Origin of the sequence: Paenibacillus sp. W2I17, from assembly GCF_030815985.1 — a bacterium.
In the GTDB taxonomy this organism is placed as follows: domain Bacteria; phylum Bacillota; class Bacilli; order Paenibacillales; family Paenibacillaceae; genus Paenibacillus.
Genome location: NZ_JAUSXM010000001.1, coordinates 4,899,910 through 4,957,580 on the forward strand (window position 1 = coordinate 4,899,910; position 57,671 = coordinate 4,957,580).

Below are 57,671 nucleotides of genomic sequence, written 5' to 3' on the forward strand. Positions count from 1 at the left end.
ATTGTGCAGGAGGTGTACTGATATGGAGGAGTCCTCCGACTTCCGCACGCTCAAGATTCTGGATCGCTTTCGGCCAATCATCGCCAGAACAGGGGCTGATTATGATGTGCTGCGTCTGATCTTGCGAGTGAAGTTCCAGATGGATCAACGCAGAGTACCTACCATTTTATCCAACAATTCAGGGAAAAAGGAGCGCAAGGAAGGTAATCAGTTTCTTCGATCCTTATGGTTGTATGGATTAATGGGACTGATGATGGTTCCCTTCATCGTCTGGGATACGGGGCATTTCATGCTTCAGATGGGACTTGTGTTTGGCATCTTAATGTTTATGATCATGACGTCCATGATCTCAGATTTTTCCTCCGTGCTGCTGGACATTCGGGATCGTAATATCATTATGACGAAGCCCGTTAATGGGCGAACGGTGGGGATGGCCCGAGCCATCCATGCAGGCGTTTATCTGCTATTGCTGACGGGTTCATTAACCGGTATACCGCTAATTGCCGCGTTGGTGACGCATGGAATCGGATTCTTTCTGATCTTCCTTGTGGAACTGATTCTGATCAATATGCTGATTCTGGTGACAACGTCTCTGATCTATCTGTTCATGATGAAGTTTCTGGATGGTGAGAAGCTGAAGGATATGATCAACATGGTACAGATTCTGCTTTCGGTAGGCATTGCGATCGGTTATCAGCTGGTCATCCGTTCGTTCAGTATTATTGACTTTGGTATGGTATTTACCCCGGCATGGTGGCAGTTGCTGTTACCTCCGTTATGGTATGCGGCCGCATATGAATGGTTGTTTGCAGGGGGTGGGAATGTGTGGATCTATACGTTCACAGCACTTGCAGTCTTGGTTCCTGTGGTGAGTATGATCGTATATGTGAAGCTTATGCCTTCCTTTGAATTGTATTTGGAAAAAATGGCACATTCGGGTCAGTCCTCCGGACGCAGGCGCGGAAGATGGGATCGGTTGATCTCCAAGGTGGTCAGTCGTTCCAGAGAGGAACAGGCTTGCTTCCGTCTGTCAGCCAGCATGATGCGTAATGAACGGGAATTCAAGCTGAAGGTGTATCCATCGCTTGGTTTATCATTTGTTTTACCTTATGTATTTTGGTTTACTGAATTGCAATCTTCTAGTTGGGCGGAGTTTAGACAAAGTTCGTTTGTATACACCTTTTACATCGTACTGATGCTGGTTGTAACGGTTGTAGTCATGCTGAAATTTTCAGGACAATATAAGGCATTCTGGACTTTTCGCGCTGCACCGATGGCGAATGATAGCGCGTTATATAAAGGCGCTCTTAAGGCATTCTTATGCAACATGTTCCTGCCTATATTTCTGGCAAATGCCATTTTGTTCACCTGGACATTTGGATTACGGATACTGCCGGATATTGCAATTATTATGCTGACAGCTACGGCGTTTGTGCCACTGGCAGGCAAGTTGTTGCTGCGTAAGCCGCCGTTCTCCCAATCCTTCAGTATGGCGCAGCAAAGTGATGGCTGGTATGTATTCGCCGCCCTCCCTGTGCTTGCCATGTTATGGGGAGTCCATGTCTTTTTCCGATCAGTGTCAGGGGGCGTATGGATCTATGGTGCGTTACTGATCGTGGCGAATGTGTTGCTGTGGACGCTGCTGTTTCGGGAGAAGAAGACAGCGGCTAAGAGGCCGGTTGCAGTTTGAGAATAGAGTAGTAGAGAAAGAGAGTAAGAGCGCTAAGAGATAAGAGAGGGTAAAAGAGCTAACCTAGACGCTGATGTCGAGGTTAGCTCTTTTGATAAGTGATACTACCCCATAGAAACCTCGTCCGCAGCGCTAACGAACCAGAGACAACCTATTGGTGGGAATAATCAGAAAAATAAATTCTAACGAACCTCAGGAACGCTATCATTCGGAAAAGTAGCTATTTAGCTTGAAAAAGAACCTATCCAGGCACAATAACGTGTCTGAGATTCGTTAGATTTAAGATCCATGCTAAAAGGGGCTAATAACGTGTATCAGGTTCGTTAGAATGGAGTGAAGCAGTGGAGGTTCCCCGGGAAGGGGGCGCCCTATCTTTTATGGCCTGATCGGAGGATGGATTCCGCTAGCCGATCGGCTGCATCCGCTGTGGAGATCGCAGATTGCGTAGCCTCTGCGTATACCTTGCTTAGCGTGCCTGCAATCCCCGCCACTTTTTGGCGGATCAGGTCAGGCCCGGCGCCTTCCAGCTCGTAGGCGGTGGAGATGATTCCGCCTGCGTTGAGCACATAATCAGGCGCGTACAGGATGCCGCGCGCCTGCATGCGGCCTGCAACCAGCTGTCGTTCACTCAGCTGGTTGTTGGCCGCCCCGGCAACGATGGAGCAGCGCAGCTCCTCCACCGTTGCCGGGGTCAGTACGCCCCCTAGGGCACAGGGGGCGAAGACCTTGCAGTCAGCGGCGTGGATATGGGCCGGATCGGCCGAGATGGCGCCGCTGAACTGCACAAGGGCACGTTGTACACGCTCCGGTACAACGTCTGCCACAATGAGCCGTGCCCCGGCTGCATGCAGGTAACGGCACAGGGCATACCCGACCTTGCCCAGTCCCTGGACGGCAACGGGAATGCCCTGCAAAGATGCAATGCCTTGCTGGCGCAGCGAGGTCACAATGCCGATGTGTACGCCGTAGGCGGTCATCTCGGCAGTGAAGTCATCCTGCGCCCCAAGCGAACCCGTGGTGTCCGTCACATGTGCGGTCTCAAGTCGGATCTGGTCCATGTCTGTCGCCGTGGTACCCAGATCAAGACCGGTCACGTATCGTCCGTTCAGCCGCTCCAGACAACGACCCAGTGCGCGAAAGCGCTGCGCCCGCTTGGATACGTCCGTATCCAGGCTCTTATCTATACGATCAGCAACCTGATTGGCGACGACTTCCCGTTCAGCGGCAACGCCCTTTTGCTGCTCTACCCCTAGATCTCCAGCGACCTGCTCAACACTAAGAGATCCGCAACCATCCTCATCCGGTTTTGTATTCTTCACAAAAGGTACATCCCATATGACCACTTTCCCGCCACCATACGGCAATCCGGAGATTGCATTTTTGTACGTCATGCCTTTGGCAAGTTTCACAGCATCCCGAACAGCTTCTTCCTCGGACGCATACGTCCAGTAGCGGCATCCACCGAGCGCAGGTCCAAGGACCGTGTTATGAATGGCAATGACCGCCCTCAATCCACTATCTGCATCATGGCAAAAAATGAGTTCCTCCATGCCTTCCCGCTCCATCTCCTGCCATAGCTGCATGACGGCACCCCCTTTTGTTTTGACCCATCCATCCTGGTTTTGACCTGATATCCTGTGCCAGCGTGCTTGGCTTTATGATGATACAGCATATTCAAAGACCCCCGTTTTCGACCCTGGGACCTCCGCCGGGTTGATAATCGGTACAAACGGTTCTATAATTGCAGTTCCGGCATGCCAGAGAGCAGAAAATGCCTACGGATTTACATTCAACCGTTTAGAATGAGGGCATAACGTCCAATGATGGAGATAGAGCGAACATATCGGAAGCATAGATGAAACGAAATCGTCGAGGATATGCAGCAAAGGGCCAATTCCGTTGTGAAGGCCAGGAAAGAGGGATTGTGATTGTTTAAAATATTGGTATTTATCTTTTTGATCCAGATTGTATATGTATCGGCTTATACATTACGGATGATTCTGACACTCAAAGGACAGAAATATATCGCCGCACTGATCAGCATGGGTGAGATTGTGATCTATGTGCTCGGTCTGAATCTGGTGCTAAACTATCTGAAACAACCGGAGGCCCTGATTGTATATGCGGTAGGTTACGGGTTGGGTGTGCTGCTCGGAGCGTGGATTGAAGAAAAGATTGCGCTCGGTTATATCACCGTTAAAGTAATCTGTAATCAGCTGGATGGAAGCGTCGCGAATGCCCTGCGGGATAAAGGGTACGGTGTTACTGCGTGGGTGGGTAGTGGACGTGACGGGGATCGGCTTGTGATGGAGATTCTGGCGAAACGAAAAAACCAGAAACTGCTCTATCAGACGATTCTCAGCTTGGACCCCAAAGCATTTGTCATTACTGTGGAGCCCAAACAGTTCCATGGCGGCTTCTGGACACGTTCCATCAAAAAGTAAAATCGAGCAGGTCTGCGGCAGATGCAGTCCTGCTTTTTTAATTTCATCCCATCTGGAATGTTTTTGTTGCCACGATATATCCCTGAAACCTTACTCCCCAAGTTAACTCTGTACGATTCAAGGTTGCTTACAGTACAAACCCTTACCATACCAGCCTTTCCTAACCACATGTGAGATAGGGATTATTGTTGTAATCGCTTTCAACACTTACATTGAGAACATGTCCTTCGTAACACGGCATGGCAGCGATGGGCGAATGTAATCATCATATATTGGGAGGAATGGAATCGATGAAAACTAAATTTCGAAGTTTATGCAGCACAGCCCTGGCTCTAACGTTAGGGTTAACTTTATTGTCCGGCCCGGCAAGTGTGCAGGCAGCGGGTAACGCAGACTACAATCTAACAGGCTTCTCCCAAGGGAATGCGGGCGGCGGCATCATTAGCGAATCAAACACAGCCACGTATAAGAAAGTGTATAATGCGACCGATCTGGCATTGGCTCTGAAAAAGAACTCCGGTGTCAAAGTTGTTGAGATCATGAACGATCTGAATCTGGGATGGAATGAAATTCCGAGCGCAGCGCAGACTTCTCCTTTTGCCAAACATAATGATGCGTTGACGCATCCCGTATTAAAACAGACCGGTGTCAGCAAGCTCACGATTGACGGGTTCAATGGACTCACGATTTTCTCCGCTAACGGCTCCAAGATCAAACACGCTGCGATCAGCGTGAAACGAAGCTCAAATGTCATCATCCGCAACCTGGAATTCGATGAGTTATGGGAATGGGATGAATCCACCAAAGGTGATTACGACAAGAACGATTGGGATTACATCACTCTGGAGGAGAACAGCAACGTATGGATTGATCACTGCACATTTAATAAAGCCTATGACGGACTCGTCGATTCGAAAAAAGGAACCAGCGGCGTGACCATCTCCTGGTCCCTCTTCAAAGGGGATGACGGCAGCTCAAACAGCTGGGTTACCCAGCAGATTAACGAATTGGAAGCAAACAAGGCTTCCTATCCCATGTATAACTACCTGCGCAGCAGTGCGGTAGGTCTCAGCAAAGCCGATATTATCGCCATATCGGGACCACAAAAGAAAGGACATCTGGTCGGTTCGACCAGCCTGGAATCAGCTAACGCCAACCTGTCCATGACGCTTCACCATAATCTGTACAAAGATATTCAGGACCGGATGCCACGCCTGCGTGGAGGCAACGCACATGCATACAACATCGTGATGGATTCGACAGGGGCACGTGCCGCTAAAGCCAAAATTACAACGGCGATGGCAACAGCGATTGCGTCCAAAGGTTATAAGTTCGATATCATTGGCAATGGGGCAATCTCCACAGAGAGCGGAGCCGTATTAGTTGAGAAATCAGTCATCAAGGACGTGCTGTATCCTGTGCGCAACAATCAGACCGATCCGGCAGATCCAACCTATACCGGCAAAATCAGAGTGACCGATACTATGTATTCTTTGGATGGAAGCTCATTCCGTGGCAGCAGTGATACGTCTGGCAGTCCACTGGCGCCAATCCCGGCCGTGGTGAAATCGTTCTCTTGGAACGGCTTCTCGACACTTCCTTACAGCTATACCACGGATGATCCATCTACGTTGAATGCACGCCTCACGGCTTCCAATGGCGCGGGTTCGGGTAAATTGACCTGGTCCAAGGACAATTGGTTGAAGACAAGTTATTGATATCAGAGTAAACTGTTGCTTTTACGTTCTTCAAATAAGGAAAAGAGTGCTCCTGCAGCTACGATAGCCGGGGGTGCTCTTTTTATATAATTTAGCTCCATATACAGTTTGGCGGGCCGCTTGAAAAGTGACTCCTTGTTAGGGTGGATCATCTCCAGCTACAGCATGTGTTGGTCTCCCCGGTGATCGTTGTAAATCTTTATTTATCTTCATTACCTTTGTGAGTAATTTATGACAAATTAACCATTTATGCAAGTACGCCTTGTAATTTTACTTACCGGTAAATATAATTTATTAGAATTGACCAATAAGGATGGTGAAGCAGCTTGGATGTATGGATATACTCCGCACTTACGCTTGTTTATTTGATACTTGTTGTTCGGATGGGCGTCGATTTAACCCAGAGGAAGCAATGGCTCGCGTATTCCAGTTTTCAGCTATTTGTAGCGTTCAGCTTGGCATATGACAATGGAATTATTGCTGTAGGTAATTTGATAGGGGATGGGGAAGTGTTAATGGTCCTCAGTAGCCTTCGATTTTGGCTACATGCCTTTGCTACCCCTACCCTTATTCTTGTTGGCTACCATATCTTGCGCAGCTCAGGTGCCAAGTTTGCCAATAGAAGTATAACGAGTGTGGTGGCATGGCTGATAACTTTAGGTTTGGTTATCTACCAGATTGTAGGTTTTACTTTATCCGAGGTTAAAAATCTCAAGGTTATAGAAGAGTATGGAGTACTGAGATATATGGCAGAAGGTCATGGAGGTCCGCCGATGATGGTGATCATCGTGGGGATTGTTCTGTTATTTGTTAGCCTGGTCGTTCTTTTCAAACATAAATGGGTTTGGCTGTTTGTTGGAACTGCCTTGTTGTTTGTAGGGCAGTTAATCTCCCTGCCAGTGGAAACCGGTACTTTAACCAATGTGTATGAGTTGATCCTCATCCTCTCGATTTGGAGAACGACTACATTTATGAAGAATTCAACAGATCATCGCCGTCGTTAAGCTCCGATGCATCAGAAAAGACTGGCCCGTAAGATAAAGGCCAGTCATCTGTGTTCGTTTATTTCATTTTTTAATTCAGATATCCATAGTATCTGATGAGGCAGACACAGCACTCACCGAGTCACGATAGATGATGTTGCCTTTCACGTGTACACGGCCGAAACTGCGGTTTGGGTTGTCGACCTTTTTGAGCATGGACTGAACTGCGGTACGCGCCATCTGTTCCACATCCACTTCGACGGTTGTGAGCTTGGGATCGGAGAGCATGGCATAGATATCATTATCAAACCCAACAACAGAGCATTGGCCAGGAACCTGAATATCCATTGAAGTCAGTTTTTGAACGAGCAGATGAGCGACCTGATCACAGTTGCATACAAAAGCGGTTGGCAGCTGTTCCGGCAGATCAATCTCAATAAACGTACCCCGTTCATCCCGATCATTCAGAACCAGATCCGGATTCATCGGCAAGCGATGTTCCAGCAAGGATTTGTAGTACCCGAGGAATCGGTCCTGGATACTGCTCGTGGAATACAGGTTACCTACATAAGCAATGTTACGGTGGCCCTGCTGAACCAGATAGTTCGTCAGCTCATAGGCAGCGTAAAAGTTATCGGTAACGACGGAATCGATATCGGAATGTTCATCGTAAAAGTCGAGAAACATTTTGGGAACTTCCATCGATCGCACCAGTTCAATATACTCTTTGCTGATCTGTCCGAGCACGATGAAACCATCGACCTTGTTGTCACTGTACAGCTTGGGCAACGTTAATTCTTCCTCATCCTCCACATTCAGAATGTGCAGAATACCGTAGTAGCCCTGTTCCTCCAGATGTTTGGTGATGCGCTGGAACACGCGTACATAGAACGACTGCGTCGGCCCGGTAAAACGCTCCGGGATAATTACGCCAATATTATGGGTTAAGCCTTCCTTCATGGAACGGGCAGCAGCATTATACCGATAGCCCATTTCAATAGCAAGCACTTTAATTTTTTCCTTTAATTCGCCACTCACGCCATCTTTATCATTCAATGCTTTCGAGACGGTCACACTGCTGACCCCGAGCCTGTCGGCGATATCCCGCATGGTGATATTGTTCTTCAGTATGGTCGCCTCCTTCAAGCCGGTATAGGCACAATGTGCTGTCATTATGATGAGCGCTTTCTCCGCACATAATAACAATCCATATCAGTATACATCGTTACCAACTTGGAATAAAGCAATTCTGACGGTTGTTTCGCTATTTTCGGCATTTTTCAGGTTTGCATGAAAGGTTGTTATAGCGATGTTATGTTAATTGTTTCTGTAAAAGCTTCTCATTCTGTTCTATCAGCTGACCCCGCTGGCTGGCACAGTCCAGGGAACGATATGGATCAGCCGGTGTATTAAAAGTATAATCGACTAATTTTTCCAGCGTGGTTGTTGCCAGATGACAGCGGGTATCACTGGAAGCGTAATAGATAAAGACTTCTTCCTTCTCATTGACCACAGCACCGTTGCAGAAAATAACATTGGACACATCGCCTACACGCTCATCGTCATAAGGGGCAATGAAGTGGCCGCCCGGCTTGGCGATAATACGCGCCGGATCATTCAGATCCGTAGCGAAGGTGTATAACACATAACGCAGGCCTGCTGCAGTGTTCCGAACCCCGTGAGCAATGTGAATCCAGCCACGATCCGTCTTGAGCGGAGCAGGGCCCTGACCGTTTTTGACCTCATATACCGTATGATATTGCCGTTCGTCGATAATGGTCTCTTCATGAATGACAGGGTTCAAGATATCCTCACACAGACCAAAGGCGATTCCGCCGCCGCTGCCTGTCGAGATGAATCCGTCCTGTGGACGGGTGTAGAAGGCATATTTTCCATCCACGAATTCCGGGTGCAATACGACATTGCGCTGTTGAGGGGAATTCGTTGTGATGTTGGGCAACCGTTCCCAGCTTGTAAGATCCCGTGTACGAACCAGTCCTGCCTGTGCCACTGCGCTGGATGTATCAAATGCAGGAGCCTCCGGGTCTTTGCGTTCCGAGCAATAGATGCCATAGATCCAGCCGTCTTCATGTTGAACAAGGCGCATATCATACTGATTGGTTTCATCCGCATCGATATCATCCCAGACCAATGGTTTACCCGTGAAACGGAACCCGTCAATTCCATTGTCACTCTCGGCGAGCGCAAAGATCGATTTACGATCCAATCCTTCCGTACGAATGACCATGACGTATTTGCCATTGAAATAGATGGCTCCTGGATTCAGTGTAGCGTTGATACCGAGACGCTCCATAAAATGCGGGTTCGTCGTCTCATCCAGATCGAATCTCCAATGCAGCGGTACATGATGGCGAGTGATAACCGGATATTGGTACCGATCGTATATGCCGTTGTAGAAGGAAGAATTGATCTCATTAGGGCGACTAAGTAACTGCTCCTGTTTCTCCAGTAACTCCTTGTATTTCGGGTGTATCATTCTGATCCCATCCTCTCGATTAGTTCAATACAGAATCTGCTATTGTGATACGGGCATTTCCACGGTCCGGCAATTTCGCTCTGATCCGGTGTTCCGTTCCCATCAACCGACCAGTACCATTCCCCACCAGCGCGCTGATCAATGATGTTTTCTTTTGTATAGGTCCACAAGCGCTCCACTCTCTCCAGAAACATTGAATCACCTGTACGCTGATACGCGTTATAGAAACCGACCATCGCCTCGGCTTGAACCCACCAAATTCGCTTCTCATCGATATGTTCACCTTCTTGCTCATTTAACAGGGAACCATCCGCATTCACGGCTACATTGGAGATGTTATAGGCAATATCCGTTACCATCGCTGCATACTTCGGATGTTGTTCTAGCCTCAGCACTTTTAACGTTTCGTCGATCAGCCAGCTGGCTTCAATGTCATGTCCGAACGAGCGCAGATCGATGATGGATTCCCACTGTTTGTTGAAAAATACCCCGAGAAACTTGGTGTCTTGGTCATACACCCGTTCATATAGAATCCCGAGCAGGCGTTCCAGCGCCGCCTTCACTTGTTGATCCGGCCACACTCGATAGAGCGTGGTGTAGGCTTCCAGCACATGGATATGCGTATTCATTGTGTAATCCGCAATCACCCCGTTTTCGCTCAGCATTTCATTGGGCTGTTCCTTCCATGTGCGATCAAATTGTTCCTTGTACGCAGGTAGTTCGGCATCCAGACCTTTGTCCTCGATTAGAGAAAAAAGCGTTTTCGCAAGTTCTAATGCAGAAGTATCCCCGGTAGCACGATAGTACTCACTGAGTGAATACACACCGAATGATTGCGTATACACATGTTTGCTCGTATCCAGTGCTTCCCCTGTGTAATCTACCATCCAGTACATGCCGCCATATTCGGTATCCATCACATGGTCAGCGAGAAAACGATAGGCGTGCTCCGCGTGATCGCGCCATCTTTCGTTTCCGGTTACCCGATAGGCTGCTGCAAAAGACCATAATTGCCGTGCTGTGGCGATCCCGCCTTTGGGCGCCTGTTGATTAACCTGAAGATCATTGCCAACCCAACCGTAGAATCCACCGTGGGTTGTATCTTTAAGGTTGGACCAGAAGGGTAAAATCTGCTTTTCCCAATGCGCCTTAATTTCAGATTGAAGTTCGATTGTTTTTGTATTCATAAGTGAGCGCTCCTTCAACGTGTTACATCAATCTCAATTAGTTAAGTTAACGGTAACTTTATTAAACAATATTAGTGCCCTGAAAAACAGATGTCAACGAATTAACTCGCAATTTTTCTTGTTAAGTTATAAATAATTTAATTGACAGGTAAGCGTTACCATAATAGAATTCATTTTGTAACCTTAACGATAACTTAATTTATTTAAGAGAGGGGCCGAAACAATTGAGAAAAAACAAAGGTTGGATGATGTTGCTGACGATGCTGTTCATCACTTCACTACTTGCTGCATGTTCATCCGGAGGTGGATCTTCACAGGCAGGGGAGGAGATCAGCACAGATCCGGCAGATATCAAAGGTGAAATAACTGTTCTGACGCAACGGACAGATATAGTGGATACCGTGTTCAAAGACTATGCGGCTGAGTTCAACAAGGAATATCCCGATGTGAAAGTAAATTTCCAGGCACTGGCCGACTACGAAGGACAAGTGAAGATCCGTATGAGCACCAAGGATTACGGTGATGTACTGATGATCCCGACCAGTGTTCCGATCGCGGATATCCCGGACTTTTTCGAGCCGCTCGGCACGTACGATGAATTGAAAGACAAATACACAGCCATTGAAGAACGCATGGTGGATGGTCAGGTCTACGGTATTCCTACCGTAATTACGTTCTCTGGAATCATTTATAACAAACAGGTCTTCAAAGACGCAGGCATTATGGAAGTTCCAAAAACACCGGAGCAATTCCAGGCTGCGCTTCAACTGGTCAAAGACAATACAGATGCGGTTCCACTTTACACCAACTATGCATCCGGCTGGGCTCTCACCCAATGGGAATCGGATCTGCCAACCGTTGCAGGCAGTGTGGATTACGTTAACGTGGACCAACCGAACACAGATGAGAACTTTGTGCCTGGTCAGCCGCATTATGAACTATATAAAGTGCTCTATGATGCAGCCAAGAACGGTCTAATCGAGAAAGATCCAACAACAACCGACTGGGAAAGCTCCAAAGCGGATCTCGCCAAAGGCAAAATCGCTACGATGGCACTGGGCTCTTGGGCGATCACACAGATCCAAGGAATGACGGATACTCCGGACGACATCGGATTCTTACCTTTCCCAACCAATGCAAGTGAGGTTGTGGTTCCGCTCTCCGCCGACTATAACATCGGCATGAACGTGAACAGTGAGAACAAACCTGCTGCCAAAGCCTGGATTGACTGGTTCCTGGCGAAATCGAACTACGCAGTTGAACAGGGCGGCGGTATGGATGCAGACAAGAATGCTGAATTGCCACCGATTTTGGATCAATACAAAGATGTGAAATTCTCCACGCTTACACCTGCCAAAGAAGGTCAGGAAGGTCTGGTCGACAAGATTGATAACGAAGGTGAAATCGGTCTCTGGCAGCCTGACTTCAAGAAACGCATTATCGAAGCAGGTATTGGGAACCGCAAGGAATCGTATGACGACATCATGAAAGATCTGAACGACAAGTGGGTAAGAGCAAGAGCAGAACTCACGAAATAATTGGATTAACGTAAGTGGATCAGGTGATGAATGAACTGCGGGGATATAGGAATCCATTTATGAATGGAGCATGGAGTATGTGGTATTTGAAAGCATGATACCCATGCTCTTCCCCGGCAGTGTTCCACCAGGATTCCATTGGACGGGAGTCTTTCGATATATAGGCGGGAGAACCGCTTGGAGGTGTGGAGAGCATGAAGTACTTAAAACTTTCGAATTGGGGCTACTCAGCGCAACGCATATTTATCATCTGTGCCTTCTCAATTATTCCGCTGGCGTTGCTGTTTACGTTTGCATACTTACCAGTCATCAACATGTTCAAATACAGTTTCACCGATTGGAACGGATACAGTAAGAGGTTTGATTATGTTGGCTTTGAGAACTACACGCGCATATTCAGTGATCCCGAATACTTCAAAGTATTTATTGTCAGCTTGTACTACTTCGTGGCTACGTTCTTACAGATGGGCTTGGCGCTTTACTTTGCCACCATTCTGAGTTTCAAAGTTCGAGGCAAAAACTTTTTCAAAGGCATATTGTTTTTCCCTTATTTGCTGAATGGGGTAGCCATCGGTTTTATCTTCCTCTTTTTCTTCAAACCGGACGGTACACTCGATATGCTCATGCATGCTGTAGGGCTGGGACAATACACGCAGCTCTGGCTCGGTAATCCGAATATTATCAACGTGTCACTCGCAGGTGCATCAGTATGGAGATACATGGGCTTCAACTTTATCATTTTCCTGGGTGCAATCTCCTCCATTCCAAAGGATGTGTATGAAGCATCCGATATTGATGGCGCCAATCGCTGGCAGCAATTCCGCCACATCATCCTGCCAAGCATTACACGTATCCTGCAGCTCAACCTGATCTTGGCGATTAGCGGCGCAATTAGTGCGTTCGATATTCCATATATCATGACCGATGGTTCCAACGGCAGTATGACATTTGTAATCCAGACGGTTCATTTGGCGTTTAAATACGGCAAGCTGGGACTGGCATCCGCCATGGCTGTGGTGCTGCTCTTAATCGTTATTCTCGTTACGCTTGTGCAGCGCGTCACCATGAAAGGGGAGGAATAAACGTGACACAACTCAAATACACCCTTGCGAGCGTGGTTAAATATGCTTCCCTGGTGCTTGCGGCGTTTATCGCGCTTTTACCCATCGTGGTCATCCTGTTTGCATCTCTCAAAACGAATGCGGAATACGCTACCAGCAGCCCGCTTGCCCCGCCAGCCAACTGGCTGAACTTTGCAAACTACGCGAAGGCTTTTGTGGATGGCAACATGCTGGTTGGTTTCAAAAATACCATTATTATTCTGATCATCTCTATTATAGGAGCGACCTTAACGGGCTCCATGATCGCGTATGTACTGGATCGGTTCAAATTCAAGGGCAAGAAAATCATGGTCGCGGCATTCCTGCTCGCTACCCTGATTCCGAGTGTTACAACACAGGTCGCCACATTCCAGATCATCAACGCGCTCGACCTGTTTAACACACGCTGGGCGGCCATCGTGATGTACCTGGGTACAGATATCATCGCGGTTTATATCTTCCTACAGTTCCTGGGCTCCATCTCAAGTGCACTGGATGAATCCGCCATGCTGGACGGCGCGTCGTACTTCACGATCTACTGGAAAATCATTCTGCCACTGCTGAAACCGGCCATTGTAACGGTCATTATCGTGAAGGGTGTGAACATCTATAACGACTTCTACACACCGTTCCTGTACATGCCGAAGACCGATCTACAGGTCATATCCACCGCCTTGTTCAAATTCAAGGGACCGTTCGGATCGCAGTGGGAAGTCATCAGCGCCGGCATCATGATCGCCATTATTCCAACGATGATCATCTTCCTGCTGTTACAGAAGTACATCTACAACGGCTTCGCGCAAGGCTCCGTTAAATAAAACCCGAAGGGAGAAATGAAAATGTCAGTTGCTGAAACGAAAAACGTACACATTGTTGGGGATGCTTTGCTGAATATGCCGTGGGAGAACAAACCGGAGGGAACGGAAGGCCCGGTATGGAGACACTCGGCGAATCCAGTGGTTCCGCGTAACCCGGTCAAAGGCGTTGCCCGCATTTTCAACAGTGCCGTTGTTCCTTATGAAGGAAAATTCATTGGGGTATTCCGTGCTGAAACCGTTAATGGCCGTCCGCATCTTCACATGGGGGCGAGTGAGGACGGTTTGGAGTGGACGATTGAAGAAGAGCGCATTGCATTTGTAGATGAGAATGGCGATCCGTTTATGCCGAACTATGCGTACGATCCACGTTTGGTCAAAGTCGAGGATACGTATTACATCATCTGGTGTACAGACTTCTACGGCGCAGCACTGGGCCTGGCCAAAACAGATGACTTCAAAACGTTTGTCCGCCTCGAAAATCCAATGCTGCCATTCAACCGTAATGGTGTGTTGTTCCCGCGCAAAATCAACGATAACTATGTGATGTTATCCAGACCAAGTGACAGTGGACATACTCCATTTGGAGATATTTTCCTGAGCGAAAGCCCGGATCTTGTGTACTGGGGCAAGCACCGTCATGTGATGAGCAAAGGCGGTCAGGGCTGGTGGCAATCGGTCAAAATTGGTGGCGGTCCTGCTCCAATCGAAACGTCCGAAGGCTGGCTGATGTTCTACCACGGCGTCACGGGAACCTGTAATGGATTGGTATATAGCATGGGTGCGGTCATTCTGGATCTGGATGAGCCATCCAAAGTAAAATATCGTTCCTCCAACTTCGTGCTGACACCGGAAAAATGGTATGAAGAACAAGGATTCGTTGATAACGTCATCTTCCCGTGTGCAACACTGCATGATGCCGATACCGGACGTATCGCCATCTATTATGGCGCTGCCGATACGTATGTGGGCGTGGCGTACACGACCATCGAAGAGATCGTGAACTATGTGATCGAGACGGATGAAGTCATCGCCGGAGATCATGAAGAGGGCAAGCTGTAATGCATATGGATTATATCAAGGGATTTACATTTGGCTGGATGAGTGGCAGGGGCGACTTCCGCAAGCCGGAAGCCAAAGAGTCTTTGCGTCTGATGGCAGAACGTACAGGCAGTTCTCATGTTATTTTTGCACTGGCGGCACATCAGGATCATCCGCAGGCGGTAGAGGTCAAGTATCGGGGTGCACATCAGGTGGAGGATGATGAACTGGTGGACATGATTCGTTATGCCCGTACACTCGGGCTGCATGTCATTCTGAAACCAACCGTTAACTGCACCGATGGCACATGGCGTGCACACATTAACTTTTTTGATATCGATGTGCCGTGTGAGCCAAAGTGGAAGGATTGGTTCCGCAGCTACACGGCATTTCAGAAGCATTATGCAGCGATTGCAGAGCAGGAAAAGTGTGAGATGTTCATTGTAGGCTGTGAGATGGTGCAATCTGAACGTCGGGATCAGGAGTGGCGCGAGGTGATCGCCGGTGTGCGTGAAGTGTACACGGGACTGGTGTCATACAACACGGACAAATATCAGGAAGGTCATGTGAAATGGTGGGATGCCGTGGATGTCATCTCTTCCAGTGGTTACTATCCCATCGGAGATTGGGAGGCACAGCTGGATCGCATTGAACAGGCGATTACTCCCTATGGCAAACCCTTTTTCTTCGCGGAAGCAGGCTGTCCCAGCCGCAGCGGATCAGCCCACGTACCAAACGATTGGGGGCTGGAAGGTGAAGTCAGCGCGGAGGAACAGGAGCATTTCTATGAAGCCATGTTCCGGCATGTCAGTCAGCGTGACTGGGTACGCGGATTCGGTCTGTGGGATTGGAGCGCAAATTTACACGCGGAGAAGGATGCGCTGACCGATGACGGATATGGAGTGTACGGCAAGCCAGCGGAGCAGGTAATTCGTCGGTTCTATGAGGGCATCGCTGTAAAAGTTTAAACGAGAAACAAGAAGGTGTATGTGATGATGAATCTCAGTGATATATCTCCATATGTACTTTCGTGATTTCCATGCTGTGAGCAAGGAATAACAGATTATGGTGGAGCTTATTTTTTCAGTTGTGATTCATATGCAGGTCGAGAGGCTCTTCCTCCTACAGGAAGGGCTTTTTTGGCATATTTAGTAGTGATGCATACTATGTCGAATTTTGTTGACAAAATGAGGGCTCCTGCCTATTCTTAATGGATGAATATGATAATCATTATCATAAAATAGAGAAAAGGGGTTCAACATCCATGTCTGTACAACATCGCAAATCTTCGGCCTTCACGCTGGCAACTATGCTCTTGTTGTTATTCGTTATTGTGGGTTGCAGCAATACAGGAAGTGGAGATGAATCCTCATCTGCTGCTTCGGATCAAACATCTACGAAGTCGATTACGATGTCATGGCCACGTGATATCGGTACAATGAATCCGCACACGTACAATCCTTCGCAATTATTTGCCCAATCGATGCTCTATGAGCCGCTGATCAGTTACCAGAAGGACGGAAAACTGGAACCTGCCCTGGCAGAATCATGGACCATCTCCGATGACGGTAAAGTATATACATTCAAGCTTCGCCAAGGTGTGAAATTCTCGGATGGTACGCCATTTAATGCTGAGATTGTGAAAAAGAACTTTGATGCTGTAATGAAAAATAAAGATACACATAGCTGGCTGGGCATTGTAGGTGTGCTCGACAAGACGGAGGTTGTGGACGATCAGACTTTCCGGTTGACACTCACAGAGCCGTATTATCCGGTCTTGCAGGATTTGTCTGTAGTTCGTCCTTTCCGCTTCCTGGGTGAAGCCGGATTCCCGGATGACGGAGATACTTCCCAAGGCATCAAAGAGCCGGTGGGTACTGGCCCGTGGATGCTGGCTGAATACAAGCAGGACGAATATGCCGTCTTCAAGCGTAACCCGAACTATTGGGGAACAGCACCGAAGGTAGATCAGATTACGGTTAAGATCATTCCTGACGGTGAAACCCGTGTCCTTGCTTTTGAAAAAGGTGATCTCGACCTGATCTACGGTGAAGGTGTGATCAGCCTGGATGCATTCCAACAACTTCGTGACAACGATGAGTATGTAACGCAATTGTCTGATCCTGTGGGAACTCGCAGTCTGTTGCTGAACTCTTCCAATCCGAAGATGTCCGATGTCAGAGTACGGATGGCGCTCCAACAAGGATTCAACAAAAAGGCGATGGTGGAAGGCGTCACTTCTGGTTTGGAAGAACCAGCCGATACCGTATTGTCCAAAAACTATCCGTACACTAATGTAGACTTGGAACCGATCACGTATGACGTGGAGAAATCCAAAGCTTTACTGGATGAAGCGGGCTGGAAGTTGCCTGCAGGTGGCACGGTTCGTGAGAAAGACGGTCAGCAGCTTGATTTTGAGATGATTTTTGACAAGACGGACCCGATTCAGAAAGCGATGGCTGAGACCATTCAGGCAGAATGGAGCGAGCTTGGGGTTAAAGTAAACCTCACTGGATTGGAACTGACGGTACAGATCAAACGTTTGAAAGCCAATGATTTTGACCTGTATTTCTGGTACAACTATGGTGCGCCATATGATCCACATTCCTTCATTAATGTTGTGGCAAGCCCTGGATTCGGGATTTCCGAGACCCTGAGTGCGTTGCCGATGAAAATGGAACTGGACGATCAGGTGCATGCAGCCCTTTCATCCACAGACGAGACGAAACGCCAAGAGCTATATGGCTCCATCCTGAAAACACTTCAGGAGCAGTCGGCGATCGTACCGATCTCTTATATTAAGAAAACGGCTGTATATCAGAAGAAAATCTCCAACTTTATTTTCCCGGCGAACCGTGATGAAAATCCGTTTGTGGGCATTGAATTGGGCAATTAATAAGTAGTGACTTTGAGAGTGGTAAGGTCAGTAGCTTGATAAAAGGGAGGAACGTTTGGTGATCGGTTATATTGGTAAACGAATGATCGCGATCATTCCTATCGTTTTTATCGCTACACTTGTGACCTTTGCGCTTATTCATATATCGCCGGTTGATCCCGCCGAGGCTTATCTGACAGCCGCTCATATCTATCCAACACCGGAGCTGCTTGCGCAAAAGCGGCATGAGTTCGGTCTGGATCAGCCTATGTTAACCCAATATGTGCATACGATTCAGAAGATTGCCAAGCTCGACTTTGGCACCTCATATCTCACCAACAAACCCGTATGGGATGAAGTGAAACTAAGGATTCCCGCTACGGCTGAACTAGCCTTCTGGAGCATGTTGTTATCCGCTTTGGTGAGTATTCCATTGGGAATACTGGCCGCGGTGTATAAGAATAGCTGGATTGATATGGTCAGCCGGGCGATTTCCTATTTTGGAGCGTCGATCCCGCAATTCTGGCTCGGTTACCTGCTGATCTTCTTTTTCTCGGTGAAACTGGACTGGCTGCCTGTGGAGGGGCGTGGATCGTGGGAGAATCTGGTTCTGCCTACGATTACACTCTCTTTGATTCTTATTGCGGTCTACACCCGATTGTTGCGTTCCAGTGTACTGGAGCAATTGCAGGAGACATATGTACAGTACGCGAGAACACGCGGGATTCGCGAACGAGTCATTATGCTGAAACATGTCCTAAAGATCGCCATATCTCCCCTTATTACGGGGATGGGGATGAGTATGGGCAAGCTGCTCACAGGCACCATTATTGTAGAGCAGGTGTTTTCCTGGCCTGGGTTCGGGCGTTATTTTGTCGATGCGATATTTAACCGGGATATTCCCGTGATTCAATGTTATGTCTTCCTGGCGGCATGCCTGTTCATCGTATGCAATCTGCTCGTTGATCTGGTGCAGCTCGTTATGGACCCACGGATTTCAGCGAAAGGACGGGCAGAACATTGATAAACAAATGGCGTGCGGTATTTAAAGGACAGAGAGCCATCCAGATATGCTCGGTGATCATATTGCTTTTCTTCATGGTAGCGTTATTAGCCCCATGGATTGCTCCTCATGACCCTGTGAAGGTGAATCTGTTACAGAAGCTGGCGAGTCCATCGCTCGAGCATTGGCTCGGAACGGATCATCTGGGACGCGACAATCTCACCAGGCTGATGTATGGCGCTCGGGTGTCGCTTGGATTTGCTACCCTGATCTTCCTGTCATCTTTGCTCATAGGTGTCATTGTAGGCTCGATCTCCGGTTACCTTGGTGGCTGGGTGGACAGTCTGCTGATGCGCCTCTGTGAAGGCATCATGGCGTTTCCGAATCTGGTGCTGGTGCTGGGTATTGTGGGGATTTTTGGCCCAGGTCTGATGCAGGTGCTTCTAGCACTCATGATGGTACAGTGGGTGTATTATGCACGCATCTGTCGGAACATGGTCGTGAGTCTGAAGGAACGGAACTTCATCGCAGCGGCGCGGATTAGCGGCTCCTCTTCGTGGACAATTATCCGCAAACATATCATCCCCAATGTACAGCGTCCGATTGTTGTGATGGGCACGCTGGAGATGGGCTGGGCGATTATGGATATATCCGCTCTGTCCTTCCTCGGACTCGGTATTCAACCACCGAATGCAGAGTGGGGCGCCATGATTCATGAAGGGACGGGTTACATTCGCAGTCATCCGGAGTTGATGATCTATCCAGGTGCCTTGATTTTACTGGTAGTTATTACGTTCAACATCTTAGGTGAAGCGTTATCCGAGCGTTATGGTATAGCAAAAAGGTAGTGGTTCGGAACCAAAGGCATATGGAGGTGAAAGTAACGATGGATGATGCAGCGAAGGTACTCGAAGTTCGTGGTCTGCAAGTGAATCTTAGAACAGCGGAGGGTTCAGTCCCGTTACTGGAGCCCATTGATTTTGAATTAAAAAAAGGTCGTGTCTTCGGTCTGGTTGGTGAGAGTGGCAGCGGCAAGACCATTACATGTAACGCGTTGCTCCATATGCTTGATCCGCGCAGGATGGAAGTGTCGGGCAGCATCCGCCTGAATGGACGGGAGCTTGGCTCGTTGTCAGGCGAGGAGATGCGGCGCATCCGCGGCAAGGAAATCGGATTTATTATGCAGAATCCGATGAATGCTTTTACACCCGTGTACACGATTGGATCTCAATTCATTGAAACTTTGCGTACGCATACGGGAATGTCCAAAGTAGCGGCCCGAGAGCGGGCTATTGCTGCCTTGGCAGATATGAACTTGCCCGAACCAGCTAAACTGATGAAGCGATATCCATTCCAACTGAGTGGGGGCATGTTGCAGCGGGTGATGATCGCCATATCGATGTGCTTGCGACCAGCCCTGGTCATTGCTGATGAACCAACGACGGCACTGGATGTCGTGAATCAGTTCAAGGTGCTTCAGGAATTGGATCGGCTACGTACGGAGTATGGCACATCCATCTTGCTCATCTCCCACGATCTGGGCGTGATCTCGCAAATGGCGGATGAAGTCGCGGTTATGCAGAAGGGACGAATTGTGGAGCAGGCGGATGTGTACCAACTGTTCGATCACCCGCAGCATGAGTATACCCGGATGTTGTTAAATGCCAGACCCAGTATGTCTTTGGGACGATAGGACGATAGCGACTAATAAAGAGTGGAATCGTTAGTGAATGTAAGTGTAGAACTGGTGTGAGCTCTGTTTGAAGCGGTTAGGCGTAGTGGTGGAATGAACATGGTGATGTGTAATTTCGGCTTCTTCAGAGATTGTTTCTGCCAAGTACAAGAGAGGAGGATGACCTAATGCTTCAGGTACGTGGAGTAAGCCATAACTATCGCAAACGTAATTGGCTGGATCGTTCGGGAGCACGTCCTTCTGTGTTGGCAGACATCTCGCTTACGATTGAAAAGGGTGTGTGTCTGGGACTGCTGGGTACAAGTGGAGCAGGTAAAAGTACCTTGGGTAAAATCATCCTTGGTCTGGAGAAGCCCAGCCAGGGTCAGGTTTTATTTCAAGGTCAGGATATCTACCGCTCCAGCAAACCCGTGCTTAAGGGATTACGACGTGATTTGCAGGTCGTGTTCCAAGACTGTTATTCGGCTGTGAATCCACTCATGACTGCCGCGCAGATCATTGGGGAGCCGCTGGATAATTACGAGCGATTGTCGGCAAAAGAACAACTTCGTGTGATTGGACAACTGCTTGACCAGGTCGGACTTACACCTGAGGATGGGAGCAAGCTTCCGCACCAGTTCAGCGGCGGTCAATTGCAGCGAGTTAACATTGCACGAGCCATCGCGCTCAAGCCAAAGTTAATCGTACTGGACGAGTCGATCAGCAGCCTGGATATGGTGCACCAGACACAAATCCTATCCTTACTGGGAGAGTTAAGAGCATCCTACGGGTTGTCTTACCTTTTTATCACACATGACATTCGAGCTGCCATGACGATCTGTGACCGCATTGCCGTGATGGATCAGGGAAAGCTGGTATATAGCGGTGATGCCGGGGATCCGGTGATGCAGTCGGATCATCCGGCTGTACAGCAGTTGATTACAGCTATTTTGCCTGAGCATCCATCGGGTCGTATTTCGTTTAAATGAAATTTATAGTGAAGGAGGCTCCTTACCATTTTGATGGTAAGGAGCCTCTTTTTTCACATCTTATTTATCAGTTTAGGATTATCCTAATTTCCCCGATCTGCACGCTCCATACGATATGTATACTTCACAAGCTCAATCTGTTGCTGCTTGAAATCTTCAATCCATTCTCCTAAAATGTTCTGGAAACGATCCATCTTTCTTCGCAATTCTTCTGCAGATTTACCTTTCCAATCTCCAATACTCTCATCAATGGATCTTACATGACGTTTGTTAGCTTCAAGCATATCCATTAAATCATTGATTTCCTTCTCGGCATTCATCAAATCAACTAATTCTACAACAATGCTCCGTGACATAGGCTTCGTCGCTCCTTTTTCAACCCTCGTCGGCTTGTCTGAAATCTTCCGCTTTTTGATTAATATACTCTGCAATGATATGTGCTTCTTCTTCATACCAGCGGCTAAATTTATGCAAATCACTTGTTAACCGATCCACAATAGGTTCAAGAAAGCGGCTATCGCTGGACTCAATAAGTCTGAGAATGGCATTGGTTGCTGTGGGGAGGCTAGATTGAAATTCATTTACATGCTGCTTCATTTTTTGTCCGGCTCTTTGAAGATTCTCTAGTGAGAGTTGGATGCCCCAGCACCGGCTAAATGTCGTATCGAGTTTAGAATTGTTTAATAATCCCATAAAACCTTTTCAAATTATGAAAATAATGTTATTATTGGTATATTGATTTGGGAATTAGTGTAGTAAAATTGAAATTTTTAAGAGTTTATGGAAGGTATGGGTGTAAAATGAGTGATAAAAGAAAAAAAATAAATATTGTTCTTATTAGTATTGTAGCTGTACTTGTTTCTGTTTTTATTCTCTTTAATCAAACCTTGGTTGATAATGAAACTGAGGGTATTACCAAAGAGGAAGTGCTATCTATATCTCAAAATGAAAAAATTGAAATTTTAAACTATGAAAATATTAGTAAAAAAAACTCATTGATTACAATAATTTCCTACAAATCCGATGATGAAATTGGATCAATTGAAGCCACTAAAAATGGTGATAAAGTAGATTATAGTAAAGTCGTAAGTGTTCCAATCATTAAGAATAAAAAGATTGAAGTAGTAGGGACACAAAGTTTGGGATATCTTATAGTCACATTTTTTGATAATGAACTTCTTAATAAAACAAGTAACATTAAGGTTACTTATAATAATGAGATAATTAATAGAGATATTAATACTAAAAAGAGAAGTGTAATAATTTCTATTCCCGATTATTTGCTAGAAGATGGAAAAGTATATCAGCCTTATGTAGAATTGTATAATAAGGATAGTACTATGATTTATAACTACCCAAGCGATGAAAGCGGCGCTTTATTAGATAATGTTGATTACTATGATTTTTACTATTCTAAAAAAACTATGAATTTGCTAAAAGAAGAAAAAGTAGATACTAGAATAAACGAAAATACAGCTTCCATAAATGACAATCCAGGTATGTACGATTTATGGCTTTATGTCATGTCGGTGAATTTGAAAGATGACACTAAAATTATTAACTTTGTTGAGGAGTTATATTCGGGAGACGGATTCTACTATTCTAATTTAAGAGAAATAGATGATAATAATAAAAAAAATCCATTTTTGTATCTATTAGATACAAAAATGGCTTTAGAGATATACAAGAAAAGAGGGTTAGAAGTTCCTGAACAATCCAAAATAATAAACTATCTAAAAGATACAATTCAGAATTTAAATGCTCAAAGTGGTCTGGATTTTGTATCGAAGGGTAGTTACATATATCTTATTTCACAGATCGAAGAAATAATCGGTCGAGAAAAACCGAGTAAAAACATTGAATTAATATACTTTAAAGATTTAACATCACTTTATTCTAAGGCTCTTCCTTCGCTTGATAAATATTATACCGCAATAAATTTGTTGACAGTTTATCCGGACTTGGGAATAAAACTAGATAATGAAGATGTTTACAGATATATAAAACAATTGCAGCTAGATAATGGCTTTTTTAATATCTCAGGCTACTCGGAAGGGTACGATATATTGGCGACGTATATTGCTGTTGATATCCTTCGAGTAATACACAAGCAAGTTCCGAGAAAAGAAAAATTAATAAAAAATTTAGAAACAATAACTGACGGTATCAAATAAATTGATATAAATAAAAAAAAAGGAGTTTACAAAATCATGAAAGTAAAAAAAGGTATAATCTCGTTATGTTGTGCAGTACTTCTCACAGTACCACTAAGTTATGCAAGTGCAAAGGAAAATAGCTCTCTTACTTTAATTGATACTAAATCGTATGAAGTAGAAGGTGAAGCATTTGATGTGCAAACATGGCTTGATGAATATGGAAACAAAACATTTACTATACCAAGTGAAGTGAAAAATAAAGAACTAGTTTCAGAATACGTTGATAATCTACTAGAGAAGGAGCCAACGATTTCAACTTTCGGAACTAAATATGATTGGTCAAGAAGTGGTGTAAATGAGTTGAATGCCTTTGCACCAAATAGTAGCAGTGCTAAAATAACTTGGGCTACTAATGGGTATAGTGAATTAGCCTATCTATATCCAATTACAACAAATGTTTTAAAAGTCGATTCAGGTTCATTGAAGACATCTTGGTTAGGTACTGGCAATGCTGATAAAATTGTTCTTTCTTACAAATATAGGTTTAATGGTGTTACGCTATCTATTTCATGGCCTTTTGCTGTCACACCTAATAGTGATACAGTAACTTGGACTTCCTTGCCGCAAACTGGAACTTGGTATTTGAATACAACGAGCGAGTCTGCTACTGCAGAATCCAGAACCAGTATTACCAGTGTTTTACTAACTGCATCCTCAGATATATACAAAGGATCCAATATATATAGACCAAAAGTAGAATCAAAAGTCTCTTTTTTAGGGAAGTAGTAGGCTAATTTGCTTTCAAAAATTGTTGTCATAACCATATCAAATCATAAGACTTACTTGACCGTTTCCTGGTATTTTTATAGGAGACGGTTATTTACTTTTTGAAGTGGCTTTAATCTCAATAGAATAATTGATCCACTTGGACTGAGCTTTTCATAAATATGTATAATAGGTTTCGCGTTAACTATGAAAGGTCGTATTTACTATTTTGTATTTCTCACAAATAGACAACACAGCCTACCATACTTGCTAGAGGCTGACACCTGCTCTTAAAGTCTCTCAAATTTTCAAGATGCACTATCTTTTTTGAAAAAAACCTTTTAGTACATAACACATATAAAAAAATGGATTTACCCCTTTATCCAAGGTGATATAGATGAATCTTATTCTTTTTCATGTTCCGCACTGATGCCGTCATACAAGGGCTTGTTTCATGATATCTTCAAGCATCGGCTAAATTTTGCTCAATCGTATCTTTCGTTTTCCTTAATTGGCTGATTAGGCTATCTCGTACATGTTTTTTGTCTTCTCAAACATGGAAAGTTACTAGACGACGGAACACGTTACAGTTGCTTCATATTCAAACTTCCATTTTGAGAATAATCCTTGTTTCGGGTGAAATATTTGTGAGAAATAAAACAATTTCACCAAAGTAGCTTTAAGGATGATCATATTTTTAATAGGGGTTCAGCCTGTCTATAATAGATACTCTAGGCAGGCCTACATACTCTAGTAAATATTGTTTTTTGTTTATCTAGAACTAGCAATTAAAGTAGCTATACTAGTCAACTCATCTTCCGCCCAAGCTGTTCAATCTTATCCAGCCAATTCTTTCTCTGTTCATCTGACTTCTTACCAACTTGATCTACAGTTGTTATCCGCACAGGTTTGATGCCGGTGAGTCCAAATGTGGAGATTTTCATCATTTTATGTGCGGGCTCACCTTGGAACCATTTGAAATACCAGCTTGGGCCATCCATGGTAGTGATCATGCGGGCGGTGCGGCCTTTGAGCAGCTGATCCGGGAAAGGTTTTCCTTTTTGATACTTGAAGGCATAACCTGGCATGAAGATTCGGTCAACGAAACCTTTCAGCAGGGCAGGTGGTCCTCCCCACCAGATTGGGAACACCCATACGAGATGCTCGGCCCACTTGATCGCTTCTTGGGCTTGTAGCAAATCCGGTTCGAGTGGAAGTTTATTACGATATCCTCCCTCCAGATTCATGTTGAACGCCAACTCGTTCAGGGTGATCATGCGGACGTCGGCACCAGCCTGCACCGCACCTTTGCGGTACGCCTCGGCGATTGAGCCGTTATAACTGGGTGAGACGGGATTGCCTTGAATAATTAATATTTTTTTCATGGAAGATGACACGTCCTGACTATTTTAGTTAATGAACACTAACCTCATGTGCAAAAAGAAAAGGTCACGTGTGACCCGGTAATCCATTCTTATATCCTGATGGTATGCTGACGATTCTCTTTTAGAAGTTGTTCAAAGAGTCCGTTTTTGATTACAAATCATGCCTAGCGGCATCATCCGCATCGAAGATGGGATTCAGCCGAAATAAGCGGAAACTTACGAAGGTTGTTTCCTTCGGAAACAATGTAGTTGCTCACGCCGTTTTCCCTACGCTCCGCTACTCCATTTCTAGCTTCATCCCATTTCCATCGTTACTCCTGAGGTAAGTGCCCCAACATCGATGCAAGACGGTGAACCGTTTCCCCCGTATAAGGTACCAACAGCTCCGGTAGTTCACCTTGCATACTGGAGACCGCCATACGTGTAATTGCACCGATCACCAGCACGGCTGTGAGCCGTGAATCCTGCTGAGGCAGTTCGCCCCGCATCATTCCCTGATCAATCAGATCCATTAACGCATCCAATGGCTGACGGTAATCCTCGCTGCTTCCGGCTTCAATGAATATTTCATGATTCTGTGAAATCAGCAGCAGTCCGTAGGGATCTTCATCATGCAGATGGAGAACCTCGGTAATCAGTTGCTTGAAGCGTTCCAACACCGGACCTTCCTGTCGAACATACCCGTCAATCAGTGCAGTATAGTCCGCGCAGTATTGGGTGAAGGCTTCCAGAGCAACGGCATCTTTGTTTTTAAAATGTTTGTAGATCGCCGCATCGGTTACTCCGGCGGCGTCACCGATCTCTTTGACGGATATGCCGTCAACGCCTTTGGTTGCGAACAAGCGCATCGCCGCTTGTAGGATATCTTTCTTTTTGCTATCCACATGAGATTTGTTCTTCATGATTGTATAGTAAGTGATTACTAACCAAAATGCAATAAGCAATTTTGAAACTTTGAATTGAGACACTGAATAAGCGCTTATGACCAAAGCTTGCAGGCTTGTGAGCGGCAACGTATGATGAATAGAAATCATAATCGGAGTAGCAGGGAGAACGAAATGGATGGTGGGTAGCGTGAACGAAGAGTTGGATGCATACAGCTGGGTGACGCCCGAAGGAATGCTGAATGATCAATATATAACAAGCCGTGAACAGTTGTATAAAGGAATGAACGGACGATATGTGGAGCGATTCGCTGTTCCTAGCGGTGAAAGTTATATTTTCAAACCACTGACGAATCCTGCGCAGCATGGACGGGAACGATGGACGTACGAGCGTGTGATGTCTGGTCTACCTCCAATCTATCCGCAACTCATTGCAGCGTCGGATCTTACCATTGCTCCAGCAAAGAGCTGGATGATCTACGAGGATCTGGGGCAACTGGTGCATGATTCGCAAGAAGCGACGATGCTCGGCGCAGCGGCACATATGGCAGCATGGCATGCATTGCCTGTTACGAATTGGAGCGAACTGCCTCGCGTGGGTCAGAAACCGTCCATTCGCACAATGTTGGATGAGTTGCAAATGCATAGGCAATCTACCGATGAACTGTTATCCAGATTGGATATGCAGCTATCCGCATCCGATTGGGATAAGATCACCAGGTTGATCCTCACGGCAGAGGAAGAACTTCCAACCGTTTTGTGTCACGGAGATTTGCATCCGGGTAACATGGCGGAGGTGGCCGGCAGACTGGTCATCTTGGACTGGGAGCATGCCCATCTGAATACTCCGCTGTGGGACGTAGTTCATCTGGTGGATCTCTCGCATCCGCTGTTTCCCAGAACGGTTATGCCTGCTTTGCGAGAGCGAGTTATAGATGTGTATTTGGACAAACTGGGGAGCCTGGGCATGCAGATTGAACGGGTTTCTTTTGCAGGATGGTACGATGCCTATGCTATTGTATTCTCACTCTGGATGCTGCGTTTGATTGATGGTGACCTGAGAAGTGAGGAATGTGTGTGGCCGAAGAAACAGTTGAGTAACCAGTGGTATGAGACGGCAGCGACGCTGGAACAGTGTATGAAGCACATGGGTGAGGAATAGAAATGAGGGGTGAGAAGCTTTGCGTAAAGTCGGACTTGTTATGCGTAAAATTCAATTTACAGAAGCTCAGGGGCCACGCGTATTTGCGGATCGGCTGAAGCAGATTGGTCTGGAGCTGGGCGTGGATATCGTGTTCATCTCGCCGGAGCGTCATGTCAGCGGATACGACTGGTTGCCGGGTTATGAGCATGAGAAAGGTGACCTGGTGAACTACGATATCGTGCTGGACCAGATTCATAGCCAAAATATAGAGCATGTCATCTACACCGTATCCGGGTTTACGTTTTTGAAGATGTTCTTACCAAAGAGTGTATTGTTCCCGCACAGTTTCCCCGATCCCGCGCTAACGGGATATGAGATGATGAAGCCATTTTATACGATGGTGGATAAAGCAATTGTGCAGACGGAGTTTTTGAAAACAGAGCTGGGTCGCAATTTCGGCGTACATGACGTGAACGTCATCCCGATTGGCTTTAGCGAAGAGCTGGCGAACCGGCACTATGACCCAAGTCAGGTTGTGCATAATCGGGTGCTCTGGATCGGTCGGGATGAGGCGAACCGTCGCCCTGACCTGGTCCTGGAATATGCCCGGCAGAACCCGGACAAGGAAGTGTATATGGTGTTCGGCGGTGTGCGCTATCAGGAAACTATGAAGAAGTACGACATTCCTGCCAATGTGAAGCTGAAGTTTGCGCTCACGCAGGATGAGATATTTACTTTGATGAACTCATCCAAGGTGTATTGGAACTGTTCGGCCTTTGATACGTTTGGGATGCCGCTGACGGAAGCGATGGCGATGGGTAAAATGGTCGTGAAACCGGAGCACGCGTGTTACGGACACATTCGATCCACGCATGCCTTTGCAGGCAATGAGGACAATTGGTTTGAACTGGTGAACATGGCTGCGGCTGCGCCGCGCAGTGTGTCAGAAGACAACCGTGAGTATGCGTTTGGTGCTTTTTCGCGTACGAAGATGAAAGAAGGATACCGGAACTTTTTCTCGGATTGGTTGAAGTAACGTAATGTCTGTAACAAAGGGCTTGATCCATCCAGCAACAGGAGGGGAACCTTATGGAAGTACTGATCATGTGGACATTGGGAATGTGGGCGGTGCAGCTGCTGATTGAATGGCTTATCTATCGGTTGCAAGGACGGCGAATGACGTGGGTTCAATATATATTGCCATGTGTGGCCTTGCTTGGCGGTGCCGTTGTAATCATGATCAGCATCAATATTGGCGGATGGAACGGCATCGGATATGCCCTGCTTGGCGCATCACTGGGTACCTCGGGAATGTTAACACTTATTACGGTGGCGATCAGGGATGTAATGCTTCGGCGACGGGGCAGGGATTAATCAGAGCAGTAGCTACTGTGGAGTAAGGATGAATTGGGCGATGGGATGGTTGCAGGAATGCATTCGTCTGTGATATATTGACATTAATTATGACAGGGGAGGTGAAGACAGGTGAATCACGAGATGCTTAACAACCGTATTAGCCAGCTGCCGATTGCTATGGCTGGCATTGTTCATACTTTTCTGACCAACGGGAGAAGTCTGTCCAATTTTGAATATACGGAAGTTAACATTTGCGAGAAGATGCCTGCCTTGACCTCATTCGGACGATAAGCGATATTGCTTGAATTCTGAAGGGCCGCGGAGCTAACCTCCTGCGGCTCTTTTTGTGTTGCGGTCAGGATCTTCCATACCATAGGAGGAACCTTATTATGATGATTATTAGCGCGCAACAACTGACTCAATACCACGGAGCACATCTGGTGCTGGACGGCATTACGTTTGAAATTATGGAAGGTGACAAAGTCGCCCTGATCGGCCGCAACGGAAGCGGCAAGACCACACTTATGCGCCTGATGGCAAGACTGAACAAGCCAGATGAAGGGCAATTGATGATCAAAAAAGATACACGAATGGGATATGTGGCTCAGGTTCCAGAAGGATTGGATGACCATACCGTACTGGATGTACTGAGTCTTGGATTCAAGGAGCTTATGATATGTCGCACGCAAATGAAGGAAATGGAGCAGCAGATGTCCGATCCGGCATGTGCAGCAGACCCTAATCAATTGGAGCGCCTGCTGAAACGCTACGCGGCACTGCAAGACCAGTTCGAGCGTGAGGGTGGATACGAAATGGATGCCCGGATCGATCAGGTGGCGGACGGTCTGGATATCGCCAAGGTGCATTATGGTTGGCGCTTTGGTTCCCTGTCTGGTGGGGAGCAGACTCGGGTGGTGCTTGCTTCACAGCTAATCGTAAGACCCGACCTGTTATTGCTGGATGAGCCGACAAACCATCTTGATCTGGAGCGGGTTGAGTGGCTGGAAGGATTTTTAAGAGAATATCCCGGCACCATTGTCCTGATCTCGCATGATCGTTATTTTCTGGATCGGGTCGTGAATCGAACACTGGAGCTGGAGGATGGAGAAGCAGAAACATCTGCTGGCGGTTATACGGAATATATGAAAGTGAAGGAACAACGGCTGTTGCAGCAATTCGAGGAGTTTAAAGAGCAGCAGAAGGTTATCAAAAAAATGAAGGAAACGATCCGCCAGCTGGAGGAGTGGGGCCGAGTTGGCGGCAATGAAAAGTTCTTCCGGCGGGCCGCTTCTATGCGCAAGGCGCTGGAGCGGATGGAACAGGTGAAGCGTCCTGTACTGGAGCGCCGTAATGCCGAATTCGATGTGCGTCCTACGGATCGAACGGGTAAACGGGTAGCGGTATTGGAACAGGTCGAGAAGAGCTATGGTGAGCGTGAAATCCTGCGCGGAATCTCGGGTCTGCTGGAATATGGAGATAAAATTGCACTCATTGGCCGCAATGGTTCCGGCAAGACGACCTTGTTCAAGCTGTTGCTTGGTGACGAGCAGCCCAATGCGGGCAAGCTGGAGTGGGGGGCGCGTGTGGATGTCGGGTATCTGGCTCAACAGGAGGAACCCACGAATCCGAAACTGAACGTACTTGAATACTTCCGTCTGGAAGCAGGCGTGGAAGAGGGAGAGGCTCGCGGAATTCTGGCTCGATACCTGTTCTATGGAGCGGATGTATTCCGCTCGGTGGGACAGTTATCTGGTGGGGAATGGACGCGCCTGCGTTTAGCTTTGCTGGTGCAACGCAAACCCAATGTACTGCTGCTCGATGAGCCGACCAACCATCTGGATATCGCATCGAGAGAAGCGCTGGAAGAGTCACTGGTTGATTTTGAAGGAACCGTACTTGCCATCTCGCATGATCGGTACTTCGTCAATCGCCTCGCTTCCCGTGTCTGGGAACTGGAGGACGGACAGATGACCGCTTATCTGGGAGACTATGAGGCGTATCGTGAGAAGAAGCTTGATTTGCAAGCTCGTGCGGCGGCGACAACTCAGGCTACAGCAGGAGTGGGTGTTTCTTCTCGTGGGAACGCCAAGTCAGAGATGAAATCAGGGTTAACGTCTGCGCCCGGCGGGACTGCCAGATCAGGAAAGAAACCAGAAACAAACTCGACAATGAACGGTTCCACTGTTGCGGCTACCGAAGGAAGTCGTTATTATGAAGCTTCAACTGAATCAGGTAAGGCGATGGCCTCTTCGGCAGCAGCTGCATCGAAACATAGAAGTGGCAATGGCAACAAACCATCTGCGGAGAAGCTGGAACAGACGTTGGCTCGTCTTGAGGCACAGATTCAGGTGCTGGACCAACAGTTGGAAGTTGTGCAAAACAATCCGCTTGAACTGGAACAAATCTGGAATGATCGGGAGCAATTGTCCGCTGAATATAATGATGTTTTGGCCCAGTGGGCTGAGTTATAAGTCAGAATAGTATGAGCATAAGATTAAACAAGTGCGGTCGGAGAGTCTTCTCCGGCCTTTTTGAACTGGATTGCGTACCAAAACAAAAGTAGAAAACAGTATGTTATTTCCTGCTTCGTTAATCGGAGAACGAAGGTAGCCAACATGTTCTTTATTACATGTCATGGTGAATAGAATCAATTTCATAACTCATTAAAAATGGAGTTTTGTAACTAGACATAGACAAATTAAACCATTTTGATCTATGTCTAGCCTTGATTTGAAGCAGCTAAAGGTACTATGAAATTGATTCACTAGTGTAACTTTTTTCCTTCTGATGCGTTAAATACGTTTGTATGAATTGAAACGGCTCACCTAAGAGCTCGCAAAAAGGGAGGTTATCGGTATCTATTATTCATTGACGTATCGGAGTTGGTCGGATGATCGACAGGCGGAGACAGGGGTGCTGGAGCAGACTTCAGTCACGCGTGATGAACTATTCATGCGCAAACTGGTGGATGCCACCTTGGTGAAAAACAAACTCTGGGCGCATCTGTCCAATGAATGCCAGGATGGGCGGGAACATGCAGTATATGTAACGGCGTATGAGCAACAGATGCCGGATGAGTACGGTGCAGCCATTGCGGATGCTGCGCTGGCGATGTGCAAAATGTCTTCCATGTACAGCGCAGAGTATATGCTGTGGAATGGAAGTTCGTTTCAGGAGTTGGAGCTTTCAGCGTCATCGACCTATACGATGGAGCTTGCCGAGCAACTGCTGGACCATTACATGGTTCGCGGTGGCAAGACGTATGAGTTCCTGTATTCTGTGCTAGATGCGGATCGTAAGAAAGTATTGTTTTATATGAAAGAGGTGGATCTGTGATGAGTGACCAAGAGCGGGGGCAAGCATCCAAACCCGGATCGAAAGCGAAGCTGGTTGCTTTCTCCCTGATGCTGGCGGTTCCTGCCGTGTTATCCGGTTGTGGCAGCAACAATGATGAATGTGACCCGGAGTATGATACCGGATGTGAATATGATTCCAGCAGTGGGCACTATTACTACGGTGGGTCGTCGTATCGAAGCAATAAGGACAGTAACAGCTCCTATAGCAAATCCAAGTCCAAATCAAGCGGCTTCGGTAGCTTCTTCCGCAGCTCGGGAGGATAACCGGATGAGGCAAGTGGTTCAACTGCCGTTAAGTCACGAAGAGGTATTTCAGGGTGAAACGGAACAACAGATTCCATATCATCGAATGTATGGGAAACAATATTGTGTGCCTGCATTGACGGTCTATTCTCCCTCGGAGGTACAGGAGCTGCGTATTGCAGCCGAGGCGGTAGACGGCATTTACTGTAAAGTAATGCGATTTATCCAGCAATATATGCCGGACTCTTTTTTGGAGCATCAGTTGGGTATCCATCCCGGGCTTATTCCGACGGCACGTATGGAGATGGTGACTGGAGGCATTACCCGTCAGGATTGGATTATCGGAGAAGCTGGGCCCAAGTGTATTGAAAATAATACGGACACTCCTACGGGTATACCGGAGGCTGCTGCATTGGAAGGTATTCTGGTCGATCTTGCTGAGGATGCTACGCTAACTGCACCATCTGCCGAGATGGATACACGTATTCGGGAGTGTTTCAGGATATGGCTCGAATTCTATGCAAACCAAGGATTGCAGGTTCCCGTGACGTTTACTTCTTTTGGCGAACATGTCGAAGATCGAACAAATACGGAATACCTGATGAGACGTTGTCAGGAAGCGGGATACGAAGTTTTCTATGCTCCACTTGAGGAACTGGAGATTGTTCCAGGGGAGGCGCTTTACCATAAGGGTCGGGAGATTAATCTACTGTATCGCCTTTATCCACTGGAGTATCTGATCGATGATCGGGATGAGACGACAGGGGTGGACATTGGTGCTGCACTGCTTGAACTTGTACGTGAAGGACGACTGGGCCTGATGAATCCCGTTCAGCATGTACTGATGCAGAGTAAAGGCTTCATGGCGGCAATCTGGTCGCTCTACGAGCGGAACGAGCAAACCCCGGAATATTGCGGGTTTACCCTCTTTGATGAAGCAGAGATGGACGTAATTTCCCGATATCTGCTGCCCACCTATTTTTCGGCTGAGCCCTTCGAGCTGAACGGCATACCATATGTAGCCAAAAGCTATTGGGGGCGCGAAGGCAGAGGAACTCTTTTGCTGGATGGAGGAACGGACAATGCCTTTGGAAAGCAGGATATGGAGCATCCTCTTAACGAGGCGCTGGAATCCAATCTTGCAACTGCGGCAACAGACGAGGATGAAGAAATTACAGCTTATTACGAAAACCAACCCAAAATCTATCAGCAGCTGGTTCCGATGGAACAGGTCGTGATCGAGACGGAAGCTGGAGTATACAACGGTTATCTGCTTACAGGAGTGTTTGTTATCGGTGGGCGTTTGGCTGGGATACTACCACGGGTCGGGGAGAAAGTAACCGGAGATATGGCCTATTATTGCGCGGCTACGGTTAGTGAACGGATGAATGATGAGGAGGAGAAGGAATGGAAAACTTGGGATTAAACCTCGTGAATGTGGCGGTGGGTGTAGGCATTCTGCTGGTGGTATTGGTATGTGGATATTTCGCTTTTAGCAAATTGACCCGGTATAACGATAGTGAGGAAATCGCCAAAGGTAACGAGGCGGCAGGCATGTACATGGGCAGCAAATTGCTGGGACTGTGTATTATTGTGGGCATGGTATCTTTCTCGACGCATTCGTGGTTGGATATGCTGCTGTGGTCGGCGTTTGGAATTATTGTGCTGTGCCTGGTCTATATTATATTTGATTTCCTGATTCCAAAAATGCGGGTGTGTGACGAAATTGCACGAGGTAATATGGCGGTAGCACAGCTGCTGCGTTCGATTATCATCGGCGTTTCCATCGTCATTGGTACGTTTTTGATGTAAAATAAGACATAGTGTTTTATGGAGTTTACTATCAAACGGAAGAAGGAGCGCGGCATCATGAGAAGAGTCATCATCGATACAGATACAGCAGGAGACGATACGATTGCGATCCTGACGGCATTGCATCACTTTCAGGTAGAAGGCATCACCATTACGGGCGGTAACGTACAATTCGACCAAGAGGTTGAAAATGCTCTGTACACAGTACAGGTTGCTGGACATGGCGGCAAGGTGCCTGTGTATAAAGGTTGCGAGCGTCCGCTAATGGCCTACGGTAAAGCTCAGCACCGCACAGTGGAAGACGTGCATGGCGATGATGGCATGGGCGGCGCGCATTTCCCGAAGGCGGATCAGCGTCCCGAGAGCGGGCATGCGGTTGATTTTATCATTGAGAAGGTGCATGCACATCCAGGTGAAATTGAACTTCTGGCGATTGCCCCGCTGACCAATATTGCGATGGCGATCCAGAAAGACCCAACGATTATTCCGGAGATTGCTCACCTGTACATCATGGGCGGAACGAATAATGCACTGGGCAATATTACACCGGCGGCGGAGTATAACTTCTACGTGGACCCGGAAGCAGCGAAAATTGTACTGCATGCAGGCATTCCAATCACGATGGTTGGTTGGGAGATGTGCACGCAATATTCAGTGATGGACGATGACGATCATGCAGAGATTGCGGCTCTGGGTACATCGGGTGCCGATTTCTTCACTGCAATCAACAAAGTGGTTATGCAGTTCAACAAGTCGGTACATAAACTCAATGGCACCACTCATCCTGATACGTTGTTGATGGCTGTAGCGGCGGATGAATCCATCATGACCAAGTCGGGTCAATATTATGTGGATGTGGAAGCGGCAGGAGAACTGACACGTGGATATAGCGTGGTCGATATCAACGGACGTTTTGGCAAAGAGCCGAATGTACGTGTCTGTGAAGCCATCGATCAGCCCAAGTTCAAATCCATGCTGCTGGACGTTCTCTCGGCGATCCAATAAACGCAGGAATTTAACTACAGGAAAAAGAAGAAAATCCGTGCCTATCCCAGGTACGGATTTTTTTATGCCCATTTTAATCTAATCTTGCTGCAACAAAAACGAGCGAATGCCTGTCGTGACCAGATCATGGTCTTCCTCATCAGGCAGACCTGATACCGTAATGGTGCCGACCTGTCCCTCATTTTTCAGAATCAGCGGGAAAGCCCCTCCAGCCAGGACATAATCCGATGCAGGCAGATTGAAGTCTTGCTCAAGTGTCTGATTTTCGCTTCTCAACCGCAGAGCTGTATGCCAAGAGCTGGAAGAGAAATGATTCACCACGTTGTTCTTGCGTCGAATCCAGTCTTCGTTGTCGGGATGAGTGCCTTCCATCGCATGCAAAAAGAGGCGATGCCCCTCCAGGGTGATGTCGATGGTCACGGCTTGGGAGCGACGCTTCGCTTCTTCGACCAGATGCAGGCCAAGTTGGAGTGCTGTTTCAGAATCAAATGTGTCAAATACCAAGTCCGTTTCTTCCTGTTGCATTTCCTTTAATTTCTCTGTCATGGTCAGATTCAAATTACAGGCATCCCCTTTACGTATATGATTGATGTCTACATTCGACATGGATTGGTGTAGTCCCTTCTGGATGCAGTCTGAACGATGTTAGTGGACGTTATTTGCGTGGTTAAAGACCGTTCATTTGGAGACCGTACATCGGCTGTGTTAAAGTGAAGGGAACCTAATATACATAACTCTTAAAGTTAAAATAAGTTATTGCTACGTAGGCAGGAGGAGAAGCACGATGCTGTTTTATTTTGTAGCACTGCTGGTGACTTTGGTGGACCAGGGAACCAAGATTGCAGTGAGGATGTATATGGAAGTTGGCGACGTCATGAGACTGGGTGACTCGGGCATGCAGTTACAGCATTACGAGAACAGTGGAATGGCGGGCAGCATGTTTCAGGGAAATGCGCGTCTGTTCGGTGTGATTGCTGTTCTGTTCATAGCAGGTATGTTGTATTATCGGAGTAAAGGTGAGATTCGCGGTTTCTGGATGCAAGCTGGCGCGGGTTTTATGGTCGGTGGGGCTTTAGGTAATGCGATCGATCGATTTATCTATGCCCGGGTAACGGATTTCCTCGTGTTTCCGTCAGGACGCGGGATTTTGAATCTCGCTGATGTCGCAATTAACATCGGTGTGGTCATGATCATCATCGGCATGTTGATTCGTGCATATCAGAGTTATCGAGCCAAGCGTTTACGCAATGCACTGCCGAAGGTTGAGCGTTCGTAATAGGTTGGTTAAAAGCGTTACAGTGGCTGAATATAAGCATATTAAATGAGGGACATTGGATATCATCCAGTGTCCTTTTTGTTATGCCCAATTCGGGTCATGGGAAGAACTGCCGTGATTCATTTTTACCGAAACCGTTTTAGAAATAATAAAGACCTATATCATCCATTCAGATTGAAGTCGGTTTGGAAGGATTAACCAAATGGTTATTTCACCATTTGAATGGGTAAATCTTTACGTATATAAAGTGAAACTAAGATATACACGAACACGGAGAGTGCAGAACCAATCTGAAGAAGCGCAGCTAAAAGCTTTCTGAAAGAAAGCTGCTTCGAAAGCATACGCTAAAACCGGATTTTCCCTTTGAGGAAGGGAATCAAAAAAATCTGGGGATAACAACGATCGGAAGATGGTACTGCAATCGGAGTGACACTGTGTAAATCACATTAGTTCAATTTATTAAGCTGAGGGAGGTACAACATGAGAACAACGCTTACCAAGGCTCTCGGGACAATGTTGCTGTGTGGAATGATGGCTGTACTTTTATCTTCCTGTACCAGTGGAGATAGCGCGAATGGCAAAGTGCAGATTGAATTTTTCCAGAACAAGCCTGAAGCCAAAACAACCTTTGATGAATTGATCAAGACGTTCAACGCGGAGCATGACGATATCCAAGTGACACAGGTGAATCCGCCAGATGCGGAGACAGTACTGAAGACGCGTGTCGTCAAAAATGATATACCGGATATTATGGCCATGGGTGCAACCGACACCTATTCCATTCTGGCTCAGAGTGATATTTTCACCGATCTGACGGACAGCTCATTACTCCAGACGATTGATCCGAACTACATACAAATGCTGAATGATCTCACAGGCATGGACGAAGTGACTGGTATTCCTTACGCGACTAATGCAAACGGCATCATGTACAACAAAACGCTGTTTAAGGAAATGGGATTGGACGTGCCCAAGACGTGGGATGAACTCATTGCAACCGCCCAAAAGATTAAGGATGCAGGTGAGATTCCATTTTACTTCACATACAAGGATGACTGGCAGACGAGCCTGCCGTTCAATGCACTAGCCTCCAATCTGGTTGGTATTGATTTCTACCAAGAGCGACGCGATAACAAAGTGACGTTCAAGGAGAAGTACCGCGAGGTAGCTGAGAAGCAGCTGGAACTCATGAAATACGGTCACGGCGATAACTTTGGTAAAGCTTATTCGGACGGTAACCGTGCCTTTGCTAACGGTGAAGCTTTCATGTACATCCAGGGAACCTGGGCCATCTCGGAGATTCGCAAAGCGAACCCGAATGTTGACATTGGTTTCTTCCCATTCCCAACAGGCAACGATGCAAGCGAGATCAAGCTGGTGAACGGGATTGACTCCCTGTTTACCATTGCGGAGGACACGCCTAATCGCGAGCAGGCGGAGACGTTTATTGCGTTTCTATTAGAGCCTGAAAATATCGGAAGATACATTGACGAACAAACGCTGTTCTCTGCGGTAGAAGGCGTGAAGCAGGATGATCCTGCCGTACAGGAATTGATGCCTTATATCGAGCAGGGTAAAGTTATTGACTTTCCCGATCACTATATTCCGGCTGCGGTGCAGCTGAATTCCATCGTACAGTCCTTTTTGCAGAACCAAAACATCGACAACTATCTAGATACACTCGACAAAGAATGGGACAAGGTTGCCAATCGGCGCTAAGCCTTGTCTGAAGGAGGATGGAGTATGAACAAGCGTATCGCACCTTATTACTGGATGACGGTTCCGGCGGTTGTATTGTTCTTTGTATTTATGACACTGCCGGCCCTCCAGGGCATCTATTATTCATTTACGAATTATAACGGATTCGGGAAAGAGTATGATTTTGTTGGTTTCAAAAACTATTTCAACTTGTTCCAGGATGACAATGTAGGTAATGCCTACTGGTTTACGTTCAAATTTGCGATCGTGGTGACGATCCTGACCAATATCCTGAGCTTACTCATTGCACTCGGGCTGAATGCCAAGATCAAGTTCCGTAACTTTTTCCGCGGTATCTATTTCCTGCCCAATATTCTGAGTGTGCTGATCGTAGGTTACATATTTAACTACCTGTTCTCCAACGTATTCCCGACCTGGGGACAAAATCTGGGCATCAATGCGCTATCCACCAACATTCTCGGCAGCGAGAGTCTGGCTTGGATCGGTATCGTCATTGTTGCAGTATGGCAATCCGTGGCCCTGAATACGATTCTGTATTTGGCTGGTCTGCAAACGATACCAACGACACTGTACGAGGCATCCAACCTAGACGGTGCAGGCAAATGGCGTGAATTCTGGAGCATTACATTCCCACTTATTGCCCCCTTCTTCACCATTAATATGGTGCTGGCGATGAAAAACTCGCTCATGGTCTTCGATCAAATCGTAGCCTTGACCAACGGTGGTCCCGGACGGGCGACGCAGTCCATCTCTCATCTGATCTACACCGGTGGATTTGAAGGCGGCGAATATGCATATCAATCTGCGAACTCGGTTATTTACTTCATCGTTATTGCGGTGATTTCAATTCTACAAATCCGGTTCCTGCAAAGAAGGGAGATGGATCTGTAATGAGAAGCCGTACACGAATCAATTGGCTCGTTATGCTGCTCGTTGTGCTGGGTACCCTGTTTATCCTGTTCCCATTGTATATGACCGTTACGATTGCTTTGAAAAATCCGGAACAGATGGCCCAATCGGTCTTTGCCATTCCGACAACGCTTCACTGGGAGAATTTCGCGAGGGCCATCGACATGACAAACTTCTTCCAATCGTTCCGTAACAGTGCGATCGTTACCGCATCCACCGTGCTTTTGACGTTGCTCAGTAACTCGATGGTGGCCTATGCGATTGCGCGGAATATGGAGAAACGCAAGTTTTTCAAAGGACTGTATTATTACTTCGTCAGCGCGATGTTCATTCCGTTCCCAATCATCATGCTGCCGATTGTTAAACTGACCGCATCGCTGGAGATGACAAATCTGGTAGGTCTGATCCTGCTTCACACGGTTTATGGCCTGGCATTTAACGTATTTGTGTACGTTGGATATATCCGGTCCATTCCGGTAGCGCTGGAGGAAGCGGCGTTTGTGGATGGGGCAACAACCTGGGGCACATTCTGGAAAATTATTTTCCCGCTCATGGCACCCATCAGTGCCACAGTTGGTATTCTGACTTGCCTGTCGACGTACAACGACTTCTTGCTGCCACTCATTATTATCAGTGATCCGGGACAATACACGCTGCCGCTGGTACAGTATGTATTCCAAGGACAGTTTAATACCGAGTTTAACCTTGCGTTTGCATCCTACTTGCTCGCGTTGCTGCCGATGATTATCATCTACCTGTTTGCGCAGAAATGGATTATCAACGGGGTTACCCAAGGGTCTGTGAAATAACTGAAGATGTGTCACAGAAAAGGATATGTGTGAAGGGATCAAAACAAAGAGAGGTGGACTTTAAAAGTCCCCTCTCTTTGTTTTGATCCTTTTCATTTAACGTTTGGGAACTCTTCGGAGGATTGATTAACCTGTAAATTTATGCTATTTTTTAGTCGTTAGTTTAATCGGTAAACAAAGACGAGAAGAGAAGAAGATTAAGGTTCAATTTTGCAAGCGCTTTAACTATATAAATTGAACTAAACATTTGCACGAGAACGGAGAGGGCAGAAATAACCTGAAAAAGCGGAGCTAAAAGCTTTCTGAAAGAAAGCTGCATCGGAAGCATATGCTTCGCCTTTATCCCCGGATTTTCCCCTTTAAAAAGGGAATCAAAAAATCTGGGGATAACAGCGATTGGAAGGTTATTCTGTCATCGTAGTGGCTAGTGTAAATATTCTTTCGTTCATTTTATATAGGGGAACTGAATACGTAGATAAATCCGGCATCGTTTGTACCCAGTCTTCAAGAGCACGGGCGTAAGGTGGTGGATTCTTTTACATGCCAAAAAGAGAGGAGAATGGGGAAGTTGCACGGGAAAAAAGGACATTTTAACTCACTTCGCAATCAGATCTTCATTGGTTTTGTTATGGTGATGCTTGTTGTTCTGCTGCTCGCAGGCATATCGGCTTATGATCGGGTAGCTGCTCTGCTGAAAAGCAATGCGGAGAAACATATTCACCAAACCGCTGTCCAAGCCAGTGGCAGATTGGATGCACTCATTGCACAAGTGAATTCGCTGACCGCCCAGGTGGCGGATGATTCATACGTGCAGCGTCTGCTCAGCGATGAGAAACAAGGCAACCCGGCCACCTTTAATCAGCGCCAAGCTCTCTTGCAGATTGCAGGCAGTTATCAGTCTTTCATCAACGGAGCGCAAAGTATGGAGATATACACTACGGGTTATAACCGCATATTTCCGATGGATGACCGATCCCTCGATCTCAGAGTGGAGCGCAACTGGATCAACCTGGCGGATGAAGGAAAAGGCAGACTGGTATGGGCAGGCGCTGACCCTGAAGATCCGGGTGTGCTCCTGGCTATTCGGCGGATCAACCTGCTGGATCATTCTTTCGAACATGGAGGTTATGTGGTGGTGCGGATGCAGCGCAGTTTTTTTCAACTCAATGATTCGAATGGGACAGATGGTTCGCAGGACTCTATCATGCTCCTGGATGGGGCGGGCGAAGTGGTGACTTCCGATCTGGAGATTAATCTCGATCCCAAAGCCATATTGGACAGTGGATCAGTCGTCCAGAACGGGGAGGAATCCTATATCGTCGTCCGGCAAAAATCGGAGTTAACGGGATGGACACTTGCTGTCCTAACCCCGCTGCGAGAGACAACGGAAGGTGTATCCATCCTGAGAACGGCGCTGCTCGTCTCGGGAATGATTGGTGTTGTTCTGTTCCTTATCATGTCCTTCTTTCTGTCCACAATGATTACACGTCCGCTCATACGTCTGATGCGGGCCATGCGCAGTGCACAGCCGGGAGCAATGAGACCTAATCTAATGGTCAGCTCTACGCTGGAGATCAATGAACTCAACAACGTGTATAACCAGATGGTCTACAGGCAGAATGAATTGACCCGTGTGGTTCATGAGAAGGAGGTCATGCAGTCCCGGGCCGAGTTGAAGGCGTTGCAGTCTCAGATTAATCCCCATTTTCTATTCAACACCCTGGAGGCGTTCTATTGGTCCCTTGAGGAGAAGGGAGACGAGGAGATGGCACGTATGGTTGTGGCGATGTCCCGATTATTTCGCTACATCATCTCCAGTTCGCAACAGGATGAATGGGTTACGATTGCCGACGAGCTGGAACACGCCGAGCGTTATCTTCAAATTATGCAGATGCGGTTGGGAGAGAGAATGCAATGGGAGATTCAGCTGAGTGATACGGTGCGTAAGGTCGCAATACCGAAACTTCTTATACAGCCCTTGGTCGAAAATGCGATTCTTCATGGGATTGAAAGTAAACTGGGCCCGGGAAAGATAAGCGTCCATGTGGATGCTTCGACTGAGGAGAATCTGGTTCGCATTGAGGTTCGGGATGATGGTCCCGGTATGGATGAATTACAGTTACAATCTGTCATTCATGCTTTACGTGGCGGACCGGCTGTGTCCAAGAAGGGGACAGGTGTAGGTCTAATCAACGTACATCGACGACTGAAGCTTTACTTTGGCAGCCAACTTGGCGAACGTTGCAAGCTTTCCATAACAAGTAAGGTTGGGGAAGGAACTGTCATTTGCTTTGAGATTCCCATGGGAACGGAGGGTGCATATGATTCATGACAAAACGATTCTTATCGTGGATGATGAGCCGCGTACAAGAGAGGGTATTCGCAAAACACTGGAAGGATGGTCGGCAGGACGAAATCACATTCAGACTGCAGAAAGTGGCGTCGAGGCCGTGGAATGGCTCAAGAAAAAGCCGGCAGATCTGTTAATAACGGATGTTCGCATGCCGGAATTCTCTGGCTTGTCTCTGATTGAAGCCATTCAACATTTTTCGAACAAGCCTGTTGTCCTGATTATGTCGGGACATGCCGATTTTCAATACGCCCAGCAGGCCATTAAGTTGGGTGTTGTGGAGTATATGTTGAAACCGATAGATAAGGAACAATTGCTGCAGACCGTCGAAAAAGCCCTAAAGTTCAGCGAACAACAGCGACGTATTCAAACGATGCAAGAAATGGTTGACCCCAAGCTGCTGGATGTTAAGGAGCGCGGAGAACAGAGGCTCAATAGCCAGATCAGTGAAGCTTTGACCTATGTGGATGCTCATCTGGGTGAACATGTGACCATGCGTGAAATCGCTGATTTACTCCATCTCAACTCCAGTTACTTCAGCGTATTGTTCAAGGAACAGATCGGCATCAATTTTAGTGAATACCTTACTCGCAAACGCATTCAGCGCGCGAAGGAGTTGCTTGTGCAGACAACGATGCCAATCTCAGAGATTGCGGAACAGGTGGGTTATCAGACGGATAAGTATTTTATAACGGTATTTAAAAGCCTTGAGGGGCTTAGTCCAAGCAAATATCGACATTCCCTATCTGAACGAGATAACAAATAACCTCAAAAAAGTGGAGTTTTTCCAAATTGTTCTGGTCTTATAGAGGCAATAGGCCCGTGCTACAATTTGGTTAAAGCGGTTACATTAACCGAAAAAACCAAGGGGGTTGGGATTATGAGCAAAAAGACGATGGCCATTCTTCTGTCATGGACGCTGGTTCTCGCCGTAATTTTATCCGGATGTAACAGTTCAAGTTCGGATGAAGAGGGGGAAACAGGCAGCAACGGCACAGATGGGAAAGTAACCCTCAAGTTTATGCACCTCTGGCCAGCAGGCAGCTCCGCACAGCAAAACAAATTGGTCAACGATATCATCAAGCAGTATCAGACGGATCATCCGAATGTAACCATTAAGCAGGAAGTGCTGGAGAATGAACAATATAAGAACAAATTGAAAATCCTGTCTGCATCCAATGAACTTCCCGATGTGGGTGTAACTTGGGCTGCTGGATTTCTGGAGCCTTATGTGAAGGGGAACCTGTTCGCACCGGTCGATGATCTTCTGAGCGACTCGCTGGGCGACAAATTCATAGCCGGAACAACAGAAGCTTATGCCATAGACGGCAAAACATATGCGTTACCAATCGAGTTGAATATCTCCCCCATTTATTATAACAAAGCCATTTTTGCAAAATATAACTTGCAGCCGCCAGCAACATACGATGAATTCCTGAGTGTGCTGAAGACACTGACAGAGAAGGGTGAGGTGCCGATCGCACTGGGCAATAAAGACCGCTGGACCGGCTCACTCTGGTATATGTATCTGGCGAATCGGTTAGGTGGAGATGCACTGGAAAAGGCCATCAATGGCTCCGGCAAGTTTGATGATCCAGCTCTGACTCAAGCTGCTGCTGAAGTACAAAAGCTGGTGGATATGAATGCTTTCAACAAAGGCTTCAACGGGTTGTCTAACGATGAGGGTAAATCCGAATTCATGAACGAAAAAGCTGCCATGTACCTGATGGGTACCTGGGAACTACCAAACTTCACGACTAACCCGGACATCCCGCAGGAATTCAAAGACAAGATCGGATTTTTCAAATTCCCAACAATGGAAGATGGCAAGAGCGACATTAACAGCTGGGTAGGTGGTCCAGGCGTAGGGTTGTTCGTGGCCCAGAACTCCAAAGTGAAGGAAGAAGCGCAGAAGTTTGTGCAATACTTTGTGGAAAAATGGGGTGAAAGTTCGGTAACTGAAGCAGGCGTCATCCCGGCTACCAAAGTAGATACAGCTGCAGTACAGCTGCCACAGCTTTACATTGACCTGCTCAACGAATTGAATCAGGCCAGCAGCCTTACGCTCTTTGCAGACGTACAGATGAAACCGGCAGCCGCTCAGGCCCATCTTGACATGATTCAGGCATTGTTTGGCAAAGCGGTAACACCGGAGGACTTTGTGAAGAATCATCAGGCTGCGATTGATAAAGGCAATTGACGTACACACGTTTGAACGCTTGAAGGGAGGATAATGTGATGGACAAAGTCATGTCCAACCGTCTCGTTGCTGCGTTGTACGTGCTTCCTGCACTGCTTCTGCTGCTGGTCTTGGTCTACATCCCGATCGTGCTCACCGGGTATTATGGGTTGATGCAATGGGACGGGATCGGTGCAATGACCTTTATTGGATTGGATAATTACACCAGACTGCTTCAGGACGGAACATTCTGGCAGAGTGCGAACCATACTTTTTTGCTTGCTTTGTTCTCTGCGCTGAGTCTGATCGGTTATCTGATGATTGCTCTGGTGCTGTCAGGCAAGATCAAGGGGGCCAATCTGTTCCGCAAAATATATTTGATCCCGATGCTGCTCTCTTCGGTCGCGATCGCCCAGTTATGGCTGAAGATCTATCATCCCAGCAATGGTGTACTGAACACCTTTCTGGAAGCGATCGGCTTTAGCAATCCGCCAGCCTGGCTGGCGGAGCCATCCCTGGTGTTGTATGCACTATTCGTACCGATTCTATGGCAGTATGCAGGCTTCTATATTTTGATCTATTATGCGGCCCTCAAAAATATTCCGGAATCTCTGGTGGAAGCAGCCCGGATTGATGGGGCAAGCCCTTGGCAGATCGCTTTTCGAATCAAGCTGCCCCTTATTACAGAAGTCATCAAGGTGACTGTGGTACTGGCAGTGGTGGGCTCACTCAAGTATTTTGACCTTATCTACGTGATGACCGATGGCGGACCGAATGGCTCCAGCGAAGTGATGGCCTCCTATATGTATCGTCAGGCGTTCCGTAGCTTCGACTTTGGTTACGGCAGTGCTGTAGGGTTCTTCCTGCTCTTGATCTGTCTGCTTGTTACCTGGCTGCTTCGTAAAGCGACGGCATCCAAAGATACGATCCAGTATTCCTGACGTAAGTGAAATGAAAGGAGGTCCATCCCGGTGAAGACGGATACGGCCGTTAGATTGCCAACTTACCCGGGGACAGGCCGAGGTTCGGCGTGGTTAAGGAGATTCGGATATGTTCTGCTGTATTTCCTCTTGTCCCTGGTAGCTTTGCTGCAAATTTTGCCCTTGGTATGGCTGCTGTTGTTCTCGCTTAAAAATAATCAGGAAGTATTCGACATGGCGCCGTTTTCCCTTCCTGCTACTCCGCGTTGGGAAAACTATGTCAAGGTATGGACAGAGGGAAATATCAGCTTGTACTTCTTCAACAGTGTATGGATTACGGTGGTCTCGGTGGTGGTCACCGTGCTGTTTGCCAGTCTGGTGACCTTTGCCATTACACGTATGCGCTGGAAGGGTCGTTCGCTGGTGCTGGGGCTATTTATGGTGGGTCTGATGATCCCTGTGCACTCCACGTTGATCCCTTTGTTCAGCTTGTTCCTGAAGCTTCATCTCACAGATCATCCTTTGTCAGTCATCTTGTCTTATATTGCCTTTAATATGCCAATTACCATTATGATTCTACTGGGATTCTACTACGCGCTTCCCCGGGAAGTAGAAGAAGCCGCAGTGATGGATGGTTGCTCCGTGCATCGGATTTTCTTTCGGATTGTGCTGCCGATGACGTCTTCGGTCATTTCCACAACGGCGATCATCAACATGATCTATAACTGGAATGAATTCATCTTTGTTAATACGTTCATCAGTACAGATTCGTACAAGACCTTAACTGTTGGGGTACAGAACTTTATCGGTCAATATACAACGGATTGGGGAGCCATTGGTGCAACGCTGATGATTAGCATTATGCCGATCCTGATTGCTTTTCTCATCCTGAGTAATCGAATCGTGGAGGGCATTGCTGCGGGTTCTGTTAAAGGTTAAAAGGCTGAGGGCCTAAGGTCCTTCCATTACTTGCTTAAAAGCGAGTTGGGAGGGTCCTTTTTTGTCTTCTACAACCTCCGGCAGGCGTACGCAAGCGGGGCTTTATGAAAGTAGTGAAAATACCTATTTATGGAATTACAAAAAACTTTCAACTATTTTCGCAAAACTACTGCATTTTCAAACCACCTGTGCTAACATACCCTAAGAATTAAAGCCCACATGGGAAAGGTGAGAAAATGACAGCAATATCCTCAACCAAAGAGTCCCTTCGTTCTGATGCCAAGGATCTGAATCTGATTCGACTGACATGGCCTATTTTCCTGGAACTCTTCTTATTTATGTTGATGGGGAGCGTGGATACGCTCATGCTCAGCTCGGTATCCGATAATGCGGTCTCCGGCGTTGGAGCAGCCAATCAGATTATTTCTATCGCTATCCTTGTATTGGAAGTCATTGGACATGGTGCTGCGATTGTAGTCGCACAATATATCGGATCGAAAAAGTTAAGTGAAGCAGCACAAGTTACGGGTAATGCGATTACACTGAATCTTATCGTAGGTCTGGTCCTGAGCGGAATCTTCCTTCTGTTCGGAGGACAATTGTTAACACTTCTGAATATTCAAGGCGAAATTTATGATTTTGCCCGTTCGTATATAAATATCGTTGGTGGCGGGATCTTCCTCCAGGCACTCATTAATGCGCTGGCTGCGACGATTCGTACACATGGTTACACCAAAGAAACGATGTATGTTGCTGTATTCATGAACGTGATTCACGTTGTTGGTAACTATGCATTGATCTTTGGACACTTCGGCCTGCCGAAGCTTGGGGTGGAAGGGGCAGCGATCTCCACGGTGGGAAGCCGTTTTATCTGCCTGCTGATCTTCTTCTGGTTGTTGTATCGTGTGAGCGAGGTACGGGTGGATTTCGAATACTACATTAAGTTGTCCAAGAAATTCATTGGCAAAATTTTGCGGATTGGCATTCCGTCTGCGATGGAATCGATGGTATATCATTCCTGCCAGCTCGTGTTCACGCTGTATGTGACCTATCTGGGCGCAGAAGCTATGGCAACCAAACAGTATGCGGGTAATATCTCCAGCTATATCTACTTGTTCAGCATGGCGATTGGTATGGGGACATCGATCATTGTAGGCCGGCTTGTGGGTGCGCGGCGCAAAGACGATGCGTACAAACGTGTTTTTGACAGTGTAAAATGGGCCCTTCTGGCCACGGTTATCATTGATGTAATCATCATTTTTTTCCGTGTGCCGCTGATGAGCATATTTACGGATAATCCGGAAATTATCAAGCTGGGGGCTCAAGTGATTTTACTCAGTCTGTTGCTCGAAACCGGGCGTACCTGCAATATAGTGATCATTGGTTCCCTGCGTGCGGCAGGGGATGCAAAGTTCCCGGTGTACATGGGTCTGATCTCCATGGTCTGCATGAGTCTGCCATTGGGGTACCTGCTCATATTCAAGCTTCATCTGGGGCTCGCTGGTGTGTGGCTTGCCATTGCGGCGGATGAGTGGACCCGCGCGGTCATTATGTACTTCCGCTGGAAGAGTAGAGCTTGGGAGAAACATGAATTGGTGGAGCATGATGACGAAGAGGTTGGTGCACAGCCGGTACCGGCTGTCTGACGAAGAATGTTGTGCAAATAGATAAAAGGAGAGTCAATTACGGACAGGATTCCATCCGTGATTGGCTCTTTTTTGCGTTCCGGGATAGAGGCCAACCGAAGTGAAGATAGCAAAAATGATCAAAACGGCGATGACATCCTTCACGTATAGTAAGGATATGGAAGGGGGCTTTACCTCAGTTGAGCCGTTACCGTGCAATGATTCAGCAAAGTTTGTTCTTTATTGAGACTCATCTGCATGAGCAGATTGGACTGGAAGAAGTGGCATCCGAGGCGTTGTTGTCGCCATATCACTACCATCGAATTTTCCGTAATGAGGTGGGCATGACCGTGGTGGATTATATCCGAAACCGTCGGATGAGTCTGGCGTCCACCACCCTCCGATCGACGGATGCGGGCATTTTGGACATCGCTCTGGCATGTGGTTTTGAGAGTCAGGAAGCCTTCACCCGCGCATTCCGCAAATTATATGGCATGCCACCAGGACGTTTTCGCAAATTGTTTGATCTGAAATTATTCGAAGGAAGAACCAGAGGAGGAGAATTACAGATGAATCAGACGTCAACAATTACAGGTTGGATGTTAACCGGAAGTCATCCGCAGAATTATGAGATGGGCATTGATCCGGCTGAAGTGCATCAGGGGGAAAGCATCAGGATATTTGAAGGCAGTTACGCCAATGGAGCCTAACGAGTTCGCAACAATGATGCAACAGTTCAGAGCGGACAAGTATGTAGGTAAGCGGATGAAATTATCGGGATTTGTGAAGACCGAGCATGTGGATGCGTTCTGCGGATTATGGATGCGTGTGGATAATAACGTCCATGATGTACTTCAATTTGATAACATGCATGATCGGCCAATCACGGGTACGCAGCCATGGAATCAGTACAGTATTGTGCTTGATGTGCCGGAGGGCAGCGCGGTCATTTCATTCGGGGTTATTTTGAACGGCAAAGGAAAAGTGTGGGTCGACAGCTTCCGCTTCGAGGAGGTTGATCTGAACACACCGCTGACACATATGGAGACAGAGTACGAGATGTCGGACGAGCCGCTCAATCTGTCATTTGAGGAGTAAATGCTGAGGTGATCAATAAGTTGTTGCCTAAACAGTAACATGAAACGGGAATCTATAGATCAAGGGCTGATCCAATCACGGGTTGGCTCTTTTTGTTACCTTTAGGGTATAAAGAAAGTAGAGCCAAGTCCAAGCTGAAAGAATGCAAGCTTCTCATACAAATTTCAAACTCATCCATAGCTAATTAGCACAGACCTTGCTAACATAAATAAAAAAGAACTGAATATTTACACGAAAACGAAGAGTGCAGAACCAGTCTGAAGAAACGAAGTTCAAAGCTTTCTGTCAGAAAGCTACTTCGGAAGCATATGCTACGCCCTTTATCACCGGATTTCCCCTTTGGAAGAAGGGGATTAAAGAAATCTGGGGATAACAGCGATCAGAAGACGGTACTGCACTTGAAGTTATGTCGTGTAACGTAGAGGATGAATCCCATGAATAAAAAAGTGCTCGTGGTAGATGACGAATCAAGCATCGTCAGTGCCATTGCTTACGCGCTGCGGCGCGAAGGATATGAAGTAGAGACTGCGAGTGACGGTGAAGAGGCCTTGGTCAAGGTCGCATCGTTTCACCCACAGGTCATGATTCTGGACGTCATGATGCCCAGGCTCGATGGATACGGCGTATGCCGCAGGCTGGAGGACCGCGAGGATATCGGCATTATTTTGCTGACCGTCAAAAATGATATCGTGGACAAAATCGTTGGCCTGGAAATGGGCGCCGATGATTATATGACCAAGCCATTCGAGATCCGTGAACTGCTCGCAAGGGTGAAAGCGCTCATGCGCCGTGTCGAGAAAAGCAGTCCACCACCTGACGATTCGAAGAATCAGGCCATCGTGAATGGCACACTGCGTATTCATGTTGCTCACCGCACAGTGACCGTGAATGAGGAGAAGCTGGATCTGACACCAAAAGAGTTCGACCTGTTGACCATTCTCATGTCCAATCCTGAGCGTGTGTACACACGAGACGATCTGCTGGACCGGGTCTGGGGCATGGAGTATGCGGGTGGTACACGAACCGTAGACATTCACATCCAGCGTTTGCGTAAAAAAATTGGAGATACGGATCAGCAAAAATTGCAGACCGTATACGGGATTGGCTACAAAGCATCTGCACCTGATACAGGCGGGGCCATATGAGAGTCAGCATCAAGCTGAAGTTCAGTGTTTTTCTGGCAGCCTTGCTTATCCTGACCGTGGTGGTGCTTAGTTCACTGGTCCTGCGCGGTATTGAACGCAATCAGCAGTCACAGATTGAAGGTATTCTATCACAGCAGACACGGCTGGTGAATCTGAATGTGCGACAGTCTTACTACACCGAGTCCGTTCATCTCGATCAGGACGTTTTTTTACAGCGAAACGGCCGCAGGCTGGCACAGGAACTGGCCAACTCTACCGGATTGCCAATAGCACTCTATAACATGACAGGTCAGCAGGTGGGAGCATCCTTCGCCTCCGGTGAGAGTGAACTCGTTCAGGAAACGTTAGACTATGCGCTGCAAAATAAAATTGCCTATCATGAACAAGGGGACACCCTGCTCTACGCTGCACCATTGGACGGTCCGGATGGGCAGATGGGTGCCGTGTGGATACAGTATCCGGTCCAGAGTTACCATGAATTCTATACTCGCATCCTTCAATTGTTCACATGGGCAGGAATTACCGTTGTTGCGCTGAGCTTCATGTTAGGTTATCTGTTCTACAATCGCTTTGCCGTTGCGATTACCCGGCTGAAAAAGTCTGCAGATTCCATTCGCGAAGGGAATTACATTACGGAGTCTCCTTTAAAGCGCAAGGATGAGTTGGGGGAGCTGGGGCAGGGCATCTATTATATGAGTACATCCATTCAGCAAAATATCACAGCCATGATTGCGGAGCAGCAGAAGCTGCAACTGGCGATTGAGAAACTTCAGGCGCTGGAACAGCAGCAGAAACAATACATCGGTAACATCAGCCATGAGTTCAAGACACCGCTGACATCGATCAAAGCTTATGTGGAGCTACTCGACATGTATAAGGATGATCCGCAACTGCTGGAGGATGCCACGAGTAACATTGGCAAAGAAACAGAGCGGCTGTACGAGATGGTGGAGAAAGTACTCCATTTATCTGCCCTGGAGAAGTATGACTTCGAGAACCAGGCCGTAGATGTAGAGGTCAGCGCTCTGCTGGAGGATGCCTGTGGCCGGATGCGTGGGAAAGCGGAGAAGTTTGCGCTGAACATGGAACTGGATCTTGAACCGGCGGTGATCCGTAGCGATCGGGAGAGTCTTATGCATATTTTCATCAACATGCTGGATAATGCCATCAAATATAACGTTCCGGATGGTGTGATCCGGGTGAAGAGTGAACTGCGGATGCAGGAGCGTCAAGCGATCATTCGCATCTATAACTCGGGTACGCCGATTCCTGCAGAGGCGCAGGAGAAGATTTTTGAACCCTTTTACACCGTAAACAAAGACAGAGCCAGAAAAACCGGCGGAACCGGACTGGGGCTATCTCTCGTGAAGCAGTTTGTTGAAAAACAGGGCGGTACAATCACCCTGCTGTCGGGTGATCCAGAAGATGGGGAAGGTGTGACATTCCAGCTCATGTTCCCTTTGGCTGATTCAAGTTTACAAGTTCGAAACAAGTCTGAATAACTTTGGAAGTATGCGATGTGTATGCTTGGTCTATAGCAAGAGAAACCAGGGGGGACCATCATGAATTGGAAACAAGCAGCTTTGGGCACGTTCGGAGCCATTGCCCTGTTAACGACAGCGGCATGCGGAGGGACAACGGAGCCGGGGGGCAACGCACAAGGTGGGAAAACGGGCACCGACATTACAGTAAAAGATAATACCAATACGTCCGTGTACCAGAGCTTTAAGCTGGAGAAAATCGATAAACTTCCAAATATGCGCGGGATCGCATGGCTTAGTGATGATTGGATTGTATCCGACAAGGAGAACAAGTCCTTGAAACCCGTCACGGTTGAAGGCCAGGAAAGATACCCGCATAACTTATATATGTATGATCTGACGAAAGGCACAGACACGCCGCTCAAGGAAAGTGAAGCCACTCTGGGTGCACCGCTAGTGTCACCGGATGGGCAGTACCTGTTCTATCGGGAGCCGGAGGAAAATACGGGCAAAGGTTACTTCCTGAACCTGCATAACGGGGAGACAACCCCTGCCGGTAAGGAGGATGGATTCATCCAAGAGGGCGCGTGGCTGGATAATGAACATGTTGTTTTCCCCAATATGAAGGGGGATCTGATCTCGGCAACCGTGGACGGTACAACAAAGGTACTGGTGGAGACAGGCAATTTCAATGTACGGAGTATCAAGGTGTCAGGCGATATGCTCTATTATATTACGGGCGAGGACGGCCAGTTGAATGCATACGATGCGAAGACGGGTGAAGTAAAACAGGTGCTGAAAAGTGTGGAATGGGTCATCCCTTCTAATGATGGAACAAGGCTTGCGATTGTGAAAAGAACAGCGGATACCAAACGGGCGCTGGTGCTCACCGATCTGGAAGGCAATGAGAAGGCCACGCTCGCCAGAGGCACACAAATCTTTGGCACAAGCTGGTCGAGTGATGATACCAAGATTGCATACACCATTAATTCTGAGAATGACAATGAGAAAGGGCTGTTTGTCTCCAACACGGAGTCGGCAGAACAGTTCCAGATCTCGGCCGATATGGACAACGCTTCTGACCCACTCGCCTGGAGCCCGAAAGGAAATAAAATCCTGTTATCGCAGGCGGTATTGGAGAATGAATTGTATCACTTTGTAACCTCGGTCATTACGATCTCGGAATAGGGTGAATGGTGCAGAAAGATATGTTCCATATCTTTCATCCCTTTCTATACATTTATATTGACTAAGCTATTCCGCTTCCGATAAACTAGAATGCAGGAATAAAAGTCGAATGTCAGGCAGCAGTTCGAGACGATGTTTCGGGCGGCTGTTTATTTTCTTTTTAACAGTAAGGGTGCAACGTAGTCGTCTTGCCGGGTGATCCGGCTAATAACAACATGGAATAGGAACAGGTGATATACATGTGTAACAGCGCGTACCGCGTGCTTTTATATTATAAGTTCGTGAAGATTGAAGATCCTGAGACGTTTACACAAGAGCATCTGCAATACTGCAAGGACCTCGGTGTGAAAGGCCGTATTCTGATCGCATCCGAAGGCATTAACGGCACGGTATCCGGAACGCCTGAACAGACAGAGCAGTACATGAAAGACATGCATGCCAACCCGCTGTTCAGCGATATGGTGTTCAAGATTGATGATGTGGAAGAGCATGCGTTCAAAAAAATCTTTGTTCGTCACAAAGCAGAGCTGGTTACGTTCCGCGTGGATGAAGACCTTGATCCAAATGTGATTAGTGGCAAACGCCTTTCACCGAAAGAGTTCCATGAACATCTGCAACGTGATGACGTCATCGTTATCGATGGTCGCAATGATTATGAATATGAAATTGGTCACTTCCGCGGGGCCATTCGTCCAGATGTCGAGTCGTTCCGTGAGTTTCCGGAGTGGATCCGCGAGAACCTGGGTGACATGAAGGACAAAACGATTATTACCTATTGCACTGGCGGCATTCGCTGCGAGAAGCTGACTGGCTTCATGATCAATGAAGGATTCCAGGATGTAGCTCAATTGGACGGCGGTATTGTCACGTACGGTAAAGATCCTGAAGTACAAGGCCATCTGTTCGATGGCAAGTGTTACGTGTTTGACGAGCGGATCTCTGTACCGATCAACCGGACAGAAGAAGATATCGTCATTGCCAGCTGTTATCACTGTGGAACGACACATGACCGATATATTAATTGTCCAACCTGCAACCTGCAGCATGTAAGCTGTGAGGATTGCGAAGAGACGCATAACCGCTTTTGCTCGGATGCCTGCCGGGAGGCAGCACCGGTACACGCATAAGCAGGAGAGCAGGTGCTGATCGTGAAGCGCGAAGAGGAACGAACGACGCGTGAACGGATTTTGTTCATGTTGAAGCAGCAAGGTACATTGACCGCCAGGGAAATGACAGCTGATCTGGGTCTGACCGGCATGGCCATTCGCCGTCATCTGACGGCACTGGAGCAGGACGGCTGGATCGAGGTTCGGGAGGCCCGGGCTACGGCCGGACGTCCGTCCTCGGTGTACCAATTGACGGTACGCGGGGACAGCTTTTTTCCAAAATCATATTCCTCCCTTACGCTGGAACTGCTTGAAGAATTGTCTGACTCAGCCGGGAGCGGTGTGGTAGATGCATTGTTCGAGAGTCGCCGGGACAAGCTGCTTCGCAGCGGATTGCCACAGATGGAGGGCCAGGATCTGGCCGGACGGGTGGAGGAACTCGCGCGAATCCAGAATACCAACGGATATATGGCGGATGCGTCCAGAGAAGACGATGGAACCTACGTCATTACGGAAATGAACTGCCCGATTGTACAAGTTGCAAGTGTCTACAAGCAGGCTTGCCGCTGTGAACTGGAACTGTTTCGCTCGCTGCTTCAAGCTGAGGTAGAGCGTACCGAATGTTACGCCGATGGCGGCAAAAGGTGCAAGTATGAGATTCGCGAAGCGTCGGGGAATTAATTGGTTTATACAAAGAGATTGTTTCGATTCGTCGAAATAGTCTCTTTTTTTGGTAATGAATTACGTATAAACGCTATTTACGTATGGCGATGCGTGTTATAATGGAACTAACATCCAGTGCATGTTCGCATCCTTATATTTGCTGATACTTCAGGAGATATATCCTGTCCATTTTGCGTGTAGGAGTGAATAATAATGACAGAGTTGCTTGATCCCAAGAACGATTATGTGTTTAAACGAATCTTTGGAAGTGAAGAGAATAAGGATGTTCTTTTGGCTTTTCTGAATCATACCTTCAAAAATGCAGGTGAATCTTTACTGACCGAGATTGTGTTAATCAACCCTTATCTGGACAAGGATACACCGAGAGATAAACAGTCCATACTGGACATACGGGCCAAAACAGATCAAGGTGAGCTAATTAATGTTGAAATGCAGTTGTTTAATCAGTATGATTTAGAGAAGAGGACTTTGTTCTATTGGGGTAAACAATATTCCGGACAATTACTTGAAGGACAGAGATATAGTCAACTCAAAAAATGCGTAGCGATCAACATTGTTAATTTCAAGATGCTAGCTAATGATCAGTACCACAACGTATTTCATTTAAGAGAAGACCATACTGATATTCCGTTGACGGATGTTATAGAGATTCATTTTATGGAAATACCAAAGCTGAATGATGAAAATATTCAAATAAAGGATGGATTGGTGCGTTGGCTGTTATTTCTGAAAGGAATGACTAAATCAAGCTGGGAGGCGTTAATGATGCACGAACCCGAACCGGCTTTGAAAAAAGCCATGAGTGTATTAGAGTTTCTGAGCCAGGATGAGCAAGCACGTCAACGATATATCGACCGTCAGAAATTTCTATGGGACGAAGCTTCCATGATTGAGGGCGCACGAGAAGAGGGTCTCAAGAAAGGTGAAGCTGAGAGCAAGCGGAAAATTGCATTGAATATGCTCAATTTAGGTCTTGATCAGGCTACGATTATTAAGGCTACCGGGCTAACTTCATCTGAATTAGAGGAACTGCAAAAAGAAAAGGAATAAGCACTCTGGAGCTATCCTTTGATTGATATAAGGCGACCATACCCAAAGTACATTGGGAGGGATGCCTCTTTTTTTTGAAAATTTTAAATATGAAAAATCTCATGATGAAGCACAATACTTGTCTGAAGCGGAGAAAGCTGCCGTGATTGCCCAGTTGGATCAATTACCCATGAAGTAGCAACTATGTCACGGTGATCCCAACCCGGGTAACATACTCCTTCGAAATCATGATACCTTTATTATTGACTGGAACAATGCTTCTACCGGAAATCCGGAAGCCGACTTGGCCGAATACATCATTATGATTTGATACGCCATACTGCCCCCGCATCTGCCACATGAAGCGACGGTTGTTCTTGATACTACCAGAGAGGCCAGCATTCGCATCTTTATGGAGAGTATGAGAAGTTGTCCGGTATTGGCTATGCGGATATCGAACCCTGGATTGCGCCTGTTGCGGCACGCAAATTGATCGCGGATGCCATATCGGAAGCGGAGAAAACAATGCTTGTGGACGAGATTAGAAGAAGACTTCATACTCGACTTTCATGAGTAGGATCTTATTTTGTTGTACCCATGGCGACCATCTACAGAACAATGTGGGTGGTTTTTATGTTTTATGTAATGTTTTCTATCACAACCATACGATGAAACTAAATTGGAAGTGGTTCAACCATTGACGGATATCGGGACGCCCCTTAATATTAGGGGAACAATAAAACACCAACACGGGTCATGGACTTCAGTCGCATGAGAAAAGTCTATATTTGTCTGCTTTTGTCGATCAAAGCAACAATGCGTTGAAGCGTTTGTTTTGTCCCGCCCTATCGTGCCAATGGAATTCGATAAGGGTAACCACATTTTATAAGATGGAGAGGGGTTCTCACACATGAAAAAGAAATTCTGGATGTCACTGATGATGGTTGCTTCAATGATCGTTGCAGCAGGTTGTGGAAATAACAGCGGTACAGGCTCGGAATCCGAAGGATCGGGGACTACAACAGGTGGAGGCAGTGAGGAAAAATCATATCAGATTGCCATCTCGCAGATTGTTGAGCATCCATCTCTGGATGCTACACGCGAAGGTTTCATCGCAGCCCTGAAGGAAGCGGGCATTGAAGAGAACAAGAACCTCAAAATCGATTACAATAACGCACAAGGTGATTCGACGAACAACTTGTCCATTGCACAGAAAATCTCGGGTGATTCCAAAAATGATCTCGTACTCGGAATTGCAACACCATCTGCGCTGGCTCTGGCTCAACAAGTGAAGGACAAGCCATTGTTGTTCGCAGCGGTAACGGACCCGTTGGGTGCCAAACTGGTGACTGACATGGACAAGCCAGGCGGCAACGTTACAGGTGCATCCGACACGAACCCGGAGGCCATTGTACAATTGGCTGACTTTATCGCTAAAAATCTGCCAGATGTGAAAACGGTAGGCTTGGTCATTAACGAAGGTGAACCAAATGCGGTGGTTATGGCAGATAACGCAGAAAAAGCGCTCGCAACACATAATATCAAGCTGGTGAAAG

Annotated in this window: 54 protein-coding genes and 2 pseudogenes (2 of these 56 only partly in view); 47 read left to right on the top strand and 9 right to left on the bottom strand. The window is 47.0% G+C overall.

What is annotated here, in order from left to right:
• A protein-coding gene (locus QF041_RS21980) for an ABC transporter ATP-binding protein (protein WP_047840868.1) crosses the window boundary here: on the top strand, positions 1-21 show its 3' end. Its footprint begins 765 nt before the window's first position; 21 of the gene's 786 nt are visible here — the last part of the coding sequence; its start codon lies off the left edge, out of view; it ends in the stop codon at positions 19-21.
• Between the two features lies 1 nt (position 22).
• Positions 23-1,690, top strand: coding sequence for a hypothetical protein (locus QF041_RS21985; RefSeq protein ID WP_307415665.1), 1,668 nt, complete (start codon positions 23-25; stop codon positions 1,688-1,690).
• Positions 1,691-2,058: 368 nt separating this feature from the next.
• Here the strand turns inward: QF041_RS21985 and QF041_RS21990 are convergent, their stop codons facing one another.
• The gene (locus QF041_RS21990) at positions 2,059-3,273 is read right to left on the bottom strand and encodes a Leu/Phe/Val dehydrogenase (protein WP_307415666.1); all 1,215 of its coding nucleotides are present in this window, start codon (positions 3,271-3,273) and stop codon (positions 2,059-2,061) included.
• Between the two features lie 345 nt (positions 3,274-3,618).
• Between QF041_RS21990 and QF041_RS21995 the strand changes: the two genes are divergently transcribed.
• The 3 genes from QF041_RS21995 (at position 3,619) to QF041_RS22005 (ending at position 6,856) form a co-directional block, all read left to right on the top strand.
• A complete protein-coding gene (locus QF041_RS21995; RefSeq protein ID WP_036671622.1) occupies positions 3,619-4,134 on the top strand; it encodes a DUF2179 domain-containing protein in 516 nt (171 codons plus the stop codon).
• Between the two features lie 290 nt (positions 4,135-4,424).
• Entirely contained in the window at positions 4,425-5,852 is a 1,428-nt protein-coding gene (locus tag QF041_RS22000) for a pectate lyase family protein (protein ID WP_307415667.1), read from the top strand.
• A 326-nt stretch (positions 5,853-6,178) separates the two neighbouring features.
• Positions 6,179-6,856 (top strand): hypothetical protein, encoded by a 678-nt coding sequence (locus QF041_RS22005; RefSeq protein ID WP_307415668.1) that lies wholly within the window; start codon positions 6,179-6,181, stop codon positions 6,854-6,856.
• Positions 6,857-6,931: 75 nt separating this feature from the next.
• Here the strand turns inward: QF041_RS22005 and QF041_RS22010 are convergent, their stop codons facing one another.
• The 3 genes from QF041_RS22010 to QF041_RS22020 all read right to left on the bottom strand — a co-directional run bounded on the left by QF041_RS22010 (position 6,932) and on the right by QF041_RS22020 (position 10,519).
• Complete coding sequence (locus QF041_RS22010) at positions 6,932-8,008, bottom strand: substrate-binding domain-containing protein (RefSeq protein WP_307415670.1); 1,077 nt, start codon at positions 8,006-8,008, stop codon at positions 6,932-6,934.
• 139 nt (positions 8,009-8,147) lie between these two features.
• On the bottom strand, positions 8,148-9,332 hold the full coding sequence (locus QF041_RS22015; protein ID WP_307415671.1) for a glycoside hydrolase family 130 protein: 1,185 nt from the start codon (positions 9,330-9,332) through the stop codon (positions 8,148-8,150).
• Positions 9,329-10,519, bottom strand: coding sequence for an AGE family epimerase/isomerase (locus QF041_RS22020; RefSeq protein ID WP_307415672.1), 1,191 nt, complete (start codon positions 10,517-10,519; stop codon positions 9,329-9,331). Before QF041_RS22020 ends, QF041_RS22015 begins: the two co-directional genes overlap by 4 nt.
• A 224-nt stretch (positions 10,520-10,743) precedes the next feature.
• Here QF041_RS22020 and QF041_RS22025 point away from each other — a divergent pair, with 224 nt between their 5' ends.
• The 10 genes from QF041_RS22025 (at position 10,744) to nikE (ending at position 21,552) form a co-directional block, all read left to right on the top strand.
• Positions 10,744-12,057: an ABC transporter substrate-binding protein gene (locus tag QF041_RS22025; protein WP_307415673.1), complete on the top strand. Its 1,314-nt coding sequence runs from the start codon at positions 10,744-10,746 to the stop codon at positions 12,055-12,057.
• Positions 12,058-12,251: 194 nt separating this feature from the next.
• Complete coding sequence (locus tag QF041_RS22030) at positions 12,252-13,139, top strand: carbohydrate ABC transporter permease (protein ID WP_017691677.1); 888 nt, start codon at positions 12,252-12,254, stop codon at positions 13,137-13,139.
• Between the two features lie 2 nt (positions 13,140-13,141).
• A complete protein-coding gene (locus QF041_RS22035; protein ID WP_036606605.1) occupies positions 13,142-13,975 on the top strand; it encodes a carbohydrate ABC transporter permease in 834 nt (277 codons plus the stop codon).
• Positions 13,976-13,996: 21 nt separating this feature from the next.
• Positions 13,997-15,034, top strand: coding sequence for a glycoside hydrolase family 130 protein (locus QF041_RS22040; protein WP_307415675.1), 1,038 nt, complete (start codon positions 13,997-13,999; stop codon positions 15,032-15,034).
• Positions 15,035-15,039: 5 nt separating this feature from the next.
• Positions 15,040-15,981: a glycoside hydrolase family 113 gene (locus QF041_RS22045; protein WP_373461403.1), complete on the top strand. Its 942-nt coding sequence runs from the start codon at positions 15,040-15,042 to the stop codon at positions 15,979-15,981.
• 296 nt (positions 15,982-16,277) lie between these two features.
• On the top strand, positions 16,278-17,909 hold the full coding sequence (gene nikA / locus QF041_RS22050; protein WP_307415678.1) for a nickel ABC transporter substrate-binding protein: 1,632 nt from the start codon (positions 16,278-16,280) through the stop codon (positions 17,907-17,909).
• A 58-nt stretch (positions 17,910-17,967) separates the two neighbouring features.
• A complete protein-coding gene (gene nikB / locus QF041_RS22055) occupies positions 17,968-18,912 on the top strand; it encodes a nickel ABC transporter permease subunit NikB (RefSeq protein ID WP_307415679.1) in 945 nt (314 codons plus the stop codon).
• A complete protein-coding gene (nikC, locus tag QF041_RS22060) occupies positions 18,909-19,739 on the top strand; it encodes a nickel ABC transporter permease subunit NikC (protein WP_307415680.1) in 831 nt (276 codons plus the stop codon). Before nikB ends, nikC begins: the two co-directional genes overlap by 4 nt.
• Positions 19,740-19,777: 38 nt before the next feature.
• Positions 19,778-20,584 carry an ABC transporter ATP-binding protein gene (locus tag QF041_RS22065; protein WP_307417030.1) on the top strand — a complete coding sequence of 269 codons (807 nt, stop codon included), beginning with the start codon at positions 19,778-19,780 and terminating at the stop codon, positions 20,582-20,584.
• Between the two features lie 167 nt (positions 20,585-20,751).
• Positions 20,752-21,552: a nickel import ATP-binding protein NikE gene (gene nikE, locus QF041_RS22070; protein WP_307415681.1), complete on the top strand. Its 801-nt coding sequence runs from the start codon at positions 20,752-20,754 to the stop codon at positions 21,550-21,552.
• 83 nt (positions 21,553-21,635) lie between these two features.
• On the opposite strand, the gene QF041_RS22075 is transcribed toward nikE, so the two are convergent.
• Positions 21,636-21,908 carry a hypothetical protein gene (locus tag QF041_RS22075; protein ID WP_307415683.1) on the bottom strand — a complete coding sequence of 91 codons (273 nt, stop codon included), beginning with the start codon at positions 21,906-21,908 and terminating at the stop codon, positions 21,636-21,638.
• Between the two features lie 19 nt (positions 21,909-21,927).
• On the bottom strand, positions 21,928-22,149 hold the full coding sequence (locus QF041_RS22080; RefSeq protein WP_307415684.1) for a hypothetical protein: 222 nt from the start codon (positions 22,147-22,149) through the stop codon (positions 21,928-21,930).
• Positions 22,150-22,352: 203 nt separating this feature from the next.
• Between QF041_RS22080 and QF041_RS22085 the strand changes: the two genes are divergently transcribed.
• Together QF041_RS22085 and QF041_RS22090 are read left to right on the top strand one after the other, a co-directional pair.
• Positions 22,353-23,726: a prenyltransferase/squalene oxidase repeat-containing protein gene (locus tag QF041_RS22085; RefSeq protein ID WP_307415685.1), complete on the top strand. Its 1,374-nt coding sequence runs from the start codon at positions 22,353-22,355 to the stop codon at positions 23,724-23,726.
• Positions 23,727-23,762: 36 nt separating this feature from the next.
• Positions 23,763-24,494 (top strand): hypothetical protein, encoded by a 732-nt coding sequence (locus tag QF041_RS22090; protein ID WP_307415686.1) that lies wholly within the window; start codon positions 23,763-23,765, stop codon positions 24,492-24,494.
• Between the two features lie 785 nt (positions 24,495-25,279).
• On the opposite strand, the gene QF041_RS22095 is transcribed toward QF041_RS22090, so the two are convergent.
• Together QF041_RS22095 and QF041_RS22100 are read right to left on the bottom strand one after the other, a co-directional pair.
• The gene (locus tag QF041_RS22095; RefSeq protein WP_307415687.1) at positions 25,280-25,858 is read right to left on the bottom strand and encodes an NAD(P)H-dependent oxidoreductase; all 579 of its coding nucleotides are present in this window, start codon (positions 25,856-25,858) and stop codon (positions 25,280-25,282) included.
• A gap of 311 nt (positions 25,859-26,169) precedes the next feature.
• Positions 26,170-26,760, bottom strand: coding sequence for a TetR/AcrR family transcriptional regulator (locus QF041_RS22100; RefSeq protein ID WP_307417032.1), 591 nt, complete (start codon positions 26,758-26,760; stop codon positions 26,170-26,172).
• 160 nt (positions 26,761-26,920) lie between these two features.
• Here QF041_RS22100 and QF041_RS22105 point away from each other — a divergent pair, with 160 nt between their 5' ends.
• The 10 genes from QF041_RS22105 to QF041_RS22150 all read left to right on the top strand — a co-directional run bounded on the left by QF041_RS22105 (position 26,921) and on the right by QF041_RS22150 (position 35,658).
• Positions 26,921-27,904, top strand: a complete 984-nt coding sequence (locus QF041_RS22105; RefSeq protein WP_307415688.1) for a phosphotransferase family protein — start codon at positions 26,921-26,923, stop codon at positions 27,902-27,904.
• Positions 27,905-27,923: 19 nt separating this feature from the next.
• Positions 27,924-28,922, top strand: a complete 999-nt coding sequence (locus QF041_RS22110) for a glycosyltransferase (protein ID WP_145324768.1) — start codon at positions 27,924-27,926, stop codon at positions 28,920-28,922.
• Positions 28,923-28,975: 53 nt separating this feature from the next.
• A complete protein-coding gene (locus QF041_RS22115; protein ID WP_307415690.1) occupies positions 28,976-29,260 on the top strand; it encodes a hypothetical protein in 285 nt (94 codons plus the stop codon).
• Between the two features lie 111 nt (positions 29,261-29,371).
• Entirely contained in the window at positions 29,372-29,533 is a 162-nt protein-coding gene (locus tag QF041_RS22120; protein ID WP_017691697.1) for a hypothetical protein, read from the top strand.
• Positions 29,534-29,631: 98 nt separating this feature from the next.
• Entirely contained in the window at positions 29,632-31,713 is a 2,082-nt protein-coding gene (gene abc-f, locus QF041_RS22125) for a ribosomal protection-like ABC-F family protein (protein ID WP_307415691.1), read from the top strand.
• A 397-nt stretch (positions 31,714-32,110) separates the two neighbouring features.
• Complete coding sequence (locus tag QF041_RS22130) at positions 32,111-32,578, top strand: hypothetical protein (RefSeq protein ID WP_307415692.1); 468 nt, start codon at positions 32,111-32,113, stop codon at positions 32,576-32,578.
• Positions 32,578-32,862: a hypothetical protein gene (locus QF041_RS22135; RefSeq protein ID WP_036671603.1), complete on the top strand. Its 285-nt coding sequence runs from the start codon at positions 32,578-32,580 to the stop codon at positions 32,860-32,862. The genes QF041_RS22130 and QF041_RS22135 overlap by 1 nt, the downstream gene beginning before the upstream one ends.
• 4 nt (positions 32,863-32,866) lie before the next feature.
• Entirely contained in the window at positions 32,867-34,267 is a 1,401-nt protein-coding gene (locus QF041_RS22140) for a glutathionylspermidine synthase family protein (protein ID WP_307415693.1), read from the top strand.
• The gene (locus QF041_RS22145) at positions 34,249-34,653 is read left to right on the top strand and encodes a DUF350 domain-containing protein (RefSeq protein WP_017691702.1); all 405 of its coding nucleotides are present in this window, start codon (positions 34,249-34,251) and stop codon (positions 34,651-34,653) included. The genes QF041_RS22140 and QF041_RS22145 overlap by 19 nt, the downstream gene beginning before the upstream one ends.
• A 57-nt stretch (positions 34,654-34,710) precedes the next feature.
• A complete protein-coding gene (locus tag QF041_RS22150) occupies positions 34,711-35,658 on the top strand; it encodes a nucleoside hydrolase (RefSeq protein WP_307415694.1) in 948 nt (315 codons plus the stop codon).
• 78 nt (positions 35,659-35,736) lie between these two features.
• On the opposite strand, the gene QF041_RS22155 is transcribed toward QF041_RS22150, so the two are convergent.
• A complete protein-coding gene (locus tag QF041_RS22155; protein ID WP_307415695.1) occupies positions 35,737-36,216 on the bottom strand; it encodes a heme-degrading domain-containing protein in 480 nt (159 codons plus the stop codon).
• Between the two features lie 226 nt (positions 36,217-36,442).
• On the opposite strand from QF041_RS22155, the gene lspA reads away from it, so the two are divergent.
• The 20 genes and pseudogenes from lspA to QF041_RS22250 form a co-directional block, all read left to right on the top strand.
• The gene (gene lspA, locus QF041_RS22160; RefSeq protein WP_133386230.1) at positions 36,443-36,934 is read left to right on the top strand and encodes a signal peptidase II; all 492 of its coding nucleotides are present in this window, start codon (positions 36,443-36,445) and stop codon (positions 36,932-36,934) included.
• A 528-nt stretch (positions 36,935-37,462) separates the two neighbouring features.
• Complete coding sequence (locus QF041_RS22165) at positions 37,463-38,653, top strand: ABC transporter substrate-binding protein (RefSeq protein ID WP_373461404.1); 1,191 nt, start codon at positions 37,463-37,465, stop codon at positions 38,651-38,653.
• A 24-nt stretch (positions 38,654-38,677) separates the two neighbouring features.
• The gene (locus QF041_RS22170; RefSeq protein WP_307415697.1) at positions 38,678-39,544 is read left to right on the top strand and encodes a carbohydrate ABC transporter permease; all 867 of its coding nucleotides are present in this window, start codon (positions 38,678-38,680) and stop codon (positions 39,542-39,544) included.
• The gene (locus tag QF041_RS22175) at positions 39,544-40,371 is read left to right on the top strand and encodes a carbohydrate ABC transporter permease (RefSeq protein ID WP_036606635.1); all 828 of its coding nucleotides are present in this window, start codon (positions 39,544-39,546) and stop codon (positions 40,369-40,371) included. The genes QF041_RS22170 and QF041_RS22175 overlap by 1 nt, the downstream gene beginning before the upstream one ends.
• Before the next feature lie 559 nt (positions 40,372-40,930).
• Complete coding sequence (locus QF041_RS22180) at positions 40,931-42,703, top strand: cache domain-containing sensor histidine kinase (protein ID WP_307415698.1); 1,773 nt, start codon at positions 40,931-40,933, stop codon at positions 42,701-42,703.
• Positions 42,693-43,487, top strand: coding sequence for a response regulator transcription factor (locus tag QF041_RS22185; RefSeq protein WP_133386227.1), 795 nt, complete (start codon positions 42,693-42,695; stop codon positions 43,485-43,487). Before QF041_RS22180 ends, QF041_RS22185 begins: the two co-directional genes overlap by 11 nt.
• A gap of 114 nt (positions 43,488-43,601) precedes the next feature.
• The gene (locus QF041_RS22190; RefSeq protein ID WP_307415699.1) at positions 43,602-44,921 is read left to right on the top strand and encodes an extracellular solute-binding protein; all 1,320 of its coding nucleotides are present in this window, start codon (positions 43,602-43,604) and stop codon (positions 44,919-44,921) included.
• Between the two features lie 38 nt (positions 44,922-44,959).
• Positions 44,960-45,841 (top strand): carbohydrate ABC transporter permease, encoded by an 882-nt coding sequence (locus QF041_RS22195; protein ID WP_307415700.1) that lies wholly within the window; start codon positions 44,960-44,962, stop codon positions 45,839-45,841.
• 54 nt (positions 45,842-45,895) lie between these two features.
• A complete protein-coding gene (locus QF041_RS22200) occupies positions 45,896-46,759 on the top strand; it encodes a carbohydrate ABC transporter permease (RefSeq protein WP_307417033.1) in 864 nt (287 codons plus the stop codon).
• Positions 46,760-46,995: 236 nt separating this feature from the next.
• A complete protein-coding gene (locus tag QF041_RS22205; protein ID WP_253504043.1) occupies positions 46,996-48,405 on the top strand; it encodes an MATE family efflux transporter in 1,410 nt (469 codons plus the stop codon).
• A 197-nt stretch (positions 48,406-48,602) separates the two neighbouring features.
• Positions 48,603-49,482 (top strand): annotated as a pseudogene (locus tag QF041_RS22210) (helix-turn-helix transcriptional regulator).
• Between the two features lie 434 nt (positions 49,483-49,916).
• On the top strand, positions 49,917-50,627 hold the full coding sequence (locus QF041_RS22215) for a response regulator transcription factor (protein ID WP_076333789.1): 711 nt from the start codon (positions 49,917-49,919) through the stop codon (positions 50,625-50,627).
• Positions 50,624-52,129 (top strand): HAMP domain-containing sensor histidine kinase, encoded by a 1,506-nt coding sequence (locus QF041_RS22220; protein ID WP_307415701.1) that lies wholly within the window; start codon positions 50,624-50,626, stop codon positions 52,127-52,129. The genes QF041_RS22215 and QF041_RS22220 overlap by 4 nt, the downstream gene beginning before the upstream one ends.
• Before the next feature lie 60 nt (positions 52,130-52,189).
• Positions 52,190-53,296 (top strand): TolB family protein, encoded by a 1,107-nt coding sequence (locus QF041_RS22225; protein ID WP_307415702.1) that lies wholly within the window; start codon positions 52,190-52,192, stop codon positions 53,294-53,296.
• A 239-nt stretch (positions 53,297-53,535) separates the two neighbouring features.
• Positions 53,536-54,423, top strand: a complete 888-nt coding sequence (gene trhO / locus QF041_RS22230) for an oxygen-dependent tRNA uridine(34) hydroxylase TrhO (protein WP_124116691.1) — start codon at positions 53,536-53,538, stop codon at positions 54,421-54,423.
• A 12-nt stretch (positions 54,424-54,435) separates the two neighbouring features.
• The gene (locus tag QF041_RS22235) at positions 54,436-55,083 is read left to right on the top strand and encodes a helix-turn-helix transcriptional regulator (RefSeq protein ID WP_221819786.1); all 648 of its coding nucleotides are present in this window, start codon (positions 54,436-54,438) and stop codon (positions 55,081-55,083) included.
• Between the two features lie 195 nt (positions 55,084-55,278).
• Positions 55,279-56,136 carry an Rpn family recombination-promoting nuclease/putative transposase gene (locus QF041_RS22240; RefSeq protein ID WP_307415705.1) on the top strand — a complete coding sequence of 286 codons (858 nt, stop codon included), beginning with the start codon at positions 55,279-55,281 and terminating at the stop codon, positions 56,134-56,136.
• 190 nt (positions 56,137-56,326) lie between these two features.
• Positions 56,327-56,446: pseudogene (locus QF041_RS31295) on the top strand (phosphotransferase); the annotation flags it as partial.
• Between the two features lie 98 nt (positions 56,447-56,544).
• Positions 56,545-56,688, top strand: coding sequence for a hypothetical protein (locus QF041_RS22245; RefSeq protein ID WP_307415706.1), 144 nt, complete (start codon positions 56,545-56,547; stop codon positions 56,686-56,688).
• Between the two features lie 337 nt (positions 56,689-57,025).
• A protein-coding gene (locus tag QF041_RS22250) for an ABC transporter substrate-binding protein (protein ID WP_307415707.1) crosses the window boundary here: on the top strand, positions 57,026-57,671 show its 5' portion. The gene runs 404 nt beyond the window's last position; the window shows 646 of its 1,050 coding nt (coding positions 1-646); it begins with the start codon at positions 57,026-57,028; its stop codon lies beyond the right edge, outside the window.

What these genes read in the sequence shown, in the direction of transcription:
- QF041_RS21985 (WP_307415665.1), top strand. Translation starts at nt 23, where the DNA reads ATGGAGGAGTCCTCCGACTTCCGCACGCTCAAGATTCTGGATCGCTTT.
- QF041_RS21990 (WP_307415666.1), bottom strand. Translation starts at nt 3,273, where the DNA reads ATGCAGCTATGGCAGGAGATGGAGCGGGAAGGCATGGAGGAACTCATT.
- QF041_RS22000 (WP_307415667.1), top strand. Translation starts at nt 4,425, where the DNA reads ATGAAAACTAAATTTCGAAGTTTATGCAGCACAGCCCTGGCTCTAACG.
- QF041_RS22010 (WP_307415670.1), bottom strand. Translation starts at nt 8,008, where the DNA reads ATGACAGCACATTGTGCCTATACCGGCTTGAAGGAGGCGACCATACTG.
- QF041_RS22015 (WP_307415671.1), bottom strand. Translation starts at nt 9,332, where the DNA reads ATGATACACCCGAAATACAAGGAGTTACTGGAGAAACAGGAGCAGTTA.
- QF041_RS22020 (WP_307415672.1), bottom strand. Translation starts at nt 10,519, where the DNA reads ATGAATACAAAAACAATCGAACTTCAATCTGAAATTAAGGCGCATTGG.
- QF041_RS22030 (WP_017691677.1), top strand. Translation starts at nt 12,252, where the DNA reads ATGAAGTACTTAAAACTTTCGAATTGGGGCTACTCAGCGCAACGCATA.
- QF041_RS22040 (WP_307415675.1), top strand. Translation starts at nt 13,997, where the DNA reads ATGTCAGTTGCTGAAACGAAAAACGTACACATTGTTGGGGATGCTTTG.
- QF041_RS22045 (WP_373461403.1), top strand. Translation starts at nt 15,040, where the DNA reads ATGGATTATATCAAGGGATTTACATTTGGCTGGATGAGTGGCAGGGGC.
- nikA (WP_307415678.1), top strand. Translation starts at nt 16,278, where the DNA reads ATGTCTGTACAACATCGCAAATCTTCGGCCTTCACGCTGGCAACTATG.
- QF041_RS22065 (WP_307417030.1), top strand. Translation starts at nt 19,778, where the DNA reads ATGGATGATGCAGCGAAGGTACTCGAAGTTCGTGGTCTGCAAGTGAAT.
- nikE (WP_307415681.1), top strand. Translation starts at nt 20,752, where the DNA reads ATGCTTCAGGTACGTGGAGTAAGCCATAACTATCGCAAACGTAATTGG.
- QF041_RS22075 (WP_307415683.1), bottom strand. Translation starts at nt 21,908, where the DNA reads ATGTCACGGAGCATTGTTGTAGAATTAGTTGATTTGATGAATGCCGAG.
- QF041_RS22080 (WP_307415684.1), bottom strand. Translation starts at nt 22,149, where the DNA reads ATGAAGCAGCATGTAAATGAATTTCAATCTAGCCTCCCCACAGCAACC.
- QF041_RS22085 (WP_307415685.1), top strand. Translation starts at nt 22,353, where the DNA reads ATGAGTGATAAAAGAAAAAAAATAAATATTGTTCTTATTAGTATTGTA.
- QF041_RS22090 (WP_307415686.1), top strand. Translation starts at nt 23,763, where the DNA reads ATGAAAGTAAAAAAAGGTATAATCTCGTTATGTTGTGCAGTACTTCTC.
- QF041_RS22095 (WP_307415687.1), bottom strand. Translation starts at nt 25,858, where the DNA reads ATGAAAAAAATATTAATTATTCAAGGCAATCCCGTCTCACCCAGTTAT.
- QF041_RS22100 (WP_307417032.1), bottom strand. Translation starts at nt 26,760, where the DNA reads ATGAAGAACAAATCTCATGTGGATAGCAAAAAGAAAGATATCCTACAA.
- QF041_RS22105 (WP_307415688.1), top strand. Translation starts at nt 26,921, where the DNA reads ATGGTGGGTAGCGTGAACGAAGAGTTGGATGCATACAGCTGGGTGACG.
- QF041_RS22115 (WP_307415690.1), top strand. Translation starts at nt 28,976, where the DNA reads ATGGAAGTACTGATCATGTGGACATTGGGAATGTGGGCGGTGCAGCTG.
- abc-f (WP_307415691.1), top strand. Translation starts at nt 29,632, where the DNA reads ATGATGATTATTAGCGCGCAACAACTGACTCAATACCACGGAGCACAT.
- QF041_RS22135 (WP_036671603.1), top strand. Translation starts at nt 32,578, where the DNA reads ATGAGTGACCAAGAGCGGGGGCAAGCATCCAAACCCGGATCGAAAGCG.
- QF041_RS22140 (WP_307415693.1), top strand. Translation starts at nt 32,867, where the DNA reads ATGAGGCAAGTGGTTCAACTGCCGTTAAGTCACGAAGAGGTATTTCAG.
- QF041_RS22145 (WP_017691702.1), top strand. Translation starts at nt 34,249, where the DNA reads ATGGAAAACTTGGGATTAAACCTCGTGAATGTGGCGGTGGGTGTAGGC.
- QF041_RS22150 (WP_307415694.1), top strand. Translation starts at nt 34,711, where the DNA reads ATGAGAAGAGTCATCATCGATACAGATACAGCAGGAGACGATACGATT.
- lspA (WP_133386230.1), top strand. Translation starts at nt 36,443, where the DNA reads ATGCTGTTTTATTTTGTAGCACTGCTGGTGACTTTGGTGGACCAGGGA.
- QF041_RS22165 (WP_373461404.1), top strand. Translation starts at nt 37,463, where the DNA reads ATGATGGCTGTACTTTTATCTTCCTGTACCAGTGGAGATAGCGCGAAT.
- QF041_RS22170 (WP_307415697.1), top strand. Translation starts at nt 38,678, where the DNA reads ATGAACAAGCGTATCGCACCTTATTACTGGATGACGGTTCCGGCGGTT.
- QF041_RS22175 (WP_036606635.1), top strand. Translation starts at nt 39,544, where the DNA reads ATGAGAAGCCGTACACGAATCAATTGGCTCGTTATGCTGCTCGTTGTG.
- QF041_RS22180 (WP_307415698.1), top strand. Translation starts at nt 40,931, where the DNA reads ATGGGGAAGTTGCACGGGAAAAAAGGACATTTTAACTCACTTCGCAAT.
- QF041_RS22185 (WP_133386227.1), top strand. Translation starts at nt 42,693, where the DNA reads ATGATTCATGACAAAACGATTCTTATCGTGGATGATGAGCCGCGTACA.
- QF041_RS22190 (WP_307415699.1), top strand. Translation starts at nt 43,602, where the DNA reads ATGAGCAAAAAGACGATGGCCATTCTTCTGTCATGGACGCTGGTTCTC.
- QF041_RS22195 (WP_307415700.1), top strand. Translation starts at nt 44,960, where the DNA reads ATGGACAAAGTCATGTCCAACCGTCTCGTTGCTGCGTTGTACGTGCTT.
- QF041_RS22205 (WP_253504043.1), top strand. Translation starts at nt 46,996, where the DNA reads ATGACAGCAATATCCTCAACCAAAGAGTCCCTTCGTTCTGATGCCAAG.
- QF041_RS22215 (WP_076333789.1), top strand. Translation starts at nt 49,917, where the DNA reads ATGAATAAAAAAGTGCTCGTGGTAGATGACGAATCAAGCATCGTCAGT.
- QF041_RS22220 (WP_307415701.1), top strand. Translation starts at nt 50,624, where the DNA reads ATGAGAGTCAGCATCAAGCTGAAGTTCAGTGTTTTTCTGGCAGCCTTG.
- QF041_RS22225 (WP_307415702.1), top strand. Translation starts at nt 52,190, where the DNA reads ATGAATTGGAAACAAGCAGCTTTGGGCACGTTCGGAGCCATTGCCCTG.
- trhO (WP_124116691.1), top strand. Translation starts at nt 53,536, where the DNA reads ATGTGTAACAGCGCGTACCGCGTGCTTTTATATTATAAGTTCGTGAAG.
- QF041_RS22240 (WP_307415705.1), top strand. Translation starts at nt 55,279, where the DNA reads ATGACAGAGTTGCTTGATCCCAAGAACGATTATGTGTTTAAACGAATC.